We start from the raw sequence: 56,240 nt of genomic DNA on the forward strand, positions 1-56,240 counted from the left end.
CCCGCGACTCCACCGCGATCGTCGCCAGCAACCGCGCCCGCGCCGCCGGCTCCGCCCCGGCCCCCAGCCGCTCCAGCGTCCGCGCCGCCGCCCCGACCACCCGCCCCGCCTGCGCCGGATCGTCGGACCGCGTCCAGATCGCCGGCACGTCATAAGCGCCGATCACCCGCGCCACCAGCTCGGCGTCACCCAGCTCCTCGGCCGCCTCCACCGCCGCCGCCCGATGCTCCCGCGCCGCCACCAGCCCCTCGCCCCCGGTCACCGCCAGCCCCCGCATCAGCCCGACCGCCGCCTCCAGCCTCGGCCCCGCCCCCGGCGCCACCCGGTCATGCGCCGCCGCCGCGCTCGCCCACACCCGCGCCGCCGCGTCACCGAACGCCAGCCGATCGTCGTGCCGCAGAATCGCCGCCTCCAGATCCCGCAACCCCGGCCCCGGATCGAGCCCCAGCCGCCCCGCCAGCTCCGCCCGCGCCCCCCGCACGACCGCCAACGCGTCGGCCTGCCGCCCCGACCGGTACAGCGCCAGCGCCAGCAGCCGCCACATCTCCTCCCGCCACGGATGGGCCCGCGCGTGCGCGTCGAGATCCGGCACCACCTCGGCGGCCCGGCCCAGATCCAGCAACGCCTGCGCCCTGCGCTCCACCACCCCCAGCCGCACCTCCGCCAGCCGCGCCCGCTCCCCCTCGGCCCACACCATCCCCGCGTACGCCGGCCCCCGCCACGACGCCAGCGCCTTGTCGAGCCTCGCCAGCACCGCCGCAGGCGAGCCGCCCGCCTGGGCCGCCTCCTCGAACCGCCACACGTCCGCCTCGGCCCGCAACGCATACCCCGGCCCCGCCGTCACGATCACCCGCGGCGGCGTCCGCGGCGGCCGGCCCGGCTCCAACGCCCGCCGCAACGCCGCCACGAACGTCCGGATCGCCCCCACCGCGCCCTCCGGCGGGTCGACCCACAGATCGGCCGCCAACACCTCGACCGGCACCACCCGGCCCCCCGCCGCGACCAGCCGCGCCAGCACCTCACGATGGCGCGGCCCGCGCAACGCTATCGCCGCGCCCGCCGCGTCCCACGCCTCCACCGGCCCGAGGACCCCCACCACAACGGACACACCGCCACGCTAACGCTCATCGGATGCTCATCCGCACCCGGCAACCTCGACCCCGTGATCGAGAACTTCACCCACCACCGCGTCCCCGTCGCCGACGGCGTCACCCTCACCGCCGCCGTCGGCGGCGCCGGACCCGCGATCGTCCTCCTGCACGGCTTCCCGCAGACCCGCCTCATGTGGCGGCACGTCGCCGCCGACCTCGCCACCACCCACACCGTCATCTGCCCCGACCTGCGCGGATACGGCGACAGCGACAAACCCGCCACCGGATACTCCAAACGCGAGATGGCCGCCGACATCATCGCCCTCGCCCACGCCCTCGGCCACGAGAGATTCGCCCTGGCCGGCCACGACCGCGGCGCCCTCGTCGCCTTCCGCGCCGCCCTCGACCACCCCACCGCGATCACCCACCTGGCCTGCCTCGACGTCCTGCCCACCCTGGACATGTGGAACGTCCTGCACGGCGCCACCGCCGCGGTCGCCTGGCACCTCTACCTCATGGCCCAGCCGCCCGGCCTGCCGGAAACCCTCATCGCCGCCGACCCCGACGCCTTCTTCGGCCACTTCCTCGACGCCTGGGTCCGCGACCCCGAAGCCCTCCGCGACGTCCGCGACACCTACCTGACCGCCGCACGGCACGCGATCCCCTCGATCGTCGCCGACTACCGCGCCTCCGCAGGCGTCGACCTCGACCACGACGCCGCCGACCGCGCCGACGGCACCCGGCTCACCATGCCCGTCACCGTCATCCAGCAGGACTGGGGCGCCGCCCTCGGCTACGACGCCGCCGCCCTCTGGCGGGCCTGGGCCCCCGACCTGCGCCACCACACCACCACCGCCGGCCACTTCATGGCCGAAGAGGCCCCCGCCGAGACGACCCGGCGAATCCGCGCGCTCCTCGCCCGCTGACCAGGTGAAATTCCGGCAAACCCCGCAGCCCCCTGGCACGTCGGCACGCCTCGGGGGCACCCGCCCGTGAACATCATGGAGCCCTTCGACAGAAGGGAAACCCATGCGTCCGCTCCTGTGCGCCGCCGCCCTCGCGCTCACCCTCGCGCCCACCCTCGCGCCGCTCCAGCCGGCCGCGGCCGACACCGGCGACATCACCTGCCACGGCGGCAGCCTCAACCTGACCTACGACCCCGGGCTCACCTACCGGAAGACCACCACCTGGATGGCCGGAACCGGCAACCTCGGCGTCTGCTCCTCCGCCCGCCACCCGGCCATCACCGGCGGCTCCATCCGCGTCGAAGGCAACCTCACCACCCAGTGCCCCGGCCCCATCGGCCCCGGCTACGCCCGCATCGCCATCACCTGGAACGACGGCACCAAGACCACCATCAACCAGGTCCTCCACCGCGGCGACCTCACCTCCTACACCGTCGAAGGAGGCACCGCCCATCTCACCGGCCGCACCACCAGCAACCTCATCGACCTCGGCGCCGGCTGCGTCCTCAACGGCGTCACCCAGACCACCGCCACTATCGACACACTCACCACCGACCACGGGTGACCGATCACCGGCCGAAACGGCGACCCCGGCCCGCATACGAACGAAGCGCCCGCAGAAAGTCGATCTCCCGGAAATCCGGCCAATAGCACTCGCAGAAATGCATCTCCGCGTACGCCGACTGCCACAACATGAACCCCGACAGGCGCTGCTCGCCGCTGGTCCTGACGATCATGTCGAGCGGCGCCTGCGCAGCCGTGTACACATGCCGCGAGATCGACTCCGCGTCGAACCCCGCCAGGATCTCCTCCAACGGGACACCCGACGCCAGCTGCTCACCGATCGCCGACCGGACCGCGTCGGCGATCTCCCGCTGACCCCCGTAACCGATCGCGACGTTCACCCTCACCCCACCCCGCCGGCCCACCGTCCGCGCCGCCGCATCCTTGATCGCCCGAGCCGTGGCGTCCGGCAGCAGATCCAGACTCCCGATCGCGGTGACCTCCCACCGGCGACCCGGCGCGGCCAGTTCCTCGACGACGTCCTCGATGATCCCCAGCAGGGCCGCGACCTCCTCCTCACCGCGGCCCAGATTGTCGTCCGACAACAGATAGATCGTCACCTGCTCGATCCCGTACGCGTCACACCAGCGCAGGAACGTCGGGATCTTCGCACCACCCGCCCGATGACCGTCGGCCGGATCACGGAAACCCGCCGACCGCGCCCACCGCCGATTGCCGTCGACCATGATCCCGATATGACGCGGCATCGACTCCCGAGGAAGCCGCCCCGCCAGCCTGCGCACATAGATCCGGTCGAGGACACCCCTCAACCGCCGTCGCATCCACACCATGGAGTCATCGTCGACCGGCCACGCTCCCCCGGACAACGGCCTGCACCGAACCCCCACCGAACAACCACACTCCACCCAGGCGACGAAGAGCGCGGCCTTCCGCTCTCGTGGCGGACTTTCGGGTTGTGATACGAGTCTTCGCCACAACCCGACGCCTTTACAAAGTAGATTTCTAAGCGCGTTGACGAGGCGACGGCCGGAAGATCTAATGGGCTCCGATGTCGCGTGACTCCGGCCAAAGAGCAGTGGGCCGGCCGGTGATCGGGCGAGCATCCTTCACGAGGGGGTCGGCGAAGAGTTCACACTCCCCCTGCCTCTGACTTCCCCCCTTTTTTTTCTGATCTCCGGAGACCCACATCCGCATGCCCACGTCAGTCAACCGATCCGTCATCGACTTCGAAGGCGGCGACCTGCTCCTGCTCACGACCACCGGCGCGAAGTCCGGAAAGCCGACCACCACTCCCCTGGGCTACGTCCGGCACGGCGATCTGCTGCTGGTTGTCGGCTCCAACCTGGGCGCCCCACGCCACCCCGACTGGTACCACAACCTGCTCGCCCATCCCTCTGTACGGGTGGAGCTCGGCGCCGAGGTCTTCGACGCCCTGGCCGTCCCCGCCGAAGGAGCCCGGCGCGACGAGCTGTTCGAGCAGGTCGTGAAGGTCTCCCCCGGCTACGGCGACTACCAGGCCCAGACCACCCGCCTCCTGCCGGTCGTCGTCCTGGAGCGCGCCGATCCCGGCGAGCCGCGCGAGGTCGCCACCCTCGCCGACAAGCTCCTGGAGGTCCACACCTGGCTGCGCGGACAACTGCGCCACGTCAGGGCAGAGGTCGACGCCCATTTCGCCGCCCGGCCGGGCGAGCCCCCGAGCCTCGGCCTGCAGATCCGGCAGCGCTGCCTGGCCTTCTGCCAGGCGCTGGAGTTCCACCACACCAGCGAGGACGGCCACCTGTTCCCCGGCATGGCCCCGCACCACCCGCACCTGGCCGAGACCTTCGACCGGCTCGCCGCCGAACACCGGACCGTCGCGCGCATCCAGGGGGACCTGGCCGCCCTGCTCGCCGACATCGGCGGCGCCGACCCCCGGCGCTTCCGCGCCGAACTCGACCGCATGTCGACGGAGCTGAACGCGCACCTCGACTACGAGGAGGCCGCGCTGCTGCCTCTCCTGGCGGAGATCCCCTGGCCTCCGGCACGCCCGTGACCTGAGGCGTTGACGCCCGGCGACACCTCTGGGGTACTGTTCTAGAACAGCAGCTGTTCTAGAACAGTCCGGAGGATGACGTCCATGACCGAACACGCCCTGATGAGCGATCCGGGAACCAGCGGCAGGTTCGGCGACTACGGCGGGCGGTACGTGCCGGAGTCGCTGATCCCCGCCTGCCACGAGATCGAGGCCGCGTTCCGGGACGCCTGGGCCGACCCCGGATTCCGCGACCGGCTGACCACCCTGCTCACCGTCTACGCCGGCCGCCCCACGCCCCTGACCCCCGCCCACCGGCTCTCGCGGGAGCTCGGGATCACGCTGCTGCTCAAGCGCGAAGACCTCACCCACACCGGGTCCCACAAGATCAACAACGTGGTCGGCCAGGCGCTGCTCGCCCAGCGGATGGGCAAGCGGCGGCTGCTGGCCGAGACCGGCGCCGGTCAGCACGGCGTCGCCACCGCCACCGCCGCGGCGCTCCTCGGGCTGCGGGCCACCGTGTTCATGGGCGAGCGCGACATCGAACGGCAGGAGCTCAACGTCCTGCGGATGCACGTCCTCGGCGCCGAGGTCGTGCCCGTCACGACCGGGAGCCGCACGCTCAAGGACGCCTGCAACGAGGCGATGCGGCACTGGGTGGCCTCCGTCGACGACTCCTACTACTGCCTCGGCTCGGTGATGGGCCCGCATCCCTACCCGTGGATGGTGCGCGAGTTCCAGCGGGTCATCGGCGAGGAGGCCCGCGCCCAGTGCGCCGCCGAACTCCCCGCCGCGGTGCCCGACTACGTGGTCGCCTGCATCGGCGGCGGATCCAACGCCGCCGGCACCTTCGCCGGGTTCGTCGACACCACCGCCCGGCTCGTCGGCGTCGAGGCCGAGGGCGGCGCGGCGGCCACCTTCGGCCGGGCCGGGGTGCTGCACGGCTTCCGCTCGCTCGTCCTCCAGGACGAGCACGGTCAGGTCCAGGAGGCCCACTCGGTCGCCGCCGGGCTCGACTACCCGGGCATCGGACCCGAGCACGCCCACCTCCGCGACGGCGGCCGCGCCCGCTACGAGACCGTCACCGACGCCGAGGTCGTCCGGGCGCTCGTCCGCCTGGCCCGCACCGAGGGGATCGTGGCCGCGCTGGAGTCCTCCCACGCCCTGGCCTGGGTGATCCGGGCCGCCGAATCCGGCGGGATCGCGCCGGGGTCGACCGTGCTGCTGACCCTCTCGGGCCGGGGCGACAAGGACATCGCGTCCATCAAGGAGCTGCTGTGACCACGTCGCTGGAGGAGTTCCTGACCGCCCGCCGCGCCGCCGGGCGCCGCCTGCTGGTGCCCTACGTCACCGCCGGGGCCGCGCCCGGCTGGACCGACGTCGTCCGGGCCTACGCCGACGCCGGAGCCGACGCCGTCGAGATCGGCTTCCCGTTCTCCGACCCCATGCTGGACGGGGTCACGATCCAGGAGGCCTCCGATCGGGCCATCGCCGCCGGGACCACGGTCACCGAGATCCTCCGCGAGGTCACGGCGCTCGACGTGGGGGTGCCGCTCGTCGCGATGACGTACGGCAACCTGGTCTTCCAGCGCAGCGGCGCGGAGTTCTGCGCGGCGCTGGCCACGAGCGGGCTGCGCGGGCTCATCGTGCCCGACGTGCCCCTGGAGGAGGCCGGCGACCTGGCCGACGCCGCCGCGAAGGAGCACCTCGACCTCGTGCTGCTCGCCGCGCCGTCGACCTCCCGCGACCGGCTGCGCCAGATCGCCGGACGCAGCCGCGGCTTCGTCTACGCGCTGACCCGCATGGGCACCACCGGCGAACGGGGCGAGGTCCCCGAACAGGCCGCCCGCCTCGGCCGCGACCTCAAGGAGCTCACCGACCTGCCCGTCCTGTTCGGCTTCGGGGTCTCCAGCCCCGCCCAGGCCGCCGAACTCGCGCGGCACGCCGACGGCGTCGTGGTCGCCTCGGCGCTCATGCGCCGGCTGCTCGACGGCGCCCGGCCCCGCGAGCTGGGAGAGTATGTGGCGAGCATCCGCCGCGCACTCGACGGCGCAGTCGACAGGGAGCCCGATGAGCACGCCACGCTACCGCGCCATCGCCGACGACCTGATCCACAAGATCAAGTCGGGCCACTACCGCGCGGGTGAGGCGCTGCCGGGGCAACGCGAGCTCAGCGCCTCCTACGGCGTGACGATGATGACGCTGCGGCAGGCGCTGCAGGTCCTCAGCGGCGAGGGCCTGATCGACCAGCGGGCCGGCCGCGGCACCTACGTGACCCAGCCCAGCGCCGAATACCCCCTCGACACCCTGCGCAGCCTCGGCGACGACCTGCGCAGGCAGGGTCATCCCCTGCGCACCGAGGTGCTCTCGGCCGCGCTGCGGCCGGCCCCGCGCTCCCTCACCCGGCTCCTCGGCGACGCGCCGGCCGGCCTGCGGGCCCTGCGGCTCGCCCGCGTGCGCCACCTGTCCGGCCGGCCCGCCGTCCACCAGATCTCCTGGATCGCCGAGCCCCACGCCTCGGCGATCAGAGGGGCCGATTTCACCGAGACCCCGCTCTACACCGCCCTCGCCGAGGCCGGGGCGCGCGTCCACCGGGCCACCGAACGGATCAGACCGGCCCTGCTCACCGCCCCTGTGGCGGCCCGCCTGCGGCATCCGGCGGGCAGCCCGGTGTTCGTCAGCGAACGCGTCACCTACGACGACCGGGGCGCGCCGGTCGTCGTCGACCACGCCACGATCCTCGGTGAGTGGATGGAGATCCGGGCCGAGCGCAAGGCGGCCGACCTGTCGTTGCACTGGTCCGGCGCCTTTACAAAGTAGATCTGCAACCGGGCTTGCGTCCGGGCCGGGCCGTCGGGTTATAGTTCCGGCGAAGGTCATGAGTGCCAGCGCACAGCCCCGGCTTGCTGGCCGGCAACCCTCGCGTCCGCGGCGGGGTGCCCCGGGTGAAGACCTGGTCCGTCGCGGGGTGCGGCGGGCAAGCGCGTGGCTTTCCTGGAGGCGTTGTGTCCCCCGTGTTGTCCCTTGACGTCCCCGTCCGCGACGGTGCCCTGGTCCCCTACGCCAATCTCGACTACGCCGCCAGCGCCCCCTGTCTCCAGGCGGTCAGCCAGGCCGTCGCCGAAGCGCTGCCCGCCTACTCCAGCGTCCACCGGGGCGCCGGCTACGCCTCCCAGCTCACCACCGCCCGCTACGAGCAGGCCAGGCACACGATCAAGGCGTTCGCCCGCGCCCGGCCCGACGACGCGCTCGTGTTCACCCGCAACACCACCGACGCGATGAACCTGCTGGCCCGCAGCCTGCCCGAGGGCACCACGGCAGTGGTCTTCGACACCGAGCACCACGCCACGCTCCTCCCCTGGTCCGCGCCCGTCCGCCTCACGCCGCCGGCCCTGCCGGGCGAGGCCCTCCGCGCCGCCGACGAGGCGCTCGCCGCGATCGAGGGACCCGCGCTGCTGGTGGTCACCGCCGCCTCCAACGTCACCGGGGAGCTGTGGCCGATCGCCGGGCTGGCGCACATCGCCCACCGGCACGGCGCCCGGATCGCGGTCGACGCCGCCCAGCTGGCCCCGCACCGCCCGCTGAACGTCGCCGCCCTCGACCTCGACTACGTCGCCTTCTCCGGCCACAAGCTGTACGCCCCCTTCGGCGCGGGCGTGCTGATCGGCCGGCGCGACTGGCTGGAGCGGGCGGAGCCCTACCTCAAGGGCGGCGGCGCGGTCGTCGCCGTCGGCGAGCAGACCGAATGGCAGTCCGACGTGGAGGCCCGGCACGAGGCCGGCACCCCCAACGTGCTGGGCGCCATCGCGCTCGCCGCGGCCTGCGACCACCTGACCTCGACCGGCTGGACGAGCCTGGTCGAAGAGGAGGAGCGCCTGCTCACCCGGCTGCGGACCGGGCTCGCCGCCATCGACGGCGTGCACGAGCTGGCCCTGTGGCCCTCCGACCACCCCCGGGTGGGCATCGTCTCGTTCGTGGTCGACGGCCACACCGCCCGCGAGGTGGCCGAACGGCTGTCGGCCGACCACGGCATCGGCGTGCGCGACGGCAAGTTCTGCGCCCACCCGTTCGTCCGGCACCTGCTCGGCGTGGGCCAGGGCGGCTGCGACGAGATCGGCGGCGCGGTCCGCGCCTCGATCGGCATCGGCAGCACCGAGGAACACGTCGACCGCCTGCTGTCGGCGCTCGGCGTCCTCACCGCGCGGCGGCAGGCCGCCTGACCTCGCCCTGCGGGCTGAGACCCGCGACGGCCAGCGCGAACAGGCGGTTGGCCTCCGCCGCCGGGTCGGGGTGGTCCTCCGTGGCCAGGGCGATGCCGGTGATCAGCGCGAGCAGGTCGGCGATGGTGACGCCGGGAGCCAGGACGCCCGCCGCCTGACGGACCAGCGGTTCGCCCGCCTCGGTCAGCTGCGTCGTCGCGCAGTGCTCGTGTTCCGCGTCGGCCGCCCGGTCGCGGTTGAGGGCCATGGCCAGGCCCCGGATGGTCGCGGCCGAGGTGGTCACGGCGCTCAGCCACTCCAGGAGGGCCGCCCTGGCGTCGGTTCGGCCGACGCGGTCGCGGGCCTGCGCGCACAGGCTTTCGACCCGGTCGCGGAAGACGGCGGCGAGCAGGGCGTGCCGGGTGGGGAAGTGACGGCGGACCGTGCCCGAGCCGACGCCGGCGATCCGGGCGATCTGTTCCAGTGACGCGTCGGCGCCGTTGAGGGCGATCTCCTCTTCGGCGACGGCGAGCAGGCGCGCGTAGTTGCGCTGGGCGTCGGCGCGCATCGGGCCTCACCTCGGGGATTGCTAAACGGCGGGGGTCTCCGTATCGTACCGGAACAGAAACGGCGGGGTCCGCCGTTTTTCGAGAGGAGTTTGCCATGTCCAGCGTTCTCGTCACCGGTGCCACCGGACAGCAGGGGGGCGCGACCGCCCGCGCCCTGATCGCGGCGGGGGTGCCCGTCCGGGCGCTGGTCCGCGACCCCGGCACCGCGAAGGCCAAGGCGGTGGCGGCCCTCGGGGCCGAGCTGGTGACCGGCGACCTCCACGACCGCGACTCACTGGTCGCGGCGGCGCAGGGGGTGCGGGCCGTGTTCTCGGTGCAGATGCCGCCGATGAAGGACGACACCATCGACTTCGACGGCGAACGCGCCCAGGCGGAGAACCTGATCGAGGCCGCGCTGGCCGCCGGGGTGCCGCAGTTCGTGCACACGTCCGTCTCCGGCGCGGGGCAGCGGGTGACCACCGAGCGGTGGGCCGGGCTCGATCCCTACTACGCCGCCAAGGGCGCCATCCAGGATCGTGTCCGTGAGGCCGGGTTCACCTACTGGACGCTGATCAAGCCGGGCTTCTTCATGGAGAACTTCCTGCCCGACCAGGCCTACCTGTTCCCCCGAGGGGTCGAGGGCGGGCTGGCCACGGTGCTCAAGCCGCAGACCATGATGTCCCTGGTCGCGGTCGACGACGTCGGTCGGGCCGCCGCCGCGGCCATCGCCGACCCCCGGCGGTTCCACGGGATCGAGCTCGAGCTCGCGAGCGACTACCGCTCCATGACGGAGATCGCCGAGGCCCTCTCCGCCGCGCTCAAGACCGAGGTGGCCGCGCCCGACCTGACCGAGGAGGAGGCGGTCGCCAAGGGCATGCCCGCGTGGGCGGCCGTCGCGCACGAACGCAGCGGCGTCGTGGGGCAGCCCGCCCGCCCCGAGTACGCGCGCGCCTTCGGCATTCCGCTGACCACCTTCGAGGAGTGGACGCTCACGCACCTCTGACGACGTGGTGGACCACGCCGGCCGAGGGTTGGCCCCGGCCGGCGTGGAGGTCGCTAGCCCTCGATCATCTGGTCGCGCAGGGTGGTGCGGACGTCGCAGTTGGCCAGCGCGAACGAGTCGGCCAGGGCGATCAGCTCGTCGTCGGTGAGGCCGCGGAAGAGTTCGGCGTACTCGTAGGCGAGCGGCTGGGCCACCGTCAGGTTGAGCAGCAGGGTGCGGACCCAGTCGTACTGGCCCCACGGGTAGGGGTCGAAGTCCGGGAACTCGTCGGCGATCATCTGGTAGAACGGGCCGGTCACCTCGGCGACGCCCTTGCCGTCGCTCCCCCACTGGTCGGCGCCCAGGCGCACCTTCTTGGCGACGAAGTCGCCGAACCGCTTCAGGTACGGCGAGTCGGGGCGCACCATGACCAGGCCCTGGCGGCCCAGGTCCTTGTACATCCAGATCGACCAGCCGGCGTCGTCGCGCTTGAAGATGTCGAGCTGGTCGGCCAGCAGCTGGCGGAGCTCGGCGTCGCGGGGCTCGGAGCCGGTGTAGATGGGGCCGAACTCGCCGACCCACACGGGGGTGCCGGTGCGGCGGGAGTATTCGGTGCGCTCGGCGTACTTCTCCTCCAGGGCGGCCTTGTCCCAGTGCTTCCCGGCGGTCTCGCCCGGGTAGGGGCCGCCGCCGCCGAGGCCCGGGGCGGCGTAGTCGTGGGCGGCGTACACCGTGTTCTCCCACGGCTCGTCGAAGACGTCGAACTCGGTGGAGTAGGTGTTGCCGTCGAGGAACAGGATGTGCCGGTCGTCGATCGCCCGGATCGCGTTGACCAGGCGGGTGTAGAACGGGCCGACCACCTTGCGCGACTCGTCGGCGGGCTCGTTGATCGGGTTGTAGCCGGCCACCCAGGGGTTGCCCTTGTAGTGCTCGGCGATGTGCTCCCAGATCTTGACCACGCGGTCCTGGAAGTGGGGGTGGTCCCAGAACAGGGGGCGGTGGGTGATGTTGTCGGAGTGCCAGTGGTGGTTCTGCGAGCCGGGCAGGGCGTGCAGGTCGATCACGGTGTAGATGCCGTGCTTGGCGCAGGCCTCCACCGCCCGGTCGAGGTGCTTGAACCCTTCGGTCTTGAACTCGAACGGCCGCTCGTCGTCCTCGAAGTGGCGGTAGTTGACCGGGAGGCGGACGCAGTTCATGCCCATCTCGGCCAGCAGCTTGGCGTCGTCCTCGTTGAAGAACGCGGTCAGCAGGCGGTCGAAGAACAGCTCGTAGCGTTCGTCGCCGAGGACCTCACGCACCGTGCTGCGCATCAGCGCCTCGTTGGCCGAGTAGCCGGTGATGAAGTTCTCCATGTTCAGCCAGCCGCCGACCGCGACGCCGCGCAGGCGGATGGACGTGCCCGACTCGTCGACGAACTGACGTCCGTCGACCCGGAGGAAGGTCATGGGGGAAGGGATCCTTTACTTGACGGCACCTGCCGCCAGGCCCCGCTCGAAGAGGCCCTGCAGGCAGAGGTAGGCGACGATCTCGGGGATCGCGGTGATGACCGCGCTGGCCAGCACCTTGGTCTGGTCGTTGCTGAACTGGCTGACGAAGAACTGCGGCAGCAGCGTGACGGTCTGCTGGGCGGGATCCTGGATGAGGACCAGCGGCAGCAGGTAGGCGTTCCACGAGCCGATCAGCGTCAGCACCACGATCGCGGCGCCGATCGGCCGCGTCATCGGGATGATGATGTAGCGGAACGAGGTGAACGTGCTCGCGCCGTCGATGCGGGCGGCGTCGAACAGCGCGTCCGGCACCCCGTCGACGAACCGGCGGGCGATCAGGACGGTGAAGGGGATCTGCAGGGCGGCCAGCGGGAGCACGACCGCCCAGTACGTGTCGTACACGCCGAGGGCCAGCGTGGTGGCGAACAGCGGGGTGAGCAGGACGACCTCGGGCAGCGTCAGCGCCGCCAGGATCATCCAGAAGTAGACCTCCTTGCGGCGCACGCGCAGCTTGGAGAAGCCGAAGGCGGCGAGCATCGTCAGGACGTACACGATGATGATCGTCGAGACCGAGATGATGACGCTGCTCTTGAAGAAGGTGCCGATCGTGCCGACCTCGAAGACGGCGCGGTAGTTGCCCCAGCCCTCCCCCGCCAGCGAGCCCTGCACCATCACGACCAGGGGGAACAGGTAGGGGATGACCATCGCGGTGACCAGGATCTGCAGCAGCAGCCTGGCCGACGGGCGGCGGGCCTCAAACACCGCTCTCACCGTCCTTCCGGTTGGAGCGCGCGGCGACGGCGATGGCGCCGAGCAGGGCCAGCACGAGGAGCATGATCGACAGCGCGGCCCCGTAGCCGACGTGGGCGCTGGGGATGCTGATCCGGTAGATGTAGGTGCCGAGGAACTCGGTGGCGTAGTTGGGGCCGCCGATCGTCACCAGGTAGGGGATGTCGAAGGTCTTCAGCGCGCCGATCACGCTGAGCATGGCCAGCGCCACCGTGGTGCTGCGCACGCCGGGCCAGACGATGCTGACCAGGGTGCGGAGGTTGCTGGCCCCGTCGGTCCGCGCGGCCTCCAGCACCTCGGGGTCGATCTGGCCCATCGCGGCGTAGTAGAGCACGAAGGTCAGGCCGGTGAAGTTCCAGACGGTGATGAACATGATCACCGGCATCGCCGTGCTCGACTGCGCCAGCCAGGGCTGAGAGAGGAAGCCCAGGCCGACGTGGTCGAGGAACCAGTTGAGCTGGCCGTCGGCGGCGAACATCTGCCGGAACACCGGCGCCATCGTCGCCGGCGCGATGACCACCGGCGTGAAGACGATCACCTTGTAGACGGTGGCGAGCTTGACCTTCGAGTGCAGCAGCGCCGCGAACACGAAGCCGATCGCGGTCTGCGCGGTGAAGGTCACCAGGAAGAAGACGACGGTGTGCCAGATGGCCTGCCAGAAGATCGGGTCGACCAGGATGTCCTGGTAGTTCTGCAGGCCGACCGACGTGGGGGTCGGGCTGGTGCCGTCCCAGTCGAGGGTCGACAGGTAACCGGTCTCGCCGATGCAGTAGTAGAGGATGCCGACCACGAAGACGAACGCGGGCAGGATCCAGGGAAGGCCGGAGGGGCGGATCGCCCCGCTCCGGGAACGCTGTCCCGGAGCGGAGGACCCGGAAGGACGGCGTGCCCCGGTCTTCGATGTGGTCGTGGAGGTCAAGGGTTCCGTCCTCGGGGGTTACTTGATCTTCGAAGCGGTGTCCTGCAGCGTGGCCGCGGCCTCTTCGGGGGTGGCCTCACCGGCCGCCACCGTGGTGGACGCGACGCCGATGGCGGTCTGCAGGTCGGCGACCACCGTGGCGAGACGCGGCTCCGACGACTTGCCGGCGTCGGAGATCAGCTTCTCCAGCGCGGGCTTCTGCACCTCGGGGTTGACCAGCTTCACCGTGTCCCAGTTGGGCTGGGCGCTGACGAGGGCGGGGATGTCGTTGAGGATGTCGGCCACCGCCTGCTGGCCCTCGGCGGAGGTGCCGAGCCAGGTCGCGAAGGTCGTGGCGGCGGCGATGTTCTTCGACTTCTGGTTCACCGCCAGGCCGAAGTCGGCGTCACCGTAGAGGGAGCCCACGTTGCCGGTGCCGGCGATGTCGGGGAAGGCGATCGGGATCTGGGTGAACGGCTTGGGGTCGGCGACGCCGGCGCCGGAGATGGCGGCCGTCATGCCCTCGACGGTGGAGTACTGCATGTACCAGCTGCCCATCATGACCATGGCGTACTTGCCGGACATGAAGCCGTTGTTGGCGTCGGGGTACTGCTGGGTGCCGAGCGCGCCCTCCTGCATGATCCCGTCGTCGAACAGGCCCTTCCACAGGGTCAGCGCCTTGACGATCGTCGGGTCGGTCCAGGGCACCTCCTTCTTGAGGGCCTTCTCCCACACGCCCGGCTGGACGTTGTTGGAGATCGCCTGGAGGGTGTCCTCGTTGAAGGCGGTCTGGGCGGCGCCCTGCACGAAGCAACCGACGTTGTTGGCCTTGAAGGTCGCGCAGACCTTCTTCCACTCGTCGTAGGTGGTCGGGGGCTGCAGGTTGTACTTGTCGAACAGGTCCTTGTTGATCCAGACCGTGCCGGAGAACACCGAGCCGACCGACAGGGCCGCGAGCTTGTCGCCGTTCTTCAGGCTGGACACCCCGATCGGGGCCAGTTTCGACTCCCAGTCGGCGCCCAGGGTCTTCTCCACGGCGGGCTTCAGGTCGATCGCGTTGACGCCATAGATGTCGACCGACCCGTTGGCCGCGCCCGGGGCGACGTCGAAGACGTCCGGGCCGACCGACGAGGCGAGCGCGGGCCGGATGGCCGCGTCGTACCCGTCGATGGTGAGCTTCTTAAAAGTGACCTTGATGTTCGGGTAGACCTTGTTGAAGGCCTTGATATAGGCGTTGGCGGGCGCCGCGTCGGGCGTCCACCCCCACCAGGTGATCTCGCCCGAGTCGGCGGACCCCTGGTCGGCGCCCTGGGCGCCGTTCTGTGCGGGTGAGCCGCCGCCGGCGCATCCGGCGAGCACCAGCGCGCCGCTCATGAGCGCCGCGGCGAAGCCGAGGGGACGACGCTTCCAGATCCGCGAAGATCCCAGCATGTGATCTCTCCTTGCGCGTGATAGGCACGCACCGTGGTACTGACGCCGGTCCGCGCCCAGCGAGAAGTGTCGAGAGCCGGATCAGGCAAGGCTTCCGAAAACTCCGAAAGTTTCGAAAGCGGTCTCGAAAGAGAGAAACACCGAGCTCTCGGCAGTGTCAAGAATTTGGGCTAAATTGTTTCCGTCGAGTTTCGAAACTCCGGATCTTGTCAACCCCGTCCCCAGCGCCGCCCCGGACTGCCGTCCAGCGAAATGATTCAAGTTTTCCCAGTTCAAAAGCGCTCTGGACGGCACCGGGCCTGCCGGTGCTACGGTGATGGAAAGTTTCGACAGATCGAATCTACGCATGATGAGGTGTCGTGCCGAAGCGGGTCACAGCCAGGCGGGCCGACCGGGTGACCATCGCGATGGTCGCCACGGCGGCGGGGGTATCCGTGCCGACCGTGAGCAAGGTGCTCAACGGCCGTGACGCCGTGGGCCCGGAGACCCGGCGACGCGTGCAGGATGCGTTGGAGGCCACAGGCTACCAGCGAAGGGCCAGGTCAGAGCCACGTAAAGTGGGTCTGGTCGACTTCGTGATCACCGAACTCGACACCGCGTGGGCGAGTGAACTGCTGCGCGGCGCCGAGCAGGAGGCCTACCGGCTGGGGGCCCGGCTGGTGCTCACCGTCACCCACGACCGGCAGGCCAATCCCCGCGAATGGCTGACGTCGATCGCCTCCCGGCCGACCGACGGAGTGGTTCTGGTGGGATCGGGCACCCAGCACCTGGGGGCGGCCCGGCTGCGCACCATCGACGCCCCCTTCGTGGTCGTCGACCAGGTCGGCGGCTTCGACAAGGACATCCCGACCATCGGGGCCACCAACTGGGCCGGCGGTTTCGCGGCCACCGAGCACCTCATCGACCTGGGCCACCGGCGCATAGGCATGATCACCGGGCCCGACGGCGTGCCGTGCAGCATGGAACGCCTCGACGGCTACCGCGCCGCGCTGCGCCGGGCCGGGCTGCCGGTCGACGAGGCCCTGATCCGGCCGGGCGACTTCTACCCCGAGAGCGGCCGTCGCGGCGCCGCCGACCTGCTTGACCTGCGAGAACCTCCGACCGCCGTGTTCGCCGCCTCCGACCAGCAGGCCGCCGGGGTGTACGAGGAGGTGCACGCCCGGGGCCTGCGCGTGCCCGACGACCTCAGCGTGGTCGGCTTCGACGACACCGAGGTCTGCGAGTGGACGACCCCGAAACTGACCACCATCCGGCAGCCCCTGGCGCAGATGGCGATGCTGGCCGTCCGCAACGTCCTGGAGGCCGAGCACCCGGCCGAGGAGCCGCTGCGGCTGGAGCTCTCGACCAGCCTTGTGATCAGGGACAGCACCGCCGCGCCGTCCGAAACTTCCTCGAAACAGTCTTGACGTCCGGAAAAGTCGGCCCTACGGTGTCTCCGAATGCTCGGAGTTTCGGATAATTCCCGAAACTTTCTTTCAAAGGAGTCCCCGGTGCCTCTCGTGCAGATCGACCTCGACCGTTCCCTCGCCGAACGGCTCGGCCCGCAGATCAGCGAAGGCGTCCACCAGGCTCTGGTGGACGGGCTCGGGATGGACCCGACCGACAAGTTCCAGATCTTCCGCACGCACGCCCCCGGCGAGCTGGTCGCGGACCCCGGATACAACGGCGTCGACCGCCGCGACCTGATCAGCATCCAGATCCAGATGGTCCACATGTACGACGTGACGACCAAGTGGGCGACCTTCGACCTGATCGCGAAGAACCTGGCCGACCTCGGCATCCGCAACGACGACCTGTTGATCAGCGTCGTGGAGAACGGCTTCGAGGACTGGTACGCCGGCAAGTCCCGCAACTAGGAGTTCACAATGAAGGTTCTCTACATCGGCGGCACCGGCACGATCAGTTCGTCGTGCGTGGCCGAGTCGGTCCGCCAGGGTCAGGACGTGTACGTCCTCAACCGGGGCAAGACCAGCAAGCGCCCCCTGCCCGAGGGCGTCACGCCCATCACGGGCGACGTGCAGGACCCGGAGTCCCTCTCCGAGGTGTTCGAGGGCACGGCGTTCGACAGCGTGGTCAACTTCCTCAGCTTCGGTGCCGACGACGCCGCCGCCATGGTGGGCCTGCTGGAGGGCCGCGTCGGCCAGTACGTCCACATCAGCTCCGCCTCGATCTACCACAAGCCGGTGCGGCAGTGGCCGGTCACCGAGTCGACCAACCGGCGCAACCCCTACCTGGCCTACGCCCGCGACAAGATCGCCGCCGAGGACGTGCTGCACCGCGCCTACGAGGAGCGCGCGTTCCCGGTCACGATCGTGCGCCCGTCGCACACCTACGACGACGCCAACCCGCCGCTCCCCGGCGACTGGACGGCCTGGGACCGCATCGCGCGCGGCGACGAACTGCTCGTGCCCGGCGACGGCACCAGCCTGTGGACGCTCACCCACGCCCGCGACCTGGCCGTCGGCCTGGCGGGCCTGATCGGCAACTGGCAGGCGATCGGCGAGGACTTCCACATCACCTCCGACGAGTCGCTGACCTGGGACCAGATCTACGGCATCATCGCCCGGACCGAGAACGTGGAACCGCGGCTGGTGCACCTGCCCTCGGAGTTCCTGCCGAAGGTGGCCCCCGACTGGTTCTGGTCCGACCTGATCCTCGGCGACCTCGCGCACACCGCCGTCTTCGACAACAGCAAGATCAAGCGGTTCGTCCCGGCGTTCAACCCGACCACGACGTGGTCGGAGGGCGCCCGCCGCCTGCACGACTGGCGGGCGGCGCACCCGGAGCAGACCCGTCCCGACGCGGCCACCGACGCGGTGCTGGGCCGGCTGGTGGCGGCGCACCACGCCGCCGTCGCCGCGATCACGCCGCTGGCCCCCTGATGACCGACGTCTGGCTGGACGTCGACGGCGTCCACCTGGAGGGCGTGACCTGGGACGACGTCGCGGGCCGCCTGCGGTTCGTGGACATCCCGAGGGGCCGGGTCTTCGACGCCGGCCCCGAGGGAGACGTCCACTGGGTCGACCTGCCCGCGCCGGTCACGGCCGTGCACATGACCACCGACCCCGGCACCCTGCTGATCGCCGACGGCGACGGCATGGCCCTGACCTCGGGCGGCGTCGTCACCGAACGGCTCGCCGCGCCGCTGGCGGATCGTCCGGAGATCAGGATGAACGACGGCAACGTCGACCCGGCCGGGCGCTACCTGGCCGGGAGCATGGCCTACGCCTTCACCACCGGCGCGGCCGCCCTCTACCGGCTCGACACCGACCGGACCCTGCACACCGTGCTCACCGACGTGACGTGCAGCAACGGGATCGACTGGTCGCCCGACGGCGCCCGCTGCTACTACGTCGACACCCCGACCAGGCGGATCGACGTCTTCGACGCCGACATGACCGGCCGCCGGACCTTCGCCGACACCTCCGACCAGCCCGGCATGCCCGACGGCCTGACCGTCGACGCCGAGGGCGGGGTGTGGGTCGCCTTCTGGGGCGGCGGCCGGGTGGTCCGCTACTGGGAGGGCGCACCCGACGTGGTCATCGAGCTGCCCGTCACCCAGGTCACCTCGTGCGCCTTCGGCGGGCCGGGCCTCGACCAGCTCTACATCTCCACCTCCACCGAGGAGCTCTCCCCCGCCCAGCTCCGTGACCAGCCCGCCGCCGGTGCGATCTTCCGGGCCCAGCCCGGCCACCGCGGCCGACCCGCGAACAGGTTCGTGATCTGAGATGGACAGACGACCTTTCGGCCGGACGGGCCTCCGCGTGACGCCGATCTGCGTCGGCACCAGCCCGCTGGCGAGCATGCCCGCCCTCTACGGCTACGCCGTCGACGACGCCCGCGCCGAGGCGACGGTGGAGGACGTGTTCGACGGCCCGGTCAACTTCCTCGACACCTCCAACAACTACGGCGCCGGCAGCGCCGAACGCCGCATCGGCGCGGTGATCCGCCGCCGGGGCCTGCCGGAGGGGTTCGTGCTGGCCACCAAGGCCGACGCCGACCCCGACACCGGCGACTTCTCCGGCGAGCGGGTGCGCCGCTCGGCCGAGGAGAGCCTGGAGCGCCTCGGCGTCGACCACGTGCCGGTCATGTACCTGCACGACCCCGAGTACCACATCACCTTCGAGGAGGCGATGGCCCCCGGCGGGGCCGTCGAGGCGCTGGTCGCGCTCCGCGAGGAGGGCGTGGTCGGTCACATCGGCGTCGCGGGCGGCCCCGTGGACCTGATGCGGCGGTTCGTCGGCACCGACGTGTTCGACGCCGTGATCAACCACAACCGCTGGACCCTGGTCGACCGCTCGGCGGAGCCGCTGATGGACGACGCCTCCTCGAAGGGGATCGCCTTCGTGAACGGCGCCCCCTACGGCGGCGGCATGCTCGTCAAGGGCCCCGACGCCCAGCCCCGCTACGCCTACCGGGAGACCCCCGAGTCGATCCGCGAGGCGGTCAGGGCCATGGCGAAGGCGTGCGCCGCCCACGGCGTGCCCCTGCCGGCGGCGGCGCTCCAGTTCTCGCTGCGCGACCCCCGCGTGACCTCCACCATCGTCGGCGTCTCCGCACCCGGACGCGTCGCCGCGACGCTGGACCTCGCGACCATCCCGATCCCCGCCGAGCTGTGGGACGAACTCGACCGGCTGGCGCCCCCGTCAGGCGGATGGCCGGCATGAACCGCCGTATCAACCGGAGAGACACATGACCATCGTGACCACCCCCGCCCCCTGGAAAGACGCGGGACGGTCTCCCGAGGAGCGGGCCGAGGCGCTGATGGCGCGGATGAGCCTGCCGGAGAAGATCGCCCAGCTGTACGGGGTGTGGGTCGGCATCGACAACGCCGACGGTGAGATGGCGCCCCACCAGCACGAGTTCACCGCGCTGCCGGTCCCCTGGGACGACCTGGTGAAGGACGGCATCGGCCAGCTCACCCGGCCGTTCGGCACCACGCCGGTCGACCCGGTCAAAGGCGCGGCGACCCTCGCGGCCGCGCAGCGCTCCCTCATGACGGCCGGGCGGTGGGGCATCCCCGCCCTCGTGCACGAGGAGATCCTGACCGGCGTGGCCGCCTGGCAGGCGGGCGTCTATCCGAACCCGCTGTGCTGGGGAGCCACGTTCGACCCCGATCTCGTCGAGCAGATGGGCGCCCAGATCGGCGCGACCATGCGCCGCCTCGGCGTCCAGCAGGGGCTGGCCCCGGTCCTGGACGTCGCCCGCGACCTGCGCTGGGGCCGGGTCGAGGAGACCATCGGGGAGGACCCGCACCTCGTGGGCCTGATCGGGAGCGCCTACGTCAGGGGCGTGCAGTCGCAGGGCGTCGTCGCCACGCTGAAGCACTTCGTGGGCTACTCGGCGTCCAAGGGCGGCCGCAACCTCGCCCCCGTCTCGGCGGGCCGCCGTGAGGTCGCCGACGTGCTGCTGCCGCCGTTCGAGATGGCCCTGCGCGCGGGCGCGGGGTCGGTGATGAACTCGTACTCCGACATCGACGGCACCCCCGTCGCGGCCGACGTGGCCCTGCTGACCGACCTGCTGCGCGACGCCTACGGCTTCACCGGCACGGTCGTGGCCGACTACTTCTCGGTGGCGTTCCTGCAGACCCTGCACCACGTGGCCGAGTCGCCCACCGACGCGGCCCGGCTGGCGCTGACCGCCGGGATCGACGTCGAGCTGCCCACCGTGAACACCTTCGGGCCCGCGCTGGTCGAGGCGGTGGAGCGGGGCGAGGTCGACCTCGCGCTGATCGACCGCGCGCTGCGCCGGGTGCTGGTCCAGAAGGTCGAGCTCGGCCTGCTCGACGAGGACTGGAACCCCGAACCGCCCATCCTCGACGAGACCGACCCCGTGCTCGACGGCCCCGAGGTCCGGGCGCTGGCCGGCCGGCTGGCCCGCCGCTCCATCGTCCTGCTGCACAACCGGGAGGCGACGCTGCCGCTCTCCCCCGGCGTGAAGCTGGCCGTGGTCGGGCCGCGCGCCGACACCGCGCAGGCCATGATGGGCTGCTACTCCTTCCCGATGCACGTCGGCGTCCACCACCCGGAGACGGGCATGGGCGTCGAGATCCCCACGCTGCTCGACGCGCTCAAGAGCGAGTACGACGTGACCTACGCGCAGGGCGTGCCGGTGACCGGCGGCGACGACGAGGGCATCGCGGCGGCGGTCGCGGCCACCGCCGGCTCCGACGTGATCGTGGCCGTGCTGGGCGACCAGGCCGGGTTGTTCGGGCGCGGCACCTCCGGCGAGGGCTGCGACGCCCCCGGCCTGGCGCTGCCCGGCCGTCAGGAGGAGCTGCTGGAGGCGCTGCTGGCCACCGGCAAGCCGGTCGTGCTGGTGCTGCTGGTCGGCCGCCCCTACGAGCTGGGCCGGCAGATCGACCGGCTGGCCGCCGTGGTGTGCGGGTTCTTCCCCGGCGAGGAGGGCGCGGCGGCGCTGGCCGACGTGCTGTCGGGCCGGGCCAACCCGGCCGGGCGCCTGCCGGTGAGCTTCCCGCGCGACGGCGGCAACCAGCCGGCCACCTACCTCGGCGCTCCCCTGGCCCAGAAGAGCGAGGTCAGCAACGTCGACCCGACCGCGCTGTTCGCCTTCGGCCACGGCCTGTCCTACGCCCCGGTCACCTGGGGGGAGGTCACCGGCTCCGGCGCGTGGACCACCGACGGCACGTTCGACGTGACGGTGACGCTGCGCAACGAGTCCGAGCGGGAGTCCTCCGAGGTCGTCCAGGTCTACCTGCACGACCCGGTCGCCGAGGTGGCCCGGCCGGTGCAGGCGCTCATCGCGGCGCGGCGCGTCGACCTGGCCCCCGGCGAGAGCCGTGAGCTCATCCTCACCCTGCACGCCGACCAGACCTCCTACACGGGGTCGTCGTGGCGGCGGCAGGTCGACCCCGGCGATGTCGAGCTGCGGGTGGGCGCGTCCAGCGCCGACATCCGCGGCGTCCTCGCCGTCACAATGACCGGCTCGCGACGTTTTGTCGGTTTTGACCGAGTCATGGAAGCATCCGTCGTCTGACGGACATCGGGGGCGGCCCGTCGCTCGGCGACGCGGCCGCCTCCTTCGATTAGAGGAATTGTCATGACATCTTCTGCACCGCTGCGCTGGGCCGTCATCGGCACCGGAGGCATCGCCAAGCAGTTCGCCGACGACCTGCGCCTGTCGGAGGCCGGTGAACTGGTGGCGGTCGGCTCCCGGACCGCGGCCCGCGCCGAGGCCTTCGCCGCCGAAGTGGGCGCCCCCCGCGCCTACGGCGACCAGGCCGCGATGCTGGCGGCCGACGACGTCGACGCCGTGTACGTCGCCACCCCCCACCCCGCCCACCACGCCGGCGCCCTGGCCGCGATCGAGGCCGGCAAGGCCGTCCTGGTCGAGAAGCCGTTCACCATCAACCGGCGGGAGGCCGAGAAGCTCGTCGCGGCGGCCCGCGCCCGCGGCGTGTTCCTGATGGAGGCCATGTGGAGCCGGTTCCTGCCCCACATGGTCCGCATCCGCGAACTGCTCGCCGAAGGGCGGCTCGGCGACGTGCGCCTCGCGGTGGCCGAGCACGGCGTCTGGTTCCGCCATGACCCCGTCCACCGCATGTTCGACCCCGCCCTCGGCGGCGGCGCGCTGCTCGACCTGGGCGTCTACCCGGTCTCGTTCCTGTCGATGGTCTTCGGCCGGCCGCTCTCGGTCACCGCGTCGACCCAGTTCGGCGACACCGGCGTCGACGGCCAGACGGCCGTGATCGCCAAGTACGAGGACGGCCGGCAGGGCGTCGCGACCAGCAGCATGGAGGCGTTCCTGCCCAACCGGGCCTCCATCGCCGGGACCGAGGCGCGCATCGACATCGACCCCTGGTGGTACCGCCCGACGTCGTTCACGCTGACCACGCGCGGCGGCGCGGCCGAGCGGTACACCTTCGACGTGCCCGGCAACGGGCTGCGCTTCCAGACCGAGGAGGTCGCCCGCTGCGTGCGCGCCGGCCTGCTGGAGAGCCCGATCCTCACCCTTGAGGAGTCGTGCCAGATCATGGGCACCATGGACGAGGTCCGCGCCCAGGCCGGGCTGCGCTACCCCGGCGAATAGGGGGCGGTGCTGGCCCGGACCACCAGCTTGGTCGACAGTTCGACCCGGCCCTCGGTCATCTCGGCGCCGTCCTGGTGGCCGAGCAGCGACCGGACCGCCAGCGCGGCCATCTTCGCGATCGGCTGCCGGACCGTCGTCAGCGGCGGGGCCATCCACTGCGCCATCGGCACGTCGTCGAACCCGACGACGCTCACGTCGGCGGGCACCCGCAGGCCCCGCTCCTGGATCGCGGCGTAGACGCCGAGGGCCTGCTCGTCGTTGCCCGCGAAGATCGCCGTCGGCGGCTCGGGCCGGTCGAGCAGGGCCCCGGTCAGCGTCGACCCGCTGTGATAGTGGAAGTCGCCGTGCATGACGAGATCGTCGTCGAGGGCGATCCCGGCCCGCTCGACCGCCGCGCGGCACCCGGCCAGCCGCGCCTGACTGCACAGCATGCGCATCGGCCCGGTGATCACGCCGATGCGGCGGTGGCCGAGCTCGATCAGGTGCTTCGCGGCGGCCATGCCGCCGCCCCAGTTGCCCGCGCCGATCGACGGGATCGTGCCGTCGGCGTCGCCGACCGGATCGACCAGCACCGCGGGCAGCCCCAGTTTCGCGATGCGGGCCAGGTCGGCCGGGGTCAGCTCCGACAGGGCCAGGATGACGCCGCCCGGCGCCCGGTCGGCGATGTCCTCCAGCCACTGCTGCCCGTGCCCCGGCGCGCCGTCGAACACCGACACCACCACGCCGACGCGGGCCGAGCGCGCCTCCTGCTCGGCCCCGCGGATCACCTCGGCCGACCACGGCGACCCCGCGTCGTTGACCACCAGCTCCAGCAGCCCGCCCCGCCGCCGGGTGGCGGCCCGGGGCAGGGGCAGGTGCAGCGGCCGTTTCGTGCGCTTGGTGGGGACGTATCCGCGCGTCGCGAGAAGGGCCTCGATCTGCGACCGGGTGGCGGGCGCCACGTCCGAACGGCCGTTGAGCACTTTCGACACCGTCGCGCGGGACACGCCCGCCTCAGCGGCGATGTCGGCGACGGTGACGCGCGAATCTAACGAGTCGGACATCAACCGATCGTACCGAGGTCAGTGCGAATCGCGCGGCACCTCGCTGCCACGCCCTCCGCGCAGGAACCCGAAGTCGGCGCCCCCGTCGGCCCCGAGCACGTGCTCCCGGTAGAGCCACCGGTAACCGCCGACGTCCTCATGGGTCGCCGGCACCCACTCGGCCCTTCTCCGGGCGAGTTCGTCGTCCGGTACGAGCAGCGTCAGGCTCCGCTTCGGCACGTCGAGTTCGACCAGGTCACCGGTCTGGACGAGGGCCAGCGGGCCGCCGACGGCCGCCTCGGGCGAGACGTGCAGGACGACGGTCCCGAAACCGGTGCCGCTCATCCGGCCGTCGCTGATCCGCACCATGTCGGTCACCCCGGCGCGCAGCAGCTTGGCGGGCAGCGGCACGTTGGCCACCTCGGGCATGCCCGGGTAGCCCTTCGGCCCGGCGCCCCGGATGATCAGGACGTCGTCGGCGGTCACGTCGAGATCGTCGTCGTCGCAGACCGCGTGGTAGGCCTCCGGCGAGTCGAACACCAGCGCCCGGCCGACGTGGGTCATCAGCGCGGGCGAGGCCGCCGACTGCTTGATGACCGCGCCGTTCGGCGCGAGGTTGCCGCGCAGGATCGCGGTGCCGGTGCCGGCGGGCTGCAGCGGCGCGGCCATCGGCCGGATCACCTCGGTGTTCCAGTTGACCGCCGTCCGCACGTTCTCCCGCAGCGTCCGGCCCGTCACCGTGAGCGCGTCCGGATTGACCAGCCCGGCCTCGTCGAGCTGGTTCAGCACGACCGGCAGACCGCCCGCGTAGCAGAAGTCCTCCATCAGGAACCGGCCCGACGGCATCAGGTCGACGATCGTCGGCACGTCACGCGCCAGCGCGTCGAAGTCGTCGAGGGGCAGCTCGACGCCGAGCCGGCCCGCCAGCGCGGTCAGGTGGACGATCGCGTTGGTCGACCCGCCGATCGCCGCGTTCGCGCGGATGGCGTTCTCGAACGCCGCGCGGGTCATGATCTGGCTCGGTTTCAGGTCCTCCTCGACCATGGCCACGATCCGCTTGCCCGCCTCCTGCGCGACCTCGTAGCGGCGCGAGTCGACGGCCGGCCAGGTGGCCGAACCGGGCAGCTGCATGCCGAGCGCCTCGGCCAGGCACGCCATCGTCGAGGCGGTGCCCATCGTCATGCAGTGACCGTTCGACCGGGCCATGCAGCCCTCGGCGACGTAGCCGTCCTCGACCGACATGCGACCGGCCTTGATCTCGGCCTCGAACTTCCACACGTGGGTGCCCGAGCCGACGTCCTGCCCCCGGAACTTGCCGTTCAGCATCGGCCCGCCCGTCACCATGACGGCCGGCAGGTCGACGCTGGCCGCGCCCATGAGCAGCCCCGGCGTGGTCTTGTCACACCCCGACAGCAGCACGACGCCGTCGAGCGGGTTGGCCCGGATCAGCTCCTCGGCCTGCATGGCGAGCATGTTGCGGTAGAGCATCGCGGTCGGCCGCAGCAGCGTCTCACCGGTCGCCATCACCGGGAACACCAGCGGGAACCCGCCCGCCATCCAGACCCCGCGCTTGACCGCGTCGGCGACCCGGTCGAGGTGGGCGTTGCAGGGGGCCAGCTCCGACCACGTGCTGGCGATGCCGATGACCAGCCGGCCGTCGAACACCTCGGGCCCGAACCCCTGGTTGCGCATCCAGGAGCGGTAGAGCATCCCGGAACGCCCTTCGGCCCCGAACCAGTGCTGACTGCGTCGCGTCACGTTCTTCTCGTTCACATCATCCATCCGGCGTCCACGATCCAGTTCTGTCCGGTGCACATGGCACTGTCGTCGGCGGCCAGCCAGAGCACCAGCCGGGCCACGTCGGACGGCTCGAGGTTGTCGGGCAGGCACTGCACCTCCGCGAGTTTCTCGCGAACCTCGGGGGTGACCCAATGGGTGAGTTGCCGTTCGGTGAAGACCCAGCCGGGGATGACGCAGTTGACGCGGATGTGGTCGCCGCCGAGTTCGCGGGCCATCATCTTGGTCAGGCCCTCGATGGCGGACTTCGAGGAGACGTAGGCGGGCAGGCCGAGCAGGCCGACATGGGGGCTGACCGAGCCGAGGTTGATGATCGAGCCGCCGCCGAGCGAGCGCATGCCGGTCAGCACGGCCTGGGCGGCGAAGAACTGGTGGCGGAGGTTGACGGCGATCCCCCGGTCCCAGTCGGCGGGTTCGAGGGTCTCGATGCCGGTGCGGGTGTCGTTGGCGGCGTTGTTGACCAGGATGGAGACGGGGCCGAGGGCCTGTTCGACCATGACGATCGCGGTGCGCAGGGCGTCGATGTCGGTGACGTCGGCGTGGATGTAGAGGGCCCGGTCGGTCAGTTTCTGGGCGGCGGCGTCGTCGACGTCGACGAAGGCGACCTTGGCGCCCTGGGCGGCGAGCTGGGCGACGAACTCCGCGCCGAGGCCGGTGGAGCCTCCGGTGACGAGGGCGACTTTGCCGCGCAGGCTGGGGTAGACGGCGTACTCGCTCATGGCACGATCACTCCACGGCCCACGGCGCCGCCGGTCAGGTCGGCGAACGCCTCGTTGATCTGGTCGAGCCGGTAGCGCCTGCCGATCAGGAGGTCGAGGGGCAGGCGTCCGGCGAGGTAGAGCTCGAAGATCTTGGGGAGGTCGACGAGGGGGTTGGCGGAGCCGTAGAGGCTGCCGATCACCCGCTTCTCGCGCTGGACCAGCAGGTTGACCGGCACGTTGAAGGTCTGGCCGACCTTGCCGAGGCCGACGGCGACCAGGGTGCCGCCGGGGCGGAGCGCCTCGAAGGCGGTCTCGAGGGTGTCGGGGCGGCCGATGGCCTCGATGGCCCATTCGGCGCCGCCGGGGCGGATGTCGGCCAGGGCGGCGGCGACGTCGGCGGCCGAGGCGTCGACGACGTGGGTGGCGCCGAGGCGTTCGGCCGTCTCGAGGCGCTCGGCGACGACGTCCACGACGATGATCGGGTTGGCGCCCGCCAGCACGGCGCCGAGGACGGCCGACAGGCCGACCCCGCCGGCGCCGAAGATGACGACGCCGTCGCCGGCGCACTCGCCGATGGCGTTGAGCACGGCGCCGACGCCGGTGATGACGGCGCATCCGGCGATGGCGGCGATCTCCGGGGGGACGCCGTCGGGGACCGGGACGACGGCGCGTTCGGACACGACGCAGTATTCGGCGAAGCAGGAGACGCCGAGCAGGTGGTGGACCTTCTCCCCTTCGGCGCTGAGCCGGGTGGTGCCGTCGAGCAGGCCGCCGGAGCCGACCATGATGCCGGCGGCCTCGCACAGGGCCGGGCGGCCTACCACGCAGTTGCGGCACTGGCCGCACCTCGGCCGCCACATGAGGCAGACGCGGTCGCCGGGCCGGAAGCGGGTCACGCCGGGGCCGACGGCCTCGATCACGCCGGCGCCCTCGTGCCCGGGGACGACCGGCAGCGGGCACTTCAGGTCGCCCGCGAGGTAGTGCTGGTCGCTGTGGCAGACCCCGGCGGCCTCGACCTTGACCAGCACCTCTTCGGGCCCGGGTGGGGCGAGGTCGAGGTCGCGCACCACGAGAGGCGCTCCGACCCGTTCCAGCAGCGCAGCTCTCATGTGACCCCGTCCCTCCGTCTGCCGTACTCGATCGCAGCAAACGTAGATGTAACGAACGTAGTGGTCAATAGTTTCGAAACTTTCACCGTCGTTCCGGTGCCGATCAGCCCGGTCAAGCCGCTTTCAGCTGCAGCTATTCGCTGATCCCGGGTTTCGGAACATCGCCGCCCGAGGACCGAAACTTTCCGTCAGGGCACCAGCACGATCTTTCCGCCCGCGTGCCGGGTCTCGCCGAGTTCGTGCGCGGACACGACCTCGTCCAGCGGGAACGCCGCCGCGACCGGCACCCGCAGCCGCCCCTCCTCCGCCAGGCCGACGGCGACCGCGAGGCCGTGCCAGGCGAGCGGGTCGGCGGCGCCCGCCTCGGAGGCGGGCGCTCCGTGGGACAGGTGCACGCCGTGCTCCCGCGCGGTGAAGTCGGCGATCGTCACCACGTGCGCCGGGTCGCCGGCGAGGGCGATCAGATCGGGCAACGCGCCGCCCGCGCAGTCGACGACCGCGTCGACCCCGGCGGGTGCCAGCGCGCCGACCCGGCCGACGAGGCCCGGCCCGTACGTCGTCGGCGCCACCCCCAGGGAGCGCAGGAAGGCGTGGTTGCGCTCGCTCGCGGTGCCGATCACCGTGGCTCCCCGTGCGAGGGCGAACTGGACGACGACCGAGCCCGTCGCCCCGGCGGCGCCCTGGACGAGCACGGTCTGCCCGGCGGCGACGGCGAGCCGGTCGAGGACCCGGGTGGCCGTCTCGGCCGCGCCCGCCGCGCCGCCCGCCTCCTCCCAGCTCCACGCGGCCGGTTTGGGCGCCCACGCGGTCAGCACCGCGAGGTCGGCGTTGGCCCCGCGCCGGGCGGGATGGGCCGCGCCGAACACCTCGTCGCCGACGCGCACGCCGGTGACGCCGTCGCTGACCTCGTCGACCACGCCCGCGGCGTCGAAGCCGGTCCGGAACGGGAAGGCGACGGGCACCAGGTCACGCAGCCGCCCGGAGCGGATCGCGACCTCGCCGGCCGCCACCCCCGACGCCCGCACGGCGACGCGGATCTCCCCCGGCCCGGCGTGCGGTTCCGGAACCTCGGTGACGTGGACGACGGAAGGCGGGCCGTATGCGGCGAACTGGACTGCTCTCATGTCCGGGGACCGTAACGGAACACCCCGTCCGTTTGACTAAAGTGAGAGCGATGACGGCACAAGTGGGAACGCGGCTGCGTTCCGACGCCCGCGACAACCGCGAACGCATCCTCGCGGTGGCCCGCCTCGCGTTCGCGACCGAGGGCATCGACGTGCCGATCCGTGAGATCGCCCGCCGCGCCGGGGTCGGCGCCGCGACCCTCTACCGCCACTTCGCGACCAAAGACGAGCTGCTGGCCGAGGCGTTCGCCGAGCAGATGGAGACGTGCTCGGCGATCGTGGCCGAGGGGCTGGCGGCGCCCGACCCGTGGCAGGGCTTCCGCCTGGTCGTCGAGCGGCTCATGGAGCTGCACGCCCTCGACCGGGGGTTCGCCCGGGTGTTCACCTCGCGGCTCCCCGAGGCCGTCTTCGCCGCCGACCGCGACCGCACGCTGCGGATGCTCCTCGAACTCGTCGGGCGGGCGAAGAAGGCGGGCCCGCTGCGCCGCGACTTCGTGGTCGAGGACCTCAGCCTGGCGTTGATGGCCAACGAGGGCATCCGCGCCGAGTCGCCCGAGATGAGGGTGGCGGCGTCCCGCCGGTTCGCGGCGCTGATGATCCAGTCGTTCATGGCCGACCCGGTCGCCGCGCCGCTGCCCCCGCCGGTCAGGCTGCCGCTGTCGCGGGCCTAACGCGGGACGAGCAGGCCCCGGTTGAACGCCTCGGCGACGGCGGCGGCGCGGTCGTTGACGCCGAGCTTGGCGTAGATGTTCAGCAGGTGGCTCTTGACCGTGGCCTCGGTGACGAACAGCCGGGCCGCCACCTCGCGGTTGGTGTTCCCGGCCGCGACGAGTTCGAGGACCTCCAGCTCACGGGGGCTGAGCGGGGGCGGAGGCGTGCGCACGCGGCTCAGCAGCCGCGCCGCCACCGTCGGCGACAGCACGCTCTCGCCCCGGGCGGCGGCCCGCGCGCCGCGCAGCAGCTCCTCGCGGGGCGAGTCCTTCAGCAGGTAGCCGGTCGCGCCCGCCTCGATCGCCGGCAGCACGTGCGAGTCGGTGTCGTACGTCGTCAGCACCAGGATCTTCGACGGCACGCCCAGCCTCGACAGCTCGGTGATCGCGCCCAGCCCGTCGAGCTCCGGCATGCGCAGGTCGAGCAGGATCACGTCGGGCCGCAGGTCGACGGCCAGCCGCACCGCCTCGGCGCCGTCGGCCGCCTCGCCCACCACCTCGAAGCCGGGGGCCGCGGCGAACATGGCGCACAGGCCGTCTCTGACGATGGGGTGGTCGTCGGCGACCAGCAGCCGGATCACGCGGACCTCCAGGGGACGCAGGCGGACACGCCGGTGCCGCCACCGGGCTCCGACTCGACGCGCAGGCTCCCGGAGAGCCCTTCGACGCGCTGCCGCATGATGCCCAACCCGAACCCTCCGGTCTGCTCTTGTCTGGGCGCCGAAAGATCGAAACCCTTCCCATCGTCCCGTACGTCCAGCGCCACCTCCTCCTCCAGGTAGGAGAGCGTCACCCCGACCCGGGTGGCCCCGGCGTGCTTGGCCACGTTGGCCAGCGCCTCCTGGGCCGTGCGCAGCAGCGCGACCTCGATGGCGGGGGCGAGCGGCCGGGCCGTGCCGGTGGCGGTGAACCGGACCGGGATCCCGTGCAGCGCCGACCACCTGCCGGAGACGGTCTCCAGGGCCTCGCCCAGCCGGGCGGTCTCCAGGTGGGCGGGCCGCAGCGCGTCGACCGAGCGTCGCGCCTCGGCCAGGCTCTCGCGGGCCAGCCCCATCACCGCGTCGAACGGCCGCCGCCAGGCGGCGGGCACCTCGTGCCGCTGCTCGGCGGCCTGGAGCTGGGTGATGATCCCGATCAGCCCCTGGGCGAGGGTGTCGTGGATCTCCCGGGCCATGCGCTGCCGCTCGTCGAGGACGCCGGCCTCTCTCGCCTGGACGAGCAGCTGGGCGTGCAGCCCGGCGTTCTCCTCCAGCGCGGCCTCCAGTTTCGCCATGGCGGCCAGCCGCTGCTCCCGCTCGACGTCGGCGGTGTGCAGCACCCAGGCGGTGGTCACCATCATCACGACGTTGACCCCGATGATGACCCCCTGGAGCACGACCATCCCCGGCGCGGCCGACGCCTGCGCCAGCCCCGCCACCACCGCGGTCAGTCCCACCCCGGCCAGCCGCCACGGCCAGGTCAGCACCGTGAAGGCGTAGATGTAGGGGACGGGGGTGAACAGCCCGTACAGCGGGTTCTGCAGCACCATCACGGCGGTGATCGCCAGCAGCCCGGCGAAGAACGCCGGCTTCTCGCGCCACCGGTAGAGCACGACCATCCACACCGCCGCCGGGAGCAGCTCGGTCACCGGGAACCCGGCGGCCACGACCAGGACGGCGAGCCCGGCGAGCAGTGTGTACGGCACGACGGTGACCAGTAAGAACGGCAACCCTACTCCCAGCGGAACCAGCGGACCGCGACGGCCGCGCACACCACCGCGTAGGCCACCAGGATCACCAGCGGCGGCCAGGAGGGAAAGCCGCCCAGGTAGGCGTCCTGGAAGGCGCCCATGCCGGCGCCGAGCGGCGTGTACGCGCTGATGTCCTGCAGCAGCGGCGGCATCTGCGCGATCGGCACCCAGAGGCCCGCGAAGAACATCATCGGGAAGAACAGCAGCGTGCCGATCGCCGTGGCCGCCGCCCGCGACGACACCAGCGCGGTGACCAGCAGCCCCATCGAGAGCAGCGCGGCGGTGGCCAGCAGCCAGGCGACCGCGAACCCGAGCGGGTGGCGCGGCGGGTCGACCCCGAACCCTAGCCCGGCCACCAGGAGGAAGAACACCATCGCGACCAGCGCGATCGCGAAGTTGGCGGCGAGCTGGGCGGTGAGCACCCGCACCGGCCCGACCGGGGTGGTCCGCATCCTGCGCAGGACGCCGTTCTCCCGGTAGCCCGCCAGGGTGGTGGGCAGCGCGGTCATCGCCAGGATGGCGATGTTGAACAGGATCAGCACCGGGACGTAGACGTCGAAGATCGTCAGGTCGGCGGTGATGGGCTCGCGCAGCGCCGGGATGCTGCCCAGGATGACGAGCACCACCAGCGGACAGGCCACGCCCCACACGGGCGCGACCTTGTCGCGCAGGCTCAGCTTTCCCTCGACGGCGATGAGCCGCCACGTTGCGCCGTTCACTGGACGTCCTTTCTGGTCAGCTGGACGAAGGCCTCTTCGAGGCCGGCCTGTTCGACGCGGAGCCGCTCGGCCGTGATCTGGTTCCTGGCCAGAACGGCCATGACGGAGTTCACGACGGTGTCGTCGCCGGTCACGACGATCTGCTCGCCCCGGCGGGTGACGCCGGTGACCCCCGGGAGGTCGGCGAGCAGGGCGAGGTCGAGGTCGCGGGAGGGGCGGAACCGGAGGCGCTGTTCGATCTGGGCGCGGTCGGCCAGCCCGGCGGGGGTGTCTATGAGGACGACCCGGCCCGCGTCGATCAGGGCCACCCGGTCGCAGAGGCGTTCGGCCTCCTCCATGAAATGGGTGACGAGGACGATGGTCACCCCGCGCGCCCTGACGCCCTCGATCAGCGCCCACGTGTCGCGGCGCGCCTGGGGGTCGAGGCCGGTGGTCAGTTCGTCCAGGACGGCGATGTCGGGGTTGCCGATCAGGGCCAGCGCGATCGACAGCCGCTGCTTCTGGCCGCCGGAGAGGGCGGCGTACCGGGCCTTCGCGGGCAGGCCGAGGTCGTCGAGCAGCGCGCGCCAGTCGGCGGGGCGGGGGTAGAAGGAGCTGTACAGCTCCAGGGCCTCGCCCACGCGCAGGCTCTCGGGCAGCATGCCGGCCTGCAGCTGGACGCCGAGCCGGCGGGTCAGTTCGGTGTGGTCGCGCAGCGGGTCGAGGCCGAGGACGGAGACGGTGCCTCCGTCGGGGGTGCGGAGGCCTTCGACGCATTCGACCGTGGTGGTCTTCCCGGCGCCGTTGGGGCCGAGGATGCCGAAGATCTCGCCTTGTTCGACGGTGAAGGAGACGTCGTCCACGGCGATCTTGTCGCCGTAGCGCTTGTGGAGGTTGGTCACCTCGATCACGGAGGGCATGGCCCAAGAGTGCTCCGGCGGGGGCGCCTTCCGGCACCGCCCGTCAGGCGGGATCCCGGCTCAGCCGATCGGTGGATTCCGCGCCGCCACCGGCCCGTGCGACGCTGGGCGGATATGGACGAGCAGACGCGCCGCACGACCCGGGGACCGTGCTTCGTGTGCCGACCGAGCGGACGTACGCCATGAGCCTGGGCAGCCGGCCCTATGAGCGGCAGCAGTTCCACGCGCTCATGTCCGAGAACGGGGTCCTTCCGCTGGACGAGGGCTTTCAGGCCGACCTGGCCCGCCGCGTGTGCGCGTCAGTGCGTACAGCGCCAGACCCGCCGAGGTGAGGACGAAGCCGGCCCACACCGTCGACAGGGTGCCCCAGCCGGCCGCCAGGGTGATCGCGCCGCCGATCGCGCCCAGGGAGTTGGCCAGGTTGAGCGCGGCCAGGTTGAGCGCGCCCATCAGGGTCGGGGCGTCGGGCGCGAGGGAGGTCAGCCTGACCTGGATGGTGGGGATGGCGTACATCATGGTCGCGCCGACGCCGAACAGGCACGGCAGCAGCACGAGCCACTCGCCGCCCGCCACCCCGATCAGCGCCAGGAGGGCCAGCACTCCGCCGTAGCCCCAGGTCAGGCCGCGGTGCTCCCACCGGTCGGCGGCCCGCCCGCCGAAGTGGTTGCCGACCGCCATGCCGAGGCCGAAGACGGCCAGCGCCACGGGGATGAGCGCGGGGTCGCGCCGCGCGGCGTCGGTGACGAACGGGCCGATGAACGTGTAGACGGCGAAGATGCTGGAGATGCCGAGCGAGGCGACCGCGACCATCACCCAGACGCCGCCCCGGCGCAGCCCGTTCAGCTCGTTCCTGACCGGGCCGCCGTGCAGGTCGCCGGTGCGCGGCAGCCAGGCCACCAGCGCGAGCCCCGCCAGCAGGCCGACGGCGACCACCGCCCAGTACATGACCCGCCACCCGGCCTGCTGGCCGACGAACGTGGCGAGCGGCGACCCCGCGACGGTGGCGACGGTCAGTCCCCCCATCACGGTGGCGAACGCCTTGCCGCCCCGGCCGGGCCCGTAGACGTACGCCGCCACGACGGCCCCGGCGCCGAAGAACGCCCCTTGGACGCTGCCCGCCACGAAGCGGAAGACGACGAGCAGCGCGATGTCCGGCGCCAGGGCCGACAGGCCGTTGCCTGCGAGGAAGAGCACGGCCAGGCCGAGCAGCAGCGTGCGCCGGTTGACCCGGGCCGCGAGCAGCGTGATCAGCGGGGAGCCGATCACCACCCCGAGGGCGTAGGCGGTGATCGCGTGGGTGGCGACCGGGATGGACACGCCCAGGTCGGCGGCGAAGAGCTGGATGACGCCGTTGCTGCCGAACTCGCCGGTGCCGATGGCGAAGGTGCCCAGCGCCAGCGCGAACAGGGCGAGCCTGGGTCGCGCGGCGCTCTTCGCCGGGGAGACGTGCCGGTCCTCCTCGGCGGCGCACTGGGCTTCGTACGCGCGGATGTGCACGGTCACCGGACCGGCACCGGTCGTCGGGTAGTCGTCATGGGTCCCATGCTGGGTCCCGGCACTGGACGCCCACTGAACGGGCGGTTCACTCGGCGTCAAGACGGCCGGGCCCACACTGGACCATGGATTCCCCTCTGATCTTGGCCAGCCTGCCGTTCGCCCTCGGGATCGTCATGCTCGGGCTGGGACTCGCGCTGACGCTCGACGACTTCCGGCGGGTGGGCCGTCACCCGAAGGCGGTCGTGGTCGCGCTGCTCTGCCAGATCGTGCTGCTGCCGGTGGTCTGCTTCGGCCTGGTGCTGGCCTTCCGGCTCCCGCCGGAGCTCGCCGTCGGCATGATGGTGGTCGCGGCCTCGCCCGGCGGCCCGACGGCCAACCTCTTCAGCCACCTGTTCGGCGGTAACGTCGCGCTGAACGTCACGCTCACCGCGGTCAACTCGGTGCTGGTCGTGGTCACCCTGCCGATCGTGGTGAACCTCTCGGCCCACCACCTCCTTCCCGGCGGGGCCGCCCTCGGGCTGCAGGCCGACAAGCTGCAGCAGCTCTTCGTGATGGTGCTCGGGCCGGTCGCGGCCGGGATGCTCGTCCGGGCGCTGGCGCCGGGGCTGGCGCGGCGGCTCAACCTGCCCGTCCGGGTGCTGTCGGTCGTGGTCCTGGTCACGGTCATCTCCGCCGTTCTGTACGCCGAGCGCCACGACCTCCCCGGCTACTTCGCGGCGGTCGGCCTGGCCGCGCTGACGTTCAACGTGGTGAGCGTGGCCGTCGGCTACGGCGTGCCGCGCCTGGCCGGCGTCGACCACGGCGCGGCCACCGCGGCCGGGTTCGAGATCGGCCTGCACAACACCGGGCTGGCCATCACGATCGCGCTGAGCCCCGCCCTGCTGAACAGCGCCGAGATGGCCGTTCCGGGCGCGGTCTACGGCATCCTCATGTTCTTCACGGCGACCGCGTTCGGCTGGGCGATCAGCCGTCGTCAGAGTTCGGCGAGGAGCCTCTCGGCGCGGCCCGCGAACAGGTGAGACCCGCGTTCGGCCGACCGGTCGCGGGCCGCCTCGGCGGCCGCCCGCACCACGTCGGCGGGTTCGCCCCGGGCGCGCAGCAGGCGCGCCCGCAGGAACAGGACCAGACCCTCGGCATAGCGCTGGCCGTGGGCCTCCAGGGCGTGGCCGGCCCGGTCGAGGGCGGCGGCGGCCCGGTCGGGGCTCCCGGCGGCCAGCCACATCTCGGCGATGAGCGCGTGGTGGTAGGCGAGGCCCCAGCGCGGCGGGTCGGTCAGCCCCGCCTCCACCAGCCGTTCGGCCTCGGCCGCCACACCGGCCGGGTCGTCGCCGGTCAGGGCGCGGGCCCAGCACCAGTTCAGCCGGATGTAGAGCTCCTGCTGGATGGCGGCGCGGCCGGTGCCCACGGCGATCCACCGGTCGATGGTGCGGATCACCCGGTCCGCGTCACCGGCCATCGACGCGATGATGGTGACGTAGTAGGCCCAGGTCGCGACCGCGTAGGAGTCGTCGGGGCCGTTCCAGGCGTCGATCATGGCGCATGCCCCCGCGACGTCGCCGTGCATGGCCGTCACGACGGCCACCCAGCCGGGCCACTCCCCCGAGACGTCGCGCCTGATCGGGGTGTCGCTGTACGCCGCCACGACCCCCTCCAGGAGGGCGGGGTCGTTGGCGCGGAAGACGCGGTAGGCCTCGCCGATCTCGCCGACGTCCCATTGGTGCAGGCCCCAGGCCTGGCGGCCGTACACGCGGACGATCGGGTTCGCGGCCGCCTCCCCCTGCTCGTGAAGGCGGCGGACCAGCGCGGCGCGGTCCCACTCCATGAACGTGTAGGCCCCGAACAGGCGGGCGAAGAGCAGGCCGGCCGCGTCGACGTCGCGGCCCAGCTCCCGGGCCAGCAGTTCGGCGCGCTCCAGCAGGTCGAACGTCGTGCCGCCGAACCCGGCCTGCCGGCGCGGCGCGATGGCCAGGAGCGAGAGGGCCGACAGTTCGAGTTCCGGGAGACCGGCGGTCCGGGCGAGCTGGGCGGCCGATTCGAGGTGGCGGTCGGCGGCGGCGAACGCGAGCTTGGCCGCCGCCCGCAGCCCCGCGCGCTTCAGCGCCTCCACGACGCGGACCGGGTCGGCCAGGACCCTGGCCGCCCACAGGTGGAAGGCGAGCCGCTCGGTGACGGACTCGTCGTCGGCCCGGCCCTCCTCCAGCGCGTCGGCGACCCGCAGGTGCAGCCCGACGGCCCGCCAGTGCTCCGTCGTCTCCGTGACGGACTCGCGGACCAGGTCGTGCGCGAACCGCCACGCGAACGGATCGTGCGGCTCGGCTTCGAGCAGGCCCAGCGCGCGCAGCGGTTCGAGGCGTTCGAGGCAGTCGGCGACGCCGGTCCCGGCGGCGCGGGCGAGCAGGCCGAGGTCGACGTCGCGGCCGATGACCGCCGCCAGGTGCACCAGGTCGCGGGCGTCGTCGTCGAGGCCGGCCATCCGGTCGCGGACGACGTCGCGCACGGTCGCCGGCACCCCCGGCCGGGCCGCCGCGTCGCCGAGCGCGCCCCGGTCGCTGAGCAGCCGCGACAGTTCGCGGACGAAGAAGGGGTTGCCCTCGGTGCGGGCCAGGATGTCGCGGGCGACCTCGGCGCCGGGCCGGTGACCGGTCTCCCGGCGGACGAGCTCGGCCACGTCGGTCAGGCCGAGCGGGCCGAGCCGGATCCGGTGGTGGCCGGGCAGCCTGCTGGCGGCGGCCAGCGCGCGGGAGAGGTCGGAGCCGGGCGTGGGGGCGCGGTCGCGGAGCGCGCAGACGATCGCCGCGCCGCCGGGCAGCCGCCCGACCACGTGGCCGAACATCTGGAGCGAGGCCGGGTCGATCCACTGGAGGTCGTCCATGACCAGCAGCACCGGCCGTTCGGCCGCCGCCTGGCCGATGACGCCGACGGCCTGCTCGAACAGCCGGAACTGGGCGCGGCTTCCGGCGACCGGCGGGCCGGTCCGGTCGCCGCCGGACTCGAGGAGGCGGCCGAGTTCCCCGGCCCGCCACTTCTCCCGCGCCGGGGCGGGCAGGGCGTCGATGACCCCGGCGAGCGCCTGCTCCCACGGCCACATCGACGGCGTGCCGTCGCCCTCCAGGCAGGAGGCCCGGACGACGAGCGCGCCGCGCCGGCCGGCGAGGGCGGCGGCCTCCTCCAGCAGGCGCGTCTTCCCGGCCCCCGGTTCGCCCTCGACGACGGCGAGCCCGATGCCGCCGGTGAGCGCCGCCTCGACGGCCTGCCGCAGCACGGCCAGTTCCGCGCCCCGGCCGACCAGCCCGGCCGGGCGCCTCGGCCCGGCGCCTCCCCGGTCCGGCGGTTCCGGGGTCTGCGTCAGCACCCGCAGGTGGGCGGCCCGCAGCGCCGGTCCGGGGTCGATGCCGAGCTCCTCGGCGAGGCGGTCGCGGACGTCGTGGAAGGCCGTCAGCGCCTCGGCCTGCCGCCCCGCCGCGCCCAGGGCGGTGACGAGGGCGGCGTGCACCGGCTCGTGGAAGGGCGCCATCGAGGCGGCCAGCCGGACCGCCCTGATCACCCGCTCGGGCCGGTGTGCGGCCACGGCCAGGTCGGCCGCCGCCACGCAGGCGGCGTGGAACTCGTCGTCGAGCGCGGTCAGGACCGGTGCCGCGGCCGGTTCGAGCGACAGGCCGTCGCCCGCGTTGCCGTGCCAGAGGCCGAGCGCCGTCACGTAGTGGTCGAGCGCCGCGTCGGACGCCTGCCCGGCCAGGGCCGACCGGGCGGCGTCGAGGTGGTGGCGGAACTCCAGGAGGTCGAGTGTGCCGGGCCCGGCCTCGAAGACGTACGCGTCGCCGCGCCGGTGCAGGTAGTGGCCGGCCGCGCGGGCGGGGACGGCGGGTTCGAGCAGCCGCCGCAGCGCCCCGACGTACTTCTGGATGATGTTGAGCGCGCTGGCGGGGGCGTCGTCGCCCCAGATGAGGTCGATCAGTTCACGGGTGCTGACCGGACGGCCCGCGCGGGCCAGCAGCAGGGCCAGCAGCTGCGCCTGCTGCCGGGGGCCCGCGTCGAGTTCGACGCCGTCGCGCCACAGCCGGAGCGGGCCGAGGATCCGCAGGCGCAGAGGCCCTTGACCGTCGGGGTGGGCTGGCCCGGTCACGTCTGTCGGCTCCCGAATGGAGATAACGGATCTTGGCGCCGAGTGTACTCAGACTCGGGCGAACCGCTCCGCCAGACGGTGCAGGTACTCCGTCAGTTCCGGCGGGTCGAGCACGGTGAAGTCGACGCCCAGACTGCCGAGGAAGGCCGCCAGGTCGCCCAGCGAGTCGCCGCCCGTCTCCAGCACGCCGTCGTCGCCGAGCACCCCGGCCGCCGGGGTCAGCAGTTCGGTCAGCCGCTCCATCGGGGCGTGCAGCCGCACCCTGGCCGGGTGACGGTAGGCGGCCGAGCCGACCCCGCGCATGACCTGGGTCGCGGCGTCGGCCGGAGGTTCCCGGGGGACGAAGCGCGGCCCGTTCGGCACCCGGGGCCGCACCCGGTCGACGCGGAAGGTGCGCCAGTCGGCGCGGGCGACGTCCCAGGCGAGCAGGTACCAGCGGCGGCCGGTGTAGACGAGCCGGTGCGGTTCGACCTCGCGCACGCCGGGGGTGCCGTCGCGGAGGCGGTAGTCGAAGCGCAGGCGTTCGCGGTCGCGGACGGCGGCGGCGATGTGGGTGAGGGTGGCGGCGTCGACGGTCGGGCCGCGCCGGGCGACGGACACCGTGGCCATGCCGACGGCGTCGATGCGGTGCCGCAGCCGCGAGGGCAGCATCCGCTGCAGTTTCGTCAGCGCCCGCAGCGAGGTCTCCTCGATGCCGGTGACGGTGCCTCCGGCGGCGGCGTGCAGGCTGACGGCGACGGCCACCGCCTCCTCGTCGTCGAGCAGCAGCGGCGGCAGGGCCGCGCCCGCGCCGAGCCGGTAGCCGCCGGCCACGCCGGGGGTGGACCGGATCTCGTAGCCGAGGATCCGCAGGCGCTCCACGTCGTTGCGGACCGTCCGGCCGGTCACGCCGAGCCGGGCGGCGAGTTCGGGGCCGCCCCAGTCGGGGCGCGACTGGAGGAGCGACAGCAGGCGCAGCAGCCTGACGGAGGTTTCCAGCATGCCCCCAGTCAATCGCGGAACCGTACGTTCCGCGATCGTGCCTAGTGTGCGGAGGGAGACGAAGGGAGCAACCCATGTTGCGCGGACCGGCCACCATCACGTTCTGGGCCGACGACCTGACGGCCGCCACGAAGTGGTACACCGAGGTGCTCGGGACCGGGCCTTACTTCGAGGTGCCCGGGTATGTGGAGTTCCGGATCGGCGACCACCTGGCGGAGCTGGGCCTCGCCGACTCCCGGTACGCCCCCGGCGGCGCCCCGGCCCGGCCCGGCGGCGCGGTGGTCCACTGGCACGTCGACGACGTGGCGGAGGCCCTCGACCGGCTGCTGAAGTTCGGCGCGAGGCCCCACATCCCGCTGACCGACCGCGGGGAGGGGTTCGTGACGGCCGCGGTCGCCGACCCGTTCGGGAACGTGCTGGGCGTCATGTACAACCCGCACTATCTGGAGATGCTGGGCCGATGATGCACTTTCCGGACGCGGCGGCCTGGGAGGCCTGGCTCGCCGCCAACCACGCCGGTGAGGGCGTGTGGCTGGTCATCGCCAAAAAGGGCGCGCCGCTGACCTCGGTCACCATCGGCCAGGCGCTCGACGTGGCGCTCTGCTACGGCTGGATCGACAGCCAGCGCAAGGGTCACGACGAGCACAGCTACCTGCAGCGGTTCTCCCGGCGGCGGCGCGGCAGCCCGTGGTCGCGGGTGAACGTCCGCCGGGTCGAGGCCCTCACCGAGGCCGGGCGGATGCGCCCGCCGGGGCTGGCGGAGGTCGAACTGGCCCGCGCCGACGGCCGCTGGCAGGCCGCGTACGCGGCGCAGAGCGAGTTCGCGGTGCCCGCCGACCTGGAGGCGGCGCTCGATCCGGCGACGCGGGCGGTCTTCGAGGGGCTCGACCGGACGGCGCGCTACCTGCTGGTCCTGCCGCTGCTCAAGGCCCGGAGCCCTCAAGGGCGGGAAGCGCGACTGGCAAAGGTCCTCAGCGAGCTCCGCGCCCGTGGTCGCACCACGAGCGTGGCCGAACGTGGTCGTGCGGCCGGCCAGGCGGAGCCGTGACGGAGCGAAGCCGTTGACCCACGAACGGCGAGAAAGGGAGTTCCCGGGGTTGCGAAGACGACGCCCAGTCGTTATCGGGCGTTATAAAGGGACATCCGAGACCAGCGTGGCCCATGTGACCTGGTAATATGTCAGATACCACAGGTTCTGACAGTGTTTTGTTGAGTTTTCCTGTCCCTTGTCCCTTTTTTACCGTTCCATTACCGTCCGCAGTGGCTTTTGTACTCCCTCGGACGGGCTCCCTCTCCCGAGCGCCCCCGTCCCCTCCGCCCTGGAGGCGACATGCGGTTTCGCGCGATCATGCGCAGAAAATCCCCCTACGTCGCGGCACTGGGCGCCGCGGCCCTGGTGGCGGCCGGCCTCACCCTGACGCCGACCGCTTCGGCGCAGTCGGCGGCGGCCGACTGCTCCAGCGACCCCAACGCCCGCATCGCGTCGGTCCCGAGCCCCCAGCAGTTCTTCGGGTTCCCGCTGGGCGCGGGCCAGACCCGGATCCTGACCAGCCAGGAGCTCATCGACTACACCCACGCCGTGGGCGCCGCCTCCGACCGCGTGCGCCTCGGCGTGATGACGAACAGCGTGCTGGGCACCGAGATGCCCTACGCGATCGTCTCGAACGCGGCCAACGTGACGGACGCGCGGCTGAAGAAGATCGCGGACGACATCGTGTCGCTGCGGGACCCGCGCACCCAGACCGACGCCAAGGCCGCCAAGATCGCGCAGGACACCCCCGCGATCGTCTACGTCGCCGGCAACGTGCACGGCGGCGAGAAGAGCGGCGCCGACGCCTCGCTGCAGACGCTCTACGAGCTCGCCTCGGGCCTGTCGTGCGACGTCAAGTCGCGCAACGACAACCTGCTCACGATCATCGTGCCCACTCAGAACCCCGACGGCCGCGACGCCAGCCGCCGGCAGAACGAGTACGGCTTCGACCTCAACCGTGACTGGTTCGCGCGCACCCAGAAGGAGACCGACGCCAAGCTGGAGCTGCTGCGGAAGTATCCGCCGCAGGTCTTCATCGACGCCCACGAGATGGGCGGCCGGCAGTACTTCTTCCCGCCGAACGCCGACCCGATCCACCACGAGATCGCCGACCAGCCGGTCGACTGGATCAACCGCATCGGCGAGGCCAACAAGGCCGGCTTCGGCTTCAACGGCGCCTGCGGCGGCTCGGTGACCGTCGAGTGCTACTTCAACTACGCCACGTACGACATGTTCTACATGGGCTACGGCGACACCGTCCCGGCCACCGGGTTCGGCGCCGCGGGCATGACGTTCGAGAAGGGCTCCTCCTCGGCCGTCCCCGACCGCGTGCAGCAGCAGTTCAACACCCAGTGGGCCACCACGGGCTGGGCCGCCGCCAACAAGCACGAGATCCTCGGCAGCTACTGGAACATCTGGAAGACCGCGCTGGCCGAGGGTCAGCAGGGCGTCCTGGAGCCGAACGAGGTCGTGCAGCCGACCAACACCGTCCAGTTCCCGGTGCCGGACGTCAAGATCCGCTCGTACTTCCTGCTGAACGACCGTCAGCTCGGCGACGTGCGCAAGCTGGTCGAGCGCCTGCGTCAGATGGACGTCGAGGTCTACCGCCTCACCCAGCCGCTCACCGTCCCGAACGCCAAGATCTTCGGCGGCCGGTCCGAGAGCGGCAAGGTGATCCCCGAGGGCTCGTACTACATCCCGATGGCGCAGCCGCAGAAGCACTGGATCCAGGCGACGCTCGGCGAGGACCCGTACGTGCCGTTCCCGTACTTCTACGACGTCTCCTCCTGGAGCAACCCGCTCCTGGCGGGCGTGGACACGGTCTACACCGGTGACGAGCTGTCGCCGAAGGCCGAACTGGTCCGCAAGATGGAGGGCGGCGTCGCGCAGGGCGCGTCCAAGAAGGGCTCGTTCTCCTACCCGCTCGACTCCGCCGCCGCCTCGGAGCTGACCTTCAAGCTCCTCGGCCAGGGCGTCGCGCTGAAGCGTGACCTGTCGACCGGTGTCGTCAGCTTCTCGCCCGGCGACGTCAACCGCGCCGGCCTCGACGAGCTCGCCACCTCCCTCGGCGTGACCGTCGCCGGCAGCGGTGACGCTCCTTCGGGCACCCTCCTGAAGACCCCCGACGTCGGCCTCTACAACGGCACGGGCGTCTCCACCACCTCCGGCTCCTACGGCGAGGCCCGCTTCGTCCTGGGCGCCAAGTGGGGCCTGACCCTCAAGCCGGTCACCACCGCCGACATCAACAACAACACCGCCGCCTTCACCGAGCGCGGCGTCCTGCTGATGCCCGACGGCAGCAACGCCACCGGCGGTCTGACCGCCCAGGGCCAGGCCAACCTCAAGGCATGGGTCTCGACCGGCGGCACGTACATCGGCCTGCGCAACCAGGGCACCCGCGTCGCCCGCGCGGCCGGTCTGACCAGCACCACCGAGAAGACCAAGCCGACCGGCTACCAGGTCATCGGCTCGCACTTCCGGGTCGACACCGCGACGTCGGACGCGGTCGCCCTGGGCCGCCCGGCCGAGGACTTCCAGTTCAACAACGGTGACCCGATCCTCAACCCGTCGACCACCGGGACCAACGTCCTGACCTACCCGACCGACGACACCTGGTGGGTCAACGGCACCACCAACGGCGCCGACGCGCTCAAGGGCTCGGTCGCGCTGACCAACGAGCCGACCGGCGCCGGGCACGCGGTGCTGTTCGCGTACAACCCGCTCTTCCGGGCGTACAACGAGAACGGCATCCACCTGGTCGCCAACGCCCTGCTGATGCCGAAGGGCGCCGCCTCGCCCGCCGCGCAGAAGCGCTCGCTCGCCCGGACCGCCGCCCCCGCCGAGGAGACCCCGCTGATCGGCGGCGAGTGGCGTCCGTTCCAGATCCAGGTGGCCGACGCCGACCTCGCCCGCACCCAGGCCGTGGTCGCGAAGTACACCGACACCGCGACGGTCGCCAGCGCGGCCGGGTCGTCGTACCTGACGATCCCGAACCCGGAGGGCCTCGACATCCACGAGCACCCCTTCCTGCGTGACCTGGTCAACGAGCTGAACGTGGCGGGCATCCCGCTCCGCTCGGTCGTCGGCTGACCCGTGTGAGAAAGAGTCCGGCCGGGTGCCACCCCGGCCGGGCTTTTCCCTTTTCCTGTACGTCGCCTACGGGATCCACATGATCACCCAGGGTTATCGTCGCAGCATGATTCGTTACGCCACCCTCGCCGGCCTGATCGCCTTCGCCTCCCTGACCGTCACGGCTCCCGCCGCCCAGGCCGGGCCCGGTGACATCTGCATGTTCAGCGGCCGCGACTACAGGGGCTCGTCGTGGTGCTGGAACCCGGGCAACGGTTACGTGGACGTGCCCCCGGCGCTGCACGACAACGTGGGCTCCTTCCGGGCCACCTCCGACGGCTGCTTCATCAACTGGATCGAGGTGCCGTCGAAGAAGGAGACCCGCGTCGTCCGCAGCGGCGACTTCCGCAAGGTCTACGACGACGACTTCGGCGGGAAGATCGACGCCGTCGCCCCGAAGTGCTAGCAGTTGCAGGAGCAGTCACAACACTGGCAGCAGTTACAGCAGCCCGAGCACCCCTCGCAGCAGTTGGAGCAGGCGTCGCACCCGCTGCAGTCGCAGCGCTCGGCGCATGACTTGTACCGCTCCTCGTCCCACGGGGGGCGGTACAGCCCGCAGGTGCAGCACGCGGCGGCCGAGCACACCAGCGAGATCAGCCCGCCGGGGTCGGGCTTGACGCGGCGGTCCTTCTTCGGGGCCTCCGCCTCGGCGAAGGTCCGCTCGACGGCCCGTCCGGTCTCCCTGACGAGCAGCGCCTTGACCAGCCCGCGCCGTTCGAGGTCGAGATCGGCCATCGCCAGCCTGAGCCCGCCGATCGCGTCGTCGCAGTGCCGCCTGGCGGTGGCGAGGTCGGTGCCGGAGGCGACGAGCGGGTTGTAGGCGCCCTGCGCGCGGTCCCGGTCGAGGTCCTCGACGGCGTCGAGCAGATGGGCCAGCCGCCCGAAGTAGCGCCCTGCCTCCTCCAGCGTCTCCCGGTTGCCCGGCTTCCCGGCGAGCACCGCCGTGTGCGCGAACGCCGCCGCGACGGCGTCCTCCGTCGGGGCGGTCAACTGGAGCAGCGACATGCCCGGCAGCCGCTCCACCCGCGCCTGCTCCCGTACGGCGGCCAGCAGCGGCCCCGGATCGAACGCCAGCGCCCCGGCCGTGGTAGTCCCCGCCCGCTCCCACCTGTCGGCCAGCCGCCCGCCGCCCGCGGCGACGAACCGGCGGGCGAAGGGCCCGTCGCCGTCTTCGATGTGGTCCTTGAGCTTGCCCGAGGCGAGGATCAGCGACACCGCGGCGGCCAGCCGGACCCCTTCCGCCTCCGAGATGTCGGCGCCCTTGAACCCGCGCAGCGCGCAGGGGGCGGCGCGGCGGTGCCGGGTCTCCTTCGACTGGGCCTCGGTGAGCACCGAGACGAGCAGGCCGTCGTAGTTGGTGACGAGACGCGCGGCGTGGCCGTGCTCGTCACGGAGGGCCACGCAGAGGCCGCACAGGTGGGCCATCCACTCCGCGAACAGGTTGCCGCAGAGGTTGTGCTTGCAGGGGCGAACAATCCCGAACACCATGATCCTTCCCGAAATTTCGGGATCAGCATGCCAGCATCGACTTGCACCCCGCTTGGAGTCCGCCGGGTCAGTCGGCTTCCGCGGCGGCGTCCAGGACGACGCCGGCCGCCACGGCCGCGAAGTCGTCGCCCGCTCTCAGTTCCTCCAGGACCCGGAGCGCCACGTCGGCCGGATGCAGCGCGACCGCGATCCGGTAGCGCACGCCCCGGTCCTCCTCCACCGCGAGCCGCGCCAGCAGCGCCCCGGTTGAGGCGCCCAGCGTCGCGGCGGCGCGGATGCGGAGGTCCGCGTCGGCCAGGGCGTGGTCGAACACCTCTCTATAGGCGCCCGGTGCGGCGAGGGCGACGAGGGATTCGATCGCGATGAGGCGGACCGGGGTGCGGGCCGACTCCGGGGGGTCGCTACATTCGTCCCGATCATCGAACTCGGCGCGGTCCTCGACGAGGGCCGCGACCGCCGCCGCGTCCGCCGGCTCGCCGTGGCGGGCCAGCCATCGGAGGGCGGCGGCCCGGACTCCGGGGTCCGCGGCGGCGAGGTTCGGCTGCACGGGCCGATGATTCACTGGGTACCCCGTTATGTCTATCGGTTTGGTAGGATATAGTCCGATTCGTGACGATCACTACCGCACCCGCAGGTGTTTCGCTGCGCGGCGTCGGCCGGGCATTCGGCGACCATGTCGTGTTGCGCGACATCGATCTGGAGATCGCTCCCGGCGAAGTGGTCGCCCTGCTCGGCGCCTCGGGATGCGGCAAGTCCACGCTGCTCCGCATGGTCGGCGGGCTCGACCTCGCCACCTCGGGAAGCGTGCGGGTCGACGGGCGCGACGTCACCGGCATCGACCCCCGCTGCGCCGTCGTGTTCCAGGAGCCCCGGCTGCTGCCCTGGCGCACCCTCGCGGGCAACGTCGCCCTCGGGCTGCCCCGCGACCTGCCGCGCAACCGGCGTGACGCCGAGAGCCGCCAGTGGCTCGCCGAGGTCGAGCTGCGCGGGTTCGCCGACTACCGGCCCCGGCAGGTGTCGGGCGGCATGGCGCAGCGGACGGCGCTGGCCCGCGCGCTGGCACGGCGGCCCGGCGTGCTGCTGCTCGACGAGCCGTTCGCGGCGCTCGACGCGCTGACGCGGCTGCGGATGCAGGACCTCGTCGAGGACGTGCAGCGGCGATCGGGCACCACCGTCATCCTCGTCACCCACGACGTCGACGAGGCGTTGAAGCTGGCCGACCGGGTCGTGCTTCTGGGCGGCGCTCCCACCGGAGTGAGCGTCGTCCTGGACGTGCCGGGCGATCGGCCCCGGGACCATCATCAGCCGGAACTGGCCGAGCTGAGGTCCGAACTGCTGGCAGGCCTCGGCGTGCCGCGACGTACCCCCCTGGAAAGAGAGACCCACGCACGATGAGCAGACTCCGGATCACGCTGACCCTCGCCCTGGCCGCGACGCTCGCCACCGCCTGCGTCAGCGGGGAGGACGCCACGGGGCAGCCCGCCGCCGGGAACGCGGGCGGGCAGCAGACCGAACTGCGGCTCGACTACGCCTATTACAACCCCTCCAGCCTGGTCATCCGCGAGCAGAAGTGGCTGGAGACCGAGCTGGCCGCCAAGAACGTCAAGGTCACCTGGACGCTGTCGGCGGGCTCCAACAAGGCCAACGAGAACCTGCGCGGCAACGTGATCGACCTCGGTTCGACGGCGGGCGCCGCAGCATTCCAGGCCCGCTCGAACGGGACGCCCATCAAGGCCGTCGGCATCTTCAGCCAGCCCGAGTGGGCGGCCGTCGTGGTGGCCAAGGACTCCCCCATCACCGACGTGGCGGGGCTGAAGGGCAAGCGGGTGGCCGCCACGAAGGGCACCGACCCGTACTTCTTCCTGCTGCAGTCGCTGCACGAGGCGGGCCTCGCGGCGACCGACGTCGAGGTCGTCAACCTGCAGCACGCCGACGGCAAGACCGCGCTGGAGCGCGGCGACGTCGACGCGTGGGCGGGGCTCGACCCGCTGATGGCGCAGAGCCAGACCGACGCCGGGTCCAAGCTCGTCTACCGCAACCCGGGCTTCAACTCCTACGGCTTCCTCAACGCCCGCGAGGCGTTCATCACCGAGCACCCCGACCTCGTCCAGGCGACGGTCAACGCCTACGAGAAGGCCCGCGACTGGATCCAGAAGAACCCCGACGCGGCCGTCGCGCTGCTGTCGAAGGAGTCGAAGGTGTCGCCCGAGGTCGCCAAGCTGGTGCTGACCGAGCGCACCAACCTGACCGTCAGCCCGGTGCCGGGCGCCGACCAGCGCGCGGTGCTGGAGCGCATCCTGCCGACCCTCGTCGAGGAGAAGCAGGTCAAGACCGAGCAGGACGCCAAGACCGCCCTCGACACCCTGCTCGAGCCGAAGTTCGCCGAGCAGGCGGCCAAGCCGTGACCCTGCTCGACACGACCGGATCGGCCGAGGAGTCGGAGCGGCCGATCCGCAAGCCTCCCGTCAAGAGACGGTGGCGGCCCCTCGCCGCCGGCCTGATCCTGCCGGTCGTGGTGCTGGTGGGCTGGCAGGCGGCCGCCTCGTCGGGGCTCTACTCGTCGGCCCAGCTCCCCCCGCCGCTGTCGGTCCTCGACGCGCTGGGCGAGCTGGCCGGTGACGGGTCGCTGTGGCAGCACCTGGCCATCAGCGTGCAGCGGGTGCTGATCGGGTTCGCCGCCGGAGCCGGGCTCGGGTTCCTCCTGGGGGCCGTCGTCGGGCTGTCGGCGACGGTGCGGGCGGTCGTCGCGCCGAGCATCGCGGCGCTGCGGGCGGTTCCGTCGCTGGCCTGGGTGCCGCTGCTGGTGCTGTGGCTCGGCATCGGCGAGGGGCCGAAGATCACGCTGGTCGCGATCGGCAGCTTCTTCCCCGTCTACACCACGATCTCGGCGGCGCTCGCGCACGCCGACGCCCACCTGGTCGAGGTCGGCCGCGCCTACGGGCTGCGGGGCGGCGAGCTGCTGGGCCGCATCATGCTGCCCAGCGTCGCCCCGGCGATCTTCTCCGGGCTGCGGCTGGGGCTGGCCCAGGGCTGGCTGTTCCTGGTCGCCGCCGAGCTGATCGCGTCGTCGATGGGCCTGGGCTTCCTGCTCACCGACAGCCAGAACACCGGCCGGACCGACATCCTGCTACTGGCCATCCTGCTGCTCGCGGCGCTCGGCAAGCTGTGCGACGTGATCCTCGGGCTGGTCGAGAAGCGGGTGCTCCGCACCCACAAGTGACCCCCTGACCGCCAGGTAGGAGCTGAGCCGCGCCGCCGCGTGCAGCGTGGCCAGCCCCCGGGCGGTGAGGCGGCGCCGCCAGTCGTCGAGGGCGCGGGCGAGCGAGCCGGCGCCGCCCGCCGTGCGGATCTGCCGGATTACCGTCGCGACGTGCGCCAGCGGGTAGCCGCCGCGCCGGAGCAAGTGGGCGAGTTCGGCGTCGCGGACGTCGTCGGCGCGGAAGAGCCGGTATCCGGTGGCCGGGTCGCGGGCCGGATCGAGGATCCCGGCCTCCTCCCATGTGCGCAGGGTGGCCGGGGTGAGCCCGAGCCGGCGCGCGAGCGCGCCGATGCTCTTCACGCCGGGGTTCCCCGGCCCCGTCGTCAGGTGGTGTACGGCTCCGCGCACCGCGTCGAGGGTCTCCCGGTCGCGGAGCAGCTGGACGTGGCCCGCGTCGACGAGGGCCAGCGCGTCGTCGAGCCGGTCGTCGTGGACGGCGTTCATGATCTGCACCGCCGTCGCGTGCCCGTACGCCGGGACCAGCCCCAGGAAGGCGTGCAGCGCCGCCGCGTGGGCCTCGGTGTAGACGCGGTAGCCGCTGGGGGTGCGCCCGGCGGGCGGCAGGCACCCGGCCTGTTCGTAGTTGCGGACCGCCTGGGTCGAGATGCCGTGCTCGCGGGCGAGGTCAGCTGGTCGCAAGGTTCATCACCGTTTGGAGACTTTAGCTCCCCGATCGACGACGAAAGCGGGAAAAGTCTCAACGGAGGCTTCAATGTTACGCTTGCGGCACATGAGTCAGGACATTCGAGACTTCGTCCCTCCGTCATGTGAACTGCTCGGGCTCGGCGAGCCCACCCACGGCGAGCCTGCCTTCGGATGGCTGCGCAACGACCTGTTCGACCGGCTGACCGGCCTCGGCTTCCGCTCGATCGCCCTGGAGATCGACCGCGTCGCGGCGCTGGCCGTCGACGACTACGTCCAGGGCGGGCCCGGCTCCCTCGACGACGTCATGCGCGACGGCTTCTCCCACGGCTGGGGCGCGTACGCCCCCAACCGCGCCCTCGTCACCTGGCTGCGCGACCACAACGCCACGCGGCCCCCGGAGGAGCGGCTGACCTTCCACGGCTTCGACGCCCCCACCGAGAACACCACGGCCCCCAGCCCGCGCGCCCACCTGGAACACGCCCGCGACCACCTGGGCCTCGACGTCGACCTGGCCGGGCTGCTGGGCGACGACGAACGCTGGGGCCACACCGACGCGATCATGGATCCGGCCCGGTCGCCCGGCGCGACCCCGGAGGCCGGGAAGGTGCGGGTCATCGCCGACGACATGCTCGCCCGCCTCTACGAGCGGGCCCCGGAGAGCCCGCGCGCCGCGTGGCTGCGGGCCAAGACCCATCTGACGGCCGGGATCGGCCTGCTCCGCTACCACCGGCAGGCGGCGGTCCCCCTCGACGACCAGGGCGCGCGGATGTGCCTGCTGCTGGCCGTCCGCGACGCCATCATGGCCGAGAACCTCTTCGACATCCGCGACGCCGAGACCCGCCGGGGCCGGACCCTCGTCTTCTCCCACAACCTGCACCTGAAGAAGACCCCGAGCACCTGGCGCCTGGGCGACAAGGCCCTGACCTGGCACGGCGCCGGGGAGATCGTGGCGTCGCTGTGGGGCGACCGGTACGCCTTCATCGCGACGAGCCTCGGCCGCAGCCCGGTCCTCGGGCTGGGCGAACCGGCCGACGGCACCTACGAGGGCGACCTGCGGCGCCGGTTCCCCACCTGGGGCCTGACCACCGCGATGCCGTCGGGCGTCTCCCGCACCGACACCACCCCTCAGATGGGCTACTTCCCCCTGGCCCCCGACACCCTCGACGGCGCCGACGCGCTCCTGCACGTCGGCGACGGAACGGCTTTGGGAAGATAGCCCCGACGAACCACCCCAAAGGAGCAGATAGTGCACATCGTGCGATTCATCGGCCCGGTCACCGGCCAGGCCACGATCGGTCTCGACGACGGCGTCCACCTCACCGAGATCGACGGGACGATCGGCGACCTGCTCCGGCTCACCGTGGAGGAGCTGCGCGACCGGTGCGCCGCCGCCGACGGCCCCCGCCACGACCGCTCGTCGGTACGCCTCCTCCCGCCGCTCGACGACCGCATGGAGGTGTGGGCGGCCGGGGTGACCTACGAGCGCTCCAAGGCGGCCCGCATGGTCGAGAGCGAGAAGGCGGCCGACGTCTACGACCTCGTCTACGACGCCGACCGTCCCGAGCTGTTCTTCAAGTCGGCGGCCTGGCGGGCGACCGGCCACGGCGGGCACGTGTCGGTGCGGGGCGACTCCGAGATCGACGTGCCGGAGCCGGAACTGGGGCTGGTCGTCAACCGGCACGGCGAGATCGCCGGATACACCGTGGTCAACGACATGAGCTCGCGCACGATCGAGGGCGAGAACCCGCTCTACCTCCCCCAGGCCAAGATCTACCTGGGCGGCTGCGCCACCGGCCCGGCGATCAGGCCGTCATGGGAGGTGCCCGACCCGTACGCGCTCGGGATCGAACTGACGATCACCCGCGACGGCGGGCGGGCCTGGCACGGGGAGGCGAGCACCGGCCAGTTGCACCGCAGGCTCGACGACCTGGTCGGCTACCTGTTCCGCGAGGACGTCTTCCCCGACGGGGTGATCCTGGCGACCGGCACCTGCCTGGTGCCCGAGCTGCCGTTCACCCTCCGCGCGGGCGACGAGATCACCATCACGATCTCGGAGGTCGGCACCCTCACCAGCACGGTCGTGGCCGGCAAGGCCGGGATGCCGGGCTTCTGATCAGACGACCAGGGGAAGCCGGTCGCTCAGCCCGGTGACCTCCAGCAGCCGGGCCATCCTCGGCGGGACGCCGGTCAGCGTCACCGTCGCGCCCAGCGCCCGGGCCCGGCGCTGGGCGTGCAGCAGCACACCCAGCCCGCCCGCGCCGCAGAAGGTCACCCCGGACATGTCCAGGACGAGCGCTCCGGCGCCGTCGTCGAGCGCGCCCAGCACCTGGCGGCGCAGCGCGGCCGTGGTGAAGATGTCGATGTCTCCCGACAGGTGGATGACGGTCGGCGCCGTGGTTTCCATGACGGTCATGGCGGATCTTCCTTACTGAAGGGCGGGATGGAGATGCCTGCCGGCCGGAGATCGGCCCGCCGCCAGGACGGGCGGTCTCTGGGCCGCTCGATCCAGCCGGCAGGCGGTACAGGGGGGTGTCAGAGCGCCAGCTCGGCGGCCAGGGCGCGCAGTTGCTCGCCGGTGAGTTCCCCGGCGTCGGGCGCGCGCTCGGCGTCCGGCGGGACGACCAGCAGGGCGACCTCCTGACGTCCGTCGAGCGTGAGCGTGATCATGCGTGGATCGGAGTGGCGGAACCAGCCGACGCGGATCTGCCGCCCCCGGGCCGGGATGCGGTGCGGGATGTCGTCCCACGCGTCCGCGTGGAGGCCGACCCGCATCGTCGCGCGGCCCATCCGCTGGTCGACGGCGGCGATCAGGCCGGGCAGCTCGGCCGTGGCGTCGCGGGAGCGGGGCCACCAGGCACCGTCGGCCACGGCCGTCCGGTCGAGCGCCGGGCTGAGGCTCAGCCGCACGGCGCTGTCGGCCTGCGGCATCGCCGAGGCGACGGACTTGATCGGTGTTCGTTGAGTGGTCACTGACGTCGTCATCGTGCGCCTGGCCCATCCAGCCCCTCGGGGAGCCGGTCATGGTTCGCCGGGGGCGACGCCGACCTGAATGCCAACGCTCGAAATGTCCTCGGTATCTCCAGGATACCTCATGACTTCCGGAAATCCGTGTTTCCGGAAGTAGAATGCAGGGGTGACTTACGGAAAGAGCCGGTCCGGAGCCGTCGCGCTCCCGGCCCCGCACACCACGGTGCTGGCCGAGTACGCCGCCGCGCTCGAGACCACCTCCCTGGCCGGCTCCACCCGCGCGAAATACGTCTCCCGCCTGCGCGGATACCTGTCGTGGCTGGCCGGGCAGACCTTCGACGCCGACCCGCTGACCGACCCGGCGACCGCGACCGGGGCCGTGCGCGGCTTCCGGCGCCACCTCAAGAGCGCCCACCGCGCCCCCACCACGATCGACACCTACCTGTCGGCCCTCGACGACTTCTACGCCCGGCGGGGTGTCGGCAAGCCCCGGGCCCGCCGCGAGCGCGACGTCCGCCGCCCGGCCCCCCGCACCCTCGACGCCCCGGGCGTCCGCCGCTACCTCGCCCAGGTACGCCGCACCGCGACCCCCCGCGACCGGGCCATCGCCCTGCTCCCCTACCTCGCCGGTCTGCGCATCTCCGAGGTCGTCGGCCTCGACGTGGCCGACGTGCGTCCCGACGGCCTGAGCGTCCGGGGCGGCCGGAGCCGGCTGGTGCCCGTCCACCCCGACCTGGGTCAGGTCCTGACCGGCTGGCTGGAGGCCCGCGCCGGCTGGAAGGGGGCCGACGCCCACCCGGCGATGTTCCTGAACCACCGGGGCTTCCGCCTGAGCGACCGGGCGGCCCGCGACATCGTCACCGGCTTCGCCGATCCCGCCGAGCCGGTCAGCCCCCTGGTGCTGCGGCACACCTTCGCCACCCAGCTCATCCACGACGGCGAAGACCCCGTTTTGGTCGCCGAGCTCCTCGGCCTCGAATCGCTCGACAGCACCCGCCGCTACGGCCCGACCCCCAAGGCCGACCGGCAGGCCGTGCTGAACTCCCTGATCACCGACGTCTGACCACGAAGGAGGGCGCGATGACGGAGCCCTGGGGCGGCCGGCTCTGGCGGGCCGCCGACCTCTACACGCCGATGGCCCTGCGGGTCGCGGCCACGCTGCGGGTCGCCGACGAGATCACCGCCGGGGTCGCGACCGGCCCGGCGCTGGCGGCCCGGCTGGGGGTCGCCGAAGACCCTCTCGTCCGCGTCCTCGACCACCTCGTCACGGCCGGCTTCCTCCACCGCGAGGAGGGCGGCTACGCGCTGACCGACGACGGGCAGTGGCTGCGCGACGACCACCCCGAGCGCGTCCGTGCCCAGCTCGACCTGACCGGCGCCATCGGCCGCGCCGACCTGTGCGCGGTGGAGCTGCTCCACACGGTCCGCACCGGCGAGGCGGCCTTCCCCCGGCGGTTCGGCCGGGGCTTCTGGGAGGACCTCGCGGCCGACCCCGGCGTGGCCGGGTCGTTCGACGCGTCCATGGGCGCCCAGAAGGTCGGCGAGGTCGCCGCGGCCTATGACTGGGCCGCCCTCGGCGAGGTCGTCGACGTGGGCGGCGGCGACGGCACCCTGCTGATCGCGCTGCTGCGGGCCCACCCCGGGCTGCGCGGGACGGTGGTCGACCTCCCGGCCCCCGCCGCCACCGCCGCGCGGGCCCTGGCCGACGCCGGTCTCGCCGATCGCGGGCGGGCGCTGGCCGGGAGCTTCTTCGACCCGCTGCCCGCCGGGGCGGGCGGCTACGTCCTGTCGCGCGTCGTGCACGACTGGAGCGACGCCGACGCGGGCCGCGTCCTGGCCGGCTGCGCCACCGCCGCCCGGCCCGGCGGCAGGGTGATCGTCATCGAGGAGGCGACCGGCGGCGCGGTCAGCACCGAGATGGACCTGCGCATGCTCGCCTACTGCCTGGGCCGCGAACGCGACGTCGAGCAGCTCACCGACCTGGCCGCGAAGGCGGGGCTGACGCGGGGCGCGGTCATCCCGACGGGCACCCGGCAGATCATCGAGTTCCTGCCGGTGTGACGCTATGACATTCGTCATCCGGGCCGGGCTGATCGGCGGCACTACAGGCCGCCACCCCCTCCCGGCGAGGCTGAACCCATGCTGGAACTCACCGAACTGAAGAAGAACTACGGAGAGATCACCGCGCTCGACGGCGTGAGCCTGCGCGTCCGCGAGGGTGAGAAGGTCGCGCTGCTCGGGCCCAACGGGGCCGGGAAGACGACGCTGCTGTCGATCGCCCTCGGACTGCTCTCCCCCGATTCGGGCACCGCCCGGCTGCTCGGCCGTCCGCCCCGTGAGGCGCTGGCGGCCGGTCGGGTGGGGGTGCTGCTGCAGGACGCCGGGCTGCCCGACGACGTCCGGGTCGGCGACCTGGTCGGGGCCGTGGCCGGGATGTATCCGACGCCGTCGATCCTGGCCGACCCCGAGCTCGAGGCGCTGGCCGGTCGCCGCGTGCTGGGGCTGTCGGGCGGCCAGCGGCAGCTCGTGCGGTTCGCGCTCGCGCTGGCGGGCGACCCCCGGCTGCTGATCCTCGACGAGCCCACGGTCGGGCTCGACGTCGACGCCCGGCGGGCGCTGTGGCGGCAGGTCAGCGACCGCACCGTCGTGTTCGCCACCCACTACCTGGCCGAGGCCGACGACCACGCCGACCGGGTCGTGCTGCTGTCGGGCGGACGGGTGGTCGCCGACGGGCCGGTGGAGGAGATCAAGGCGCTGGTCGGGGGCACGGAGGTGCGGCTCACCCTCGATACGATGGACGAGCCCGGCCTGCGGTCGCTGCCGGGCGTGCACGCCATCGTGATCGAGGGCACCACGGCCACCCTGCGGACCGGCGACTCCGACGCGACGCTCCGCGCGCTGTTCGCCGGGTTCGGCGACGTGCGGAACGTGCGCACGTCGGGGGTCGACCTGGAGAGCGCGTTCGTCAGCCTGACCGGGAAGGGGGCGTGATGCGGTCCTTCCTGCGCTTCGAGGTGCGGCGCGCCATGTCCAACCCGGTCAACCTCGTCTTCCTGGCCGGGTTCCCGGTGCTGCTCTACCTGCTGTGGACGAAGGTGCTCGACCTGGCCTCCGGGCCGGTGTCGATGGTGTCGATGGCCACGTACGGCGCGATGGGCGGCGCGCTGTTCATCGGCGGGGCGATCGCGCTGGAGCGGTCGAGCGGCTGGCTGCGGCAGCTGGCCGTCACGCCGCTGCCCGCCCACGGCTACATCGTCGGCAAGCTCGTGGGCGGGATGCTGGCGGTGCTGCCGAGCGTGGTGATCGTGCTGGCGGCCGGGGCGCTGCTGGGCGGGGTGCGGCTGCCGGCCGGCACGTGGCTGGCGCTGCCGCTGCTGATCTGGGCCGGGGTGATCCCGTTCGCGGCTCTCGGGGTGGCGTTCGGCTACTCGCTGAAGGGCCAGTCGGCCAACATCGCCATGATGGTCGCCTACTTCCTGCTGGCGGTGCTCGGCGGCCTGTGGCTGCCGGTGTCGCGGATGCCCGAGGGGCTGCGGACGCCGGCGGAGTACAGCCCCGCCTACCAGGCGGGGTCGCTGGGCTGGCGGGCGCTCGACGGGCTGGCGCCGACGGGGACCTCGGTGCTGGTGCTCGCGGGGTGGACGGCGCTGTTCGTCCTGCTCGGGGTGTGGCGCTACCGGAGTGCCGCGTGGAGGTGAGCCGCAGGGCGCTGACCGTCGCGCGGCTGGCCTCCCAGGTCTGGCTGCTCGTGCTGGTCTGGCCGCTGTGGGCCGCGTTCCGGACGCGGGGGCCCGCCGAGCTCGCCCTGATCGTGATCCTCGTCGGCGTGTTCGCCTTCTGCTGGGGGCGGATCATGTGGCGGGTCATGGGCGTCGGCGGGCCCGACCTGCGGAGCGTCGCGCTGCTGCTGACCTCGGCGGCGGCGCTCTATCCGCTGCTGGGGGCGCCGTGGGCGTACACCTCGTTCGTGCTCGTGATCTCCGTGCTGGGCACGCTGCCGCCGGTGTTCTTCGCGACCGGGCTGGCCGGGACGATGGTGGTGAACGTGGTGGCGCTGGCGGCGTTCGGCGAGGGGTTCGTGTGGTGGGTGCCGCTGGTGATGGCGCTGGAGGCGGGGGCGGTGGGGGCGCTCGTCCACATGCGGCGCCTGATCATGCGGCTCAGCCGGGCGACGGCCGAGAGCGAGCGGCTCGCGGTGGAGAACGAGCGGCTGCGGTTCGCCCGCGACCTGCACGACATCCTCGGCCACACGCTGACCTCGATCACCATCCGCAGCCAGCTCGCCGCCCGGCTGGCCGAGACCGACCCGGCGCGGGCCGCCGAGGAGATGGGCGGC

The 56,240-nt window shown here is 72.3% G+C and carries 55 protein-coding genes and 1 riboswitch (1 of these 56 running past the window's edge); of the genes, 31 read left to right on the forward strand and 24 right to left on the reverse strand.

What is annotated here, in order from left to right; all coding sequences use genetic code 11:
* A partial coding sequence (locus FDA94_RS20575; protein ID WP_137248710.1) for an AfsR/SARP family transcriptional regulator occupies positions 1–1,108 on the reverse strand: 1,108 nt, incomplete at its 3' end.
* A 54-nt stretch (positions 1,109–1,162) separates the two neighbouring features.
* Here FDA94_RS20575 and FDA94_RS20580 point away from each other — a divergent pair.
* Together FDA94_RS20580 and FDA94_RS20585 are read left to right on the forward strand one after the other, a co-directional pair.
* Positions 1,163–2,017, forward strand: a complete 855-nt coding sequence (locus tag FDA94_RS20580; RefSeq protein ID WP_246060059.1) for an alpha/beta fold hydrolase — start codon at positions 1,163–1,165, stop codon at positions 2,015–2,017.
* A gap of 103 nt (positions 2,018–2,120) precedes the next feature.
* On the forward strand, positions 2,121–2,621 hold the full coding sequence (locus FDA94_RS20585) for a hypothetical protein (RefSeq protein WP_137248712.1): 501 nt from the start codon (positions 2,121–2,123) through the stop codon (positions 2,619–2,621).
* 4 nt (positions 2,622–2,625) lie between these two features.
* Here the strand turns inward: FDA94_RS20585 and FDA94_RS20590 are convergent, their stop codons facing one another.
* Positions 2,626–3,402 (reverse strand): isoprenyl transferase, encoded by a 777-nt coding sequence (locus FDA94_RS20590; RefSeq protein WP_137248820.1) that lies wholly within the window; start codon positions 3,400–3,402, stop codon positions 2,626–2,628.
* Positions 3,403–3,773: 371 nt separating this feature from the next.
* Between FDA94_RS20590 and FDA94_RS20595 the strand changes: the two genes are divergently transcribed.
* The 5 genes from FDA94_RS20595 (at position 3,774) to FDA94_RS20615 (ending at position 8,812) form a co-directional block, all read left to right on the forward strand.
* On the forward strand, positions 3,774–4,613 hold the full coding sequence (locus FDA94_RS20595; RefSeq protein WP_137248713.1) for a nitroreductase/quinone reductase family protein: 840 nt from the start codon (positions 3,774–3,776) through the stop codon (positions 4,611–4,613).
* Positions 4,614–4,697: 84 nt separating this feature from the next.
* A complete protein-coding gene (gene trpB / locus FDA94_RS20600; RefSeq protein WP_425460162.1) occupies positions 4,698–5,873 on the forward strand; it encodes a tryptophan synthase subunit beta in 1,176 nt (391 codons plus the stop codon).
* Complete coding sequence (trpA, locus tag FDA94_RS20605; RefSeq protein ID WP_137248715.1) at positions 5,870–6,739, forward strand: tryptophan synthase subunit alpha; 870 nt, start codon at positions 5,870–5,872, stop codon at positions 6,737–6,739. The genes trpB and trpA overlap by 4 nt, the downstream gene beginning before the upstream one ends.
* A complete protein-coding gene (locus FDA94_RS20610; protein WP_137248716.1) occupies positions 6,663–7,412 on the forward strand; it encodes a GntR family transcriptional regulator in 750 nt (249 codons plus the stop codon). The genes trpA and FDA94_RS20610 overlap by 77 nt, the downstream gene beginning before the upstream one ends.
* A gap of 54 nt (positions 7,413–7,466) precedes the next feature.
* Positions 7,467–7,582: riboswitch (SAM riboswitch) on the forward strand.
* Positions 7,583–7,597: 15 nt separating this feature from the next.
* Positions 7,598–8,812 carry an aminotransferase class V-fold PLP-dependent enzyme gene (locus tag FDA94_RS20615; protein ID WP_137248717.1) on the forward strand — a complete coding sequence of 405 codons (1,215 nt, stop codon included), beginning with the start codon at positions 7,598–7,600 and terminating at the stop codon, positions 8,810–8,812.
* On the opposite strand, the gene FDA94_RS20620 is transcribed toward FDA94_RS20615, so the two are convergent.
* Entirely contained in the window at positions 8,787–9,359 is a 573-nt protein-coding gene (locus FDA94_RS20620; RefSeq protein ID WP_137248718.1) for a TetR/AcrR family transcriptional regulator, read from the reverse strand. The genes FDA94_RS20615 and FDA94_RS20620 overlap by 26 nt on opposite strands.
* Positions 9,360–9,454: 95 nt before the next feature.
* On the opposite strand from FDA94_RS20620, the gene FDA94_RS20625 reads away from it, so the two are divergent.
* Positions 9,455–10,342 (forward strand): NmrA family NAD(P)-binding protein, encoded by an 888-nt coding sequence (locus FDA94_RS20625; protein ID WP_137248719.1) that lies wholly within the window; start codon positions 9,455–9,457, stop codon positions 10,340–10,342.
* 53 nt (positions 10,343–10,395) lie between these two features.
* On the opposite strand, the gene FDA94_RS20630 is transcribed toward FDA94_RS20625, so the two are convergent.
* From FDA94_RS20630 to FDA94_RS20645, 4 genes are read right to left on the reverse strand one after another with little or no spacing between them, the layout of a single operon-like run.
* On the reverse strand, positions 10,396–11,766 hold the full coding sequence (locus FDA94_RS20630; RefSeq protein WP_137248720.1) for a glycoside hydrolase family 5 protein: 1,371 nt from the start codon (positions 11,764–11,766) through the stop codon (positions 10,396–10,398).
* A 15-nt stretch (positions 11,767–11,781) separates the two neighbouring features.
* Positions 11,782–12,579, reverse strand: coding sequence for a carbohydrate ABC transporter permease (locus FDA94_RS20635; protein ID WP_212735416.1), 798 nt, complete (start codon positions 12,577–12,579; stop codon positions 11,782–11,784).
* A complete protein-coding gene (locus FDA94_RS20640; RefSeq protein ID WP_212735417.1) occupies positions 12,563–13,516 on the reverse strand; it encodes a carbohydrate ABC transporter permease in 954 nt (317 codons plus the stop codon). The genes FDA94_RS20635 and FDA94_RS20640 overlap by 17 nt, the downstream gene beginning before the upstream one ends.
* Positions 13,517–13,534: 18 nt before the next feature.
* Positions 13,535–14,926 carry an ABC transporter substrate-binding protein gene (locus FDA94_RS20645; RefSeq protein WP_137248721.1) on the reverse strand — a complete coding sequence of 464 codons (1,392 nt, stop codon included), beginning with the start codon at positions 14,924–14,926 and terminating at the stop codon, positions 13,535–13,537.
* Positions 14,927–15,285: 359 nt separating this feature from the next.
* Here FDA94_RS20645 and FDA94_RS20650 point away from each other — a divergent pair, with 359 nt between their 5' ends.
* The 7 genes from FDA94_RS20650 to FDA94_RS20680 all read left to right on the forward strand — a co-directional run bounded on the left by FDA94_RS20650 (position 15,286) and on the right by FDA94_RS20680 (position 22,975).
* Positions 15,286–16,332 carry a LacI family DNA-binding transcriptional regulator gene (locus FDA94_RS20650; protein ID WP_246060060.1) on the forward strand — a complete coding sequence of 349 codons (1,047 nt, stop codon included), beginning with the start codon at positions 15,286–15,288 and terminating at the stop codon, positions 16,330–16,332.
* 84 nt (positions 16,333–16,416) lie between these two features.
* Positions 16,417–16,782, forward strand: a complete 366-nt coding sequence (locus tag FDA94_RS20655) for a tautomerase family protein (protein ID WP_062332562.1) — start codon at positions 16,417–16,419, stop codon at positions 16,780–16,782.
* Positions 16,783–16,791: 9 nt separating this feature from the next.
* Positions 16,792–17,808, forward strand: a complete 1,017-nt coding sequence (locus FDA94_RS20660; protein ID WP_137248723.1) for an NAD-dependent epimerase/dehydratase family protein — start codon at positions 16,792–16,794, stop codon at positions 17,806–17,808.
* Entirely contained in the window at positions 17,808–18,653 is an 846-nt protein-coding gene (locus tag FDA94_RS20665; protein ID WP_137248724.1) for an SMP-30/gluconolactonase/LRE family protein, read from the forward strand. The genes FDA94_RS20660 and FDA94_RS20665 overlap by 1 nt, the downstream gene beginning before the upstream one ends.
* Before the next feature lies 1 nt (position 18,654).
* Complete coding sequence (locus tag FDA94_RS20670) at positions 18,655–19,593, forward strand: aldo/keto reductase (protein ID WP_137248725.1); 939 nt, start codon at positions 18,655–18,657, stop codon at positions 19,591–19,593.
* Between the two features lie 25 nt (positions 19,594–19,618).
* Positions 19,619–21,922, forward strand: coding sequence for a glycoside hydrolase family 3 N-terminal domain-containing protein (locus tag FDA94_RS20675; RefSeq protein WP_137248726.1), 2,304 nt, complete (start codon positions 19,619–19,621; stop codon positions 21,920–21,922).
* Between the two features lie 63 nt (positions 21,923–21,985).
* On the forward strand, positions 21,986–22,975 hold the full coding sequence (locus FDA94_RS20680; protein WP_137248727.1) for a Gfo/Idh/MocA family protein: 990 nt from the start codon (positions 21,986–21,988) through the stop codon (positions 22,973–22,975).
* Here FDA94_RS20680 and FDA94_RS20685 read toward each other — a convergent pair.
* From FDA94_RS20685 to FDA94_RS20705, 5 genes are all read right to left on the reverse strand, one after another.
* A complete protein-coding gene (locus FDA94_RS20685) occupies positions 22,960–24,018 on the reverse strand; it encodes a LacI family DNA-binding transcriptional regulator (RefSeq protein ID WP_137248728.1) in 1,059 nt (352 codons plus the stop codon). The two genes, FDA94_RS20680 and FDA94_RS20685, sit on opposite strands and share 16 nt — an antisense overlap.
* A gap of 18 nt (positions 24,019–24,036) precedes the next feature.
* Positions 24,037–25,755: an IlvD/Edd family dehydratase gene (locus tag FDA94_RS20690; RefSeq protein ID WP_246060061.1), complete on the reverse strand. Its 1,719-nt coding sequence runs from the start codon at positions 25,753–25,755 to the stop codon at positions 24,037–24,039.
* A gap of 11 nt (positions 25,756–25,766) precedes the next feature.
* Positions 25,767–26,513: an SDR family NAD(P)-dependent oxidoreductase gene (locus FDA94_RS20695; RefSeq protein WP_137248730.1), complete on the reverse strand. Its 747-nt coding sequence runs from the start codon at positions 26,511–26,513 to the stop codon at positions 25,767–25,769.
* Positions 26,510–27,604 (reverse strand): alcohol dehydrogenase catalytic domain-containing protein, encoded by a 1,095-nt coding sequence (locus FDA94_RS20700; protein ID WP_170991041.1) that lies wholly within the window; start codon positions 27,602–27,604, stop codon positions 26,510–26,512. The genes FDA94_RS20695 and FDA94_RS20700 overlap by 4 nt, the downstream gene beginning before the upstream one ends.
* A 188-nt stretch (positions 27,605–27,792) precedes the next feature.
* Positions 27,793–28,728, reverse strand: a complete 936-nt coding sequence (locus FDA94_RS20705) for an NADP-dependent oxidoreductase (protein WP_137248731.1) — start codon at positions 28,726–28,728, stop codon at positions 27,793–27,795.
* A 50-nt stretch (positions 28,729–28,778) separates the two neighbouring features.
* On the opposite strand from FDA94_RS20705, the gene FDA94_RS20710 reads away from it, so the two are divergent.
* Complete coding sequence (locus tag FDA94_RS20710; protein ID WP_137248732.1) at positions 28,779–29,399, forward strand: TetR/AcrR family transcriptional regulator; 621 nt, start codon at positions 28,779–28,781, stop codon at positions 29,397–29,399.
* Here FDA94_RS20710 and FDA94_RS20715 read toward each other — a convergent pair.
* The 5 genes from FDA94_RS20715 to FDA94_RS20730 all read right to left on the reverse strand — a co-directional run bounded on the left by FDA94_RS20715 (position 29,396) and on the right by FDA94_RS20730 (position 34,288).
* Positions 29,396–30,019: a response regulator gene (locus FDA94_RS20715; protein ID WP_170991042.1), complete on the reverse strand. Its 624-nt coding sequence runs from the start codon at positions 30,017–30,019 to the stop codon at positions 29,396–29,398. The two genes, FDA94_RS20710 and FDA94_RS20715, sit on opposite strands and share 4 nt — an antisense overlap.
* Entirely contained in the window at positions 30,016–31,146 is a 1,131-nt protein-coding gene (locus FDA94_RS20720; protein WP_246060062.1) for a sensor histidine kinase, read from the reverse strand. The genes FDA94_RS20715 and FDA94_RS20720 overlap by 4 nt, the downstream gene beginning before the upstream one ends.
* Positions 31,147–31,148: 2 nt before the next feature.
* Positions 31,149–31,886 (reverse strand): ABC transporter permease, encoded by a 738-nt coding sequence (locus FDA94_RS40590; RefSeq protein ID WP_246060063.1) that lies wholly within the window; start codon positions 31,884–31,886, stop codon positions 31,149–31,151.
* Positions 31,883–32,785, reverse strand: a complete 903-nt coding sequence (locus FDA94_RS40595) for an ABC transporter ATP-binding protein (protein WP_246060064.1) — start codon at positions 32,783–32,785, stop codon at positions 31,883–31,885. Before FDA94_RS40595 ends, FDA94_RS40590 begins: the two co-directional genes overlap by 4 nt.
* A 228-nt stretch (positions 32,786–33,013) precedes the next feature.
* On the reverse strand, positions 33,014–34,288 hold the full coding sequence (locus FDA94_RS20730) for an MFS transporter (protein ID WP_212735418.1): 1,275 nt from the start codon (positions 34,286–34,288) through the stop codon (positions 33,014–33,016).
* 116 nt (positions 34,289–34,404) lie between these two features.
* Between FDA94_RS20730 and FDA94_RS20735 the strand changes: the two genes are divergently transcribed.
* A complete protein-coding gene (locus tag FDA94_RS20735) occupies positions 34,405–35,301 on the forward strand; it encodes a bile acid:sodium symporter family protein (RefSeq protein ID WP_137248733.1) in 897 nt (298 codons plus the stop codon).
* Here the strand turns inward: FDA94_RS20735 and FDA94_RS20740 are convergent.
* Together FDA94_RS20740 and FDA94_RS20745 are read right to left on the reverse strand one after the other, a co-directional pair.
* Complete coding sequence (locus FDA94_RS20740; protein WP_137248734.1) at positions 35,256–38,405, reverse strand: ATP-binding protein; 3,150 nt, start codon at positions 38,403–38,405, stop codon at positions 35,256–35,258. The genes FDA94_RS20735 and FDA94_RS20740 overlap by 46 nt on opposite strands.
* Positions 38,406–38,453: 48 nt before the next feature.
* Positions 38,454–39,386, reverse strand: coding sequence for a helix-turn-helix transcriptional regulator (locus FDA94_RS20745; RefSeq protein WP_137248735.1), 933 nt, complete (start codon positions 39,384–39,386; stop codon positions 38,454–38,456).
* A gap of 74 nt (positions 39,387–39,460) precedes the next feature.
* Between FDA94_RS20745 and FDA94_RS20750 the strand changes: the two genes are divergently transcribed.
* From FDA94_RS20750 to FDA94_RS20765, 4 genes are all read left to right on the forward strand, one after another.
* Positions 39,461–39,850, forward strand: a complete 390-nt coding sequence (locus tag FDA94_RS20750; RefSeq protein WP_137248736.1) for a VOC family protein — start codon at positions 39,461–39,463, stop codon at positions 39,848–39,850.
* Entirely contained in the window at positions 39,847–40,434 is a 588-nt protein-coding gene (locus tag FDA94_RS20755) for a YdeI/OmpD-associated family protein (protein WP_137248737.1), read from the forward strand. Before FDA94_RS20750 ends, FDA94_RS20755 begins: the two co-directional genes overlap by 4 nt.
* Positions 40,435–40,716: 282 nt before the next feature.
* The gene (locus FDA94_RS20760; protein WP_212735419.1) at positions 40,717–43,506 is read left to right on the forward strand and encodes a M14 family zinc carboxypeptidase; all 2,790 of its coding nucleotides are present in this window, start codon (positions 40,717–40,719) and stop codon (positions 43,504–43,506) included.
* Between the two features lie 106 nt (positions 43,507–43,612).
* Positions 43,613–43,951, forward strand: coding sequence for a hypothetical protein (locus FDA94_RS20765; protein WP_137248738.1), 339 nt, complete (start codon positions 43,613–43,615; stop codon positions 43,949–43,951).
* Here the strand turns inward: FDA94_RS20765 and FDA94_RS20770 are convergent.
* Together FDA94_RS20770 and FDA94_RS20775 are read right to left on the reverse strand one after the other, a co-directional pair.
* The gene (locus FDA94_RS20770) at positions 43,948–45,033 is read right to left on the reverse strand and encodes a DUF5685 family protein (protein ID WP_246060065.1); all 1,086 of its coding nucleotides are present in this window, start codon (positions 45,031–45,033) and stop codon (positions 43,948–43,950) included. The two genes, FDA94_RS20765 and FDA94_RS20770, sit on opposite strands and share 4 nt — an antisense overlap.
* A 67-nt stretch (positions 45,034–45,100) precedes the next feature.
* On the reverse strand, positions 45,101–45,580 hold the full coding sequence (locus FDA94_RS20775) for a hypothetical protein (RefSeq protein ID WP_137248740.1): 480 nt from the start codon (positions 45,578–45,580) through the stop codon (positions 45,101–45,103).
* A gap of 62 nt (positions 45,581–45,642) precedes the next feature.
* Between FDA94_RS20775 and FDA94_RS20780 the strand changes: the two genes are divergently transcribed.
* From FDA94_RS20780 to FDA94_RS20790, 3 genes are read left to right on the forward strand one after another with little or no spacing between them, the layout of a single operon-like run.
* Positions 45,643–46,428 (forward strand): ABC transporter ATP-binding protein, encoded by a 786-nt coding sequence (locus tag FDA94_RS20780; RefSeq protein WP_246060066.1) that lies wholly within the window; start codon positions 45,643–45,645, stop codon positions 46,426–46,428.
* On the forward strand, positions 46,425–47,438 hold the full coding sequence (locus tag FDA94_RS20785; protein ID WP_137248741.1) for an aliphatic sulfonate ABC transporter substrate-binding protein: 1,014 nt from the start codon (positions 46,425–46,427) through the stop codon (positions 47,436–47,438). Before FDA94_RS20780 ends, FDA94_RS20785 begins: the two co-directional genes overlap by 4 nt.
* Positions 47,435–48,253, forward strand: a complete 819-nt coding sequence (locus FDA94_RS20790; protein WP_212735420.1) for an ABC transporter permease — start codon at positions 47,435–47,437, stop codon at positions 48,251–48,253. The genes FDA94_RS20785 and FDA94_RS20790 overlap by 4 nt, the downstream gene beginning before the upstream one ends.
* On the opposite strand, the gene FDA94_RS20795 is transcribed toward FDA94_RS20790, so the two are convergent.
* Entirely contained in the window at positions 48,161–48,931 is a 771-nt protein-coding gene (locus FDA94_RS20795; RefSeq protein ID WP_137248742.1) for a TioE family transcriptional regulator, read from the reverse strand. The two genes, FDA94_RS20790 and FDA94_RS20795, sit on opposite strands and share 93 nt — an antisense overlap.
* 91 nt (positions 48,932–49,022) lie before the next feature.
* Here FDA94_RS20795 and FDA94_RS20800 point away from each other — a divergent pair, with 91 nt between their 5' ends.
* Together FDA94_RS20800 and FDA94_RS20805 are read left to right on the forward strand one after the other, a co-directional pair.
* A complete protein-coding gene (locus FDA94_RS20800) occupies positions 49,023–50,153 on the forward strand; it encodes an erythromycin esterase family protein (protein ID WP_281286605.1) in 1,131 nt (376 codons plus the stop codon).
* Positions 50,154–50,183: 30 nt separating this feature from the next.
* Positions 50,184–51,050, forward strand: a complete 867-nt coding sequence (locus FDA94_RS20805; protein WP_137248744.1) for a fumarylacetoacetate hydrolase family protein — start codon at positions 50,184–50,186, stop codon at positions 51,048–51,050.
* Here the strand turns inward: FDA94_RS20805 and FDA94_RS20810 are convergent, their stop codons facing one another.
* Together FDA94_RS20810 and FDA94_RS20815 are read right to left on the reverse strand one after the other, a co-directional pair.
* The gene (locus FDA94_RS20810; protein WP_137248745.1) at positions 51,051–51,350 is read right to left on the reverse strand and encodes an STAS domain-containing protein; all 300 of its coding nucleotides are present in this window, start codon (positions 51,348–51,350) and stop codon (positions 51,051–51,053) included.
* A 119-nt stretch (positions 51,351–51,469) separates the two neighbouring features.
* Positions 51,470–51,907, reverse strand: coding sequence for a DUF5994 family protein (locus FDA94_RS20815; protein ID WP_137248746.1), 438 nt, complete (start codon positions 51,905–51,907; stop codon positions 51,470–51,472).
* A 163-nt stretch (positions 51,908–52,070) separates the two neighbouring features.
* Here FDA94_RS20815 and FDA94_RS20820 point away from each other — a divergent pair, with 163 nt between their 5' ends.
* The 5 genes from FDA94_RS20820 to FDA94_RS20840 form a co-directional block, all read left to right on the forward strand.
* Positions 52,071–52,967 (forward strand): tyrosine-type recombinase/integrase, encoded by an 897-nt coding sequence (locus tag FDA94_RS20820; RefSeq protein ID WP_137248747.1) that lies wholly within the window; start codon positions 52,071–52,073, stop codon positions 52,965–52,967.
* Positions 52,968–52,984: 17 nt separating this feature from the next.
* Positions 52,985–53,965 carry a methyltransferase gene (locus tag FDA94_RS20825; protein ID WP_137248748.1) on the forward strand — a complete coding sequence of 327 codons (981 nt, stop codon included), beginning with the start codon at positions 52,985–52,987 and terminating at the stop codon, positions 53,963–53,965.
* 78 nt (positions 53,966–54,043) lie between these two features.
* On the forward strand, positions 54,044–54,895 hold the full coding sequence (locus FDA94_RS20830) for an ABC transporter ATP-binding protein (RefSeq protein ID WP_137248749.1): 852 nt from the start codon (positions 54,044–54,046) through the stop codon (positions 54,893–54,895).
* Positions 54,895–55,602 carry an ABC transporter permease gene (locus tag FDA94_RS20835; RefSeq protein WP_137248750.1) on the forward strand — a complete coding sequence of 236 codons (708 nt, stop codon included), beginning with the start codon at positions 54,895–54,897 and terminating at the stop codon, positions 55,600–55,602. Before FDA94_RS20830 ends, FDA94_RS20835 begins: the two co-directional genes overlap by 1 nt.
* Positions 55,593–56,240: the 5' portion of a sensor histidine kinase gene (locus tag FDA94_RS20840; RefSeq protein WP_137248751.1), read on the forward strand. Its footprint extends 411 nt past the window's final position; the window shows 648 of its 1,059 coding nt (coding positions 1–648); the start codon lies at positions 55,593–55,595; its stop codon lies off the right edge, out of view. The genes FDA94_RS20835 and FDA94_RS20840 overlap by 10 nt, the downstream gene beginning before the upstream one ends.

The sequence above is a fragment of the Herbidospora galbida genome (genome assembly GCF_005233835.1).
In the GTDB taxonomy this organism is placed as follows: domain Bacteria; phylum Actinomycetota; class Actinomycetes; order Streptosporangiales; family Streptosporangiaceae; genus Herbidospora; species Herbidospora galbida.

Bases quoted from the DNA above. Each gene is read 5' to 3' on its own strand.
- FDA94_RS20675 (WP_137248726.1), top strand. From the start codon at position 19,619: ATGACCATCGTGACCACCCCCGCCCCCTGGAAAGACGCGGGACGGTCT.
- trpB (WP_425460162.1), top strand. From the start codon at position 4,698: ATGACCGAACACGCCCTGATGAGCGATCCGGGAACCAGCGGCAGGTTC.
- FDA94_RS20700 (WP_170991041.1), bottom strand. From the start codon at position 27,604: ATGAGAGCTGCGCTGCTGGAACGGGTCGGAGCGCCTCTCGTGGTGCGC.
- FDA94_RS20625 (WP_137248719.1), top strand. From the start codon at position 9,455: ATGTCCAGCGTTCTCGTCACCGGTGCCACCGGACAGCAGGGGGGCGCG.
- FDA94_RS20610 (WP_137248716.1), top strand. From the start codon at position 6,663: ATGAGCACGCCACGCTACCGCGCCATCGCCGACGACCTGATCCACAAG.
- FDA94_RS20595 (WP_137248713.1), top strand. From the start codon at position 3,774: ATGCCCACGTCAGTCAACCGATCCGTCATCGACTTCGAAGGCGGCGAC.
- FDA94_RS20670 (WP_137248725.1), top strand. From the start codon at position 18,655: ATGGACAGACGACCTTTCGGCCGGACGGGCCTCCGCGTGACGCCGATC.
- FDA94_RS20620 (WP_137248718.1), bottom strand. From the start codon at position 9,359: ATGCGCGCCGACGCCCAGCGCAACTACGCGCGCCTGCTCGCCGTCGCC.
- FDA94_RS20695 (WP_137248730.1), bottom strand. From the start codon at position 26,513: ATGAGCGAGTACGCCGTCTACCCCAGCCTGCGCGGCAAAGTCGCCCTC.
- FDA94_RS20665 (WP_137248724.1), top strand. From the start codon at position 17,808: ATGACCGACGTCTGGCTGGACGTCGACGGCGTCCACCTGGAGGGCGTG.
- FDA94_RS20710 (WP_137248732.1), top strand. From the start codon at position 28,779: ATGACGGCACAAGTGGGAACGCGGCTGCGTTCCGACGCCCGCGACAAC.
- FDA94_RS20750 (WP_137248736.1), top strand. From the start codon at position 39,461: ATGTTGCGCGGACCGGCCACCATCACGTTCTGGGCCGACGACCTGACG.
- FDA94_RS20800 (WP_281286605.1), top strand. From the start codon at position 49,023: ATGAGTCAGGACATTCGAGACTTCGTCCCTCCGTCATGTGAACTGCTC.
- FDA94_RS20830 (WP_137248749.1), top strand. From the start codon at position 54,044: ATGCTGGAACTCACCGAACTGAAGAAGAACTACGGAGAGATCACCGCG.
- FDA94_RS20585 (WP_137248712.1), top strand. From the start codon at position 2,121: ATGCGTCCGCTCCTGTGCGCCGCCGCCCTCGCGCTCACCCTCGCGCCC.
- FDA94_RS20835 (WP_137248750.1), top strand. From the start codon at position 54,895: ATGCGGTCCTTCCTGCGCTTCGAGGTGCGGCGCGCCATGTCCAACCCG.
- FDA94_RS20810 (WP_137248745.1), bottom strand. From the start codon at position 51,350: ATGACCGTCATGGAAACCACGGCGCCGACCGTCATCCACCTGTCGGGA.
- FDA94_RS20705 (WP_137248731.1), bottom strand. From the start codon at position 28,728: ATGAGAGCAGTCCAGTTCGCCGCATACGGCCCGCCTTCCGTCGTCCAC.
- FDA94_RS20590 (WP_137248820.1), bottom strand. From the start codon at position 3,402: ATGCGACGGCGGTTGAGGGGTGTCCTCGACCGGATCTATGTGCGCAGG.
- FDA94_RS20785 (WP_137248741.1), top strand. From the start codon at position 46,425: ATGAGCAGACTCCGGATCACGCTGACCCTCGCCCTGGCCGCGACGCTC.
- FDA94_RS20685 (WP_137248728.1), bottom strand. From the start codon at position 24,018: ATGTCCGACTCGTTAGATTCGCGCGTCACCGTCGCCGACATCGCCGCT.
- FDA94_RS20825 (WP_137248748.1), top strand. From the start codon at position 52,985: ATGACGGAGCCCTGGGGCGGCCGGCTCTGGCGGGCCGCCGACCTCTAC.
- FDA94_RS20630 (WP_137248720.1), bottom strand. From the start codon at position 11,766: ATGACCTTCCTCCGGGTCGACGGACGTCAGTTCGTCGACGAGTCGGGC.
- FDA94_RS20745 (WP_137248735.1), bottom strand. From the start codon at position 39,386: ATGCTGGAAACCTCCGTCAGGCTGCTGCGCCTGCTGTCGCTCCTCCAG.
- FDA94_RS20765 (WP_137248738.1), top strand. From the start codon at position 43,613: ATGATTCGTTACGCCACCCTCGCCGGCCTGATCGCCTTCGCCTCCCTG.
- FDA94_RS20755 (WP_137248737.1), top strand. From the start codon at position 39,847: ATGATGCACTTTCCGGACGCGGCGGCCTGGGAGGCCTGGCTCGCCGCC.
- FDA94_RS20760 (WP_212735419.1), top strand. From the start codon at position 40,717: ATGCGGTTTCGCGCGATCATGCGCAGAAAATCCCCCTACGTCGCGGCA.
- FDA94_RS20680 (WP_137248727.1), top strand. From the start codon at position 21,986: ATGACATCTTCTGCACCGCTGCGCTGGGCCGTCATCGGCACCGGAGGC.
- FDA94_RS40595 (WP_246060064.1), bottom strand. From the start codon at position 32,785: ATGCCCTCCGTGATCGAGGTGACCAACCTCCACAAGCGCTACGGCGAC.
- FDA94_RS20735 (WP_137248733.1), top strand. From the start codon at position 34,405: ATGGATTCCCCTCTGATCTTGGCCAGCCTGCCGTTCGCCCTCGGGATC.
- FDA94_RS20770 (WP_246060065.1), bottom strand. From the start codon at position 45,033: ATGGTGTTCGGGATTGTTCGCCCCTGCAAGCACAACCTCTGCGGCAAC.
- FDA94_RS20645 (WP_137248721.1), bottom strand. From the start codon at position 14,926: ATGCTGGGATCTTCGCGGATCTGGAAGCGTCGTCCCCTCGGCTTCGCC.
- FDA94_RS20660 (WP_137248723.1), top strand. From the start codon at position 16,792: ATGAAGGTTCTCTACATCGGCGGCACCGGCACGATCAGTTCGTCGTGC.